The sequence below is a fragment of the Mesorhizobium sp. M0088 genome, from assembly GCF_040322895.1.
GTDB lineage: Bacteria > Pseudomonadota > Alphaproteobacteria > Rhizobiales > Rhizobiaceae > Mesorhizobium.
On sequence record NZ_JAMYUI010000038.1, the window covers coordinates 1 to 56203 of the forward strand.

The window sequence follows — 56203 nt, forward strand, 5'->3', positions numbered from 1 at the left end:
CTCCCCTCCGCTCCATTCTTGTTGGTTTATTTTAGCTTAACTTTTTGGTCGGGCGGTTTTTACAATACTACGCGGGCCCGGTCCCTGGTTCTCTAATTTTTGGGGGGTCGCGCTCCTTCCCCGGCCCCCCCACCGCCGATGAGGAAGGTCAGTGTCTTGCGATCAGGCAAAGCTGTCGCGCAGGCTGGTCGCGGTGCCGGTGAAGCGGCCACGCACCACACCGACGACCGCGCCGAGCACCAGCCAGAACACCAGATTGGTCACGGTCACCGCCACCACGAACTGGTGATGCAGCCCTTCCGGAATCGCCGTCTCGTAACTGCCGGGCTGCGGCGCACCGACAATATGCGGCGCGACGATCAAAAGGACGGCAAGGATCGCCAGCGGCAGCGACTTGCGGAACGCGATCAGGCCGAGACCGGCAGCGGTTGCCGCCACCGTTGCCCACCACCAGATCTGGCGCTGGGTGAGATCGGCGGCCGGCATGGCCGGCAGTTCCGGCGGCAGGCCGAGGCCAGGCGCCAGCGTGAACACGGCGAAGCCGGCCAGGCCCCAGAACACGCCCTGGCGCCAGCCACCGATGCCGCCGGCGAATTCGGAGACCGCGACCAGGATCAAGGCGAAGCCGATGCCGGTGACGATGTTGGCAAGCACGCTGAAGGCGAAACGCTCGAAACCGTCTGCCGGCGCCCAGCCTTCGTCTGCCGGAGCGGCTTCCGCCGCCGGGGCAGCAGAGCTCATGGCATCTCCCGCCGGTGCAGTTGTGCTCATGGCATTGCTATCCGTTGCGGCCGGAGCGGCATGGTCATGGTGATGCCCGCCGCCCGCCTGTTCGTAGACTTCCGCCTTCAGGATCAGCGGCACGGTGGCATAGGCCTGCAGGCAGGCGAGGACGACGCCGGCCACGAGCCCTGCGATCGCCGCGATGAACACGACGTTGCGAAACAGGTTCATGATGTCAGCCCCTCGTCAGTGGCAGGGAAACGCCATCGAATGGCGATAGTCGTGAGCCGCATTGTGGACCGCATCGATATGCGAGAAGCCGACAAAGCCCATCACGAAAACGCCGAGCAGCGCGGCAAGAGCGAGCTGCATGAATCGCGACTGCGAGGAGACGGAGGTGCCGAGGGAGACGGAAGCGGTAGTCATGTCTTGTCCTTTCGCCCTCCACCCGAGGGCATCGAAGTCAGTTTCCTGTCGCCGGCAGGTCTCCTGGCTCACGGATCAGCGTCCTTCCCCACCTTCCCGAAGAAAAAATCCTCAGTGGTTTATGGAGAGGACTACCGCACACAGTTGCGGGGGCAGCCACGGCATTGGGCGAAATTCGCCCTCACCGCATTCCCTCTTGGCTCCAAAATGGAACCGGCGACACCGGTGACTATAGGCAGAATCCTCGCTTCCGGCAAACCAAATTCCGCCGGTGACCATTGCGAATGCGCCATGAAGGTCAAAGTGATTTCGGCAGATAGCGCCACGTCACAAAGCCGCAGACCGCCGCCAGCAGACCGAGCGTGACGAACACCGAGCCCAGGCCGAAGAAGGCCAGCGCCACCGAATAGACCAGCGGCGGCGTCAGCTCGGAAAAATCGAGATAGGTGCGGTAGACCGCTGCCATCTGCGGTCTTTCATAGGAGCGCACCGAGCGCATGAAGGCGGTCGAGCCGAGTGCGTCGAGCGCAATGGCGAAGAAGGCACCACCAAGCAGGAAGGCGCCGGTGAGCAGCGGCACGGTTTCGCCGACGAAACCCGCCGCCAAAAGCGTGGCCGACATGGCGAAATAGGCAAACGTCATGGTCCTGCGGCCGCCGAAGCGTTTCCCCGCCTTGCCCCAGAAGATGGCCATGAACAGCAGCGCATTGCCGGCCGAAACCAGCAGGCCGCCGGCCAGCTTGCCCTCGCCGGTGATGACCATGAACAGCGGACCATAGACGAAGAACGTCGTCCAGAAACAGGAGCGCCCGAAGGCGATCAGCCAGGCCAGCCTAAGCCTGGGCTGCGCGACGAAGCGGCCGATATTGGCGAGCGGATTGACGGGGCGCGTCTTGCCCGGACGGATAGACTGGTTGTCGCCGAGGCGGTAGGTCCAGAACAGCGCCAGCAGGGCAAACGCGAACACCGCGACCGCACCATGCGCGGCATAGATGCCGAAGCGCGTGTAGAGGAAGATGCCGAGCGTCGGCCCACCGGTCCAGGCCAGCATCGACCACGCCATGCGCAGCGATTCGGCCTGCATGAAGTCGGTCTTGCGGATGTGGTCCATGATGTAGAGATTGAGCGTGATCGACAGCGCGCTGGCGCCCATCACCCGGCACAGCATGCCGGCCAGTTGCCCGGCAAGCGTGTCGGTGACGAAGAACAGCGAGCCGACGGCCAGCAGGCAGGCGCCCGCCGTGTAGACCCAGCGGCGGGCAAAACGGCGGATCAGCATCGGCATGAACAATGTCACCGACAGGCCGAGCATCGCCACGACTGTGTAGAGCATCGACACGATCTGCTCGTTGTGCAGGATCTCGTAGGCCTGGATCGGGATGACGCTCGACACCGTGGCGCGGGCGAAGGATTCGACCGCATAGAGCGACGCGAAGGTGCGCGCGTCCGCGGCCTTGAGAGCCGGCAGCCAGATCGGATGGCGCACATGGGTGGACATTGCTTTCCCCGAAGCAGATTCACCGGGTCAAATCTGACGTGGCGATCCCAGCGCCAATAAGAGGAAACCGACGCGCATCCGGCAAAAGCGAAGCCGGCCAAAGGCTTCCCTGCACTGGCCCAATGCCGCGGCTGATCCGGGTTGTCGGCAGAGTTGCCGGTCTTCTTTTGTCCCAGGCAACCGTGATAGTCCTCCAGCGGGGCTGAATCAGAATGCGAGACCATGAGCATCCAAACGCCGACCGCACCCGTTCCGGATCGACCAAAGCGCATCGTCGCCATCGACATCGTGCGCGGCATCGCGCTGATCGCCATGGCGAGCTACCATTTCACCTGGGATCTGGAGTTCTTCGGCTACACCGATCCCGGCCTGACCGCCTTCGGCTGGTGGAAGATCTACGCGCGTTGCATCGCTTCGACCTTCCTGTTCCTGGTCGGCGTCAGCCTGTACCTCGCCCATGGCCGACAAATCCGCTGGAACGGCTTCTGGAAGCGGTTCGCCATGGTCGCGGGAGCCGCGATCGCGATATCGGTCGTCACCCGTATCGCCACGCCGGATGGATTCATCTTCTTCGGCATCTTGCACGAGATCGCGCTGGCCAGCCTGCTCGGCCTCGCCTTTCTGCGGCTGCCGGCACTGCTGACGCTTGTCGTCGCCGCGCTCGTCATCGCGGCGCCTGTCTATCTGCGCCTCGAGGCGTTCGATCACCCATGGCTGTGGTGGGTAGGCCTGTCGGCGAACAATCCACGCTCCAACGACTACGTTCCGTTGTTTCCATGGTTCGGCGCCGTGCTTGCGGGCATCGCGGTGACGAAACTCGCCGCCGGTTCAGGCGTACTTGCCCGGCTTGCCGAATTGGCGCCCGGTCGCTGGGCCAACCCGCTGGTCTTTATCGGCCGGCACAGCCTGGCGTTCTACCTGATCCACCAGCCATTGCTGATCGGCTGCATGTGGCTGTTCTCGCAGATCATGCCGGCACAGGTCGAAACCCCGCAGGTGAATTTCCTCAAAACCTGCCAGCTGTCCTGCGAGCAGTCGCGCGACACCGAGTTCTGTACGAGCTACTGTGTCTGCATGCTCGATACGCTCGAGGGCGAGGCAACGCTTGATCGGCTCTACAACAACGATCAGACTGCGGAATGGAAGACGCATCTGTCCGATCTCGCCGGCATGTGTACCGCCAAGACCGACAGCAAGTTGATGGAGGAAGGGGTCAAATGACCGAGAACCAGCCTAAGCCGGGGCTCATACCGTGGCCGCCGCTGATCTACACCGCCGCCATCGCCATCAGCATCGCGCTGGGCCTGCTCTATCCCCTGCCCTGGATCGGTGACCTCCTGGGCGATATTCTTTTCGCCACCGGCTGGGTGGCGCTGTTTGCCGTCGCCGCGCTCTGGGTCACCGCGATCCGCACCATGGTCCGCGCCAAGACCACGCTGAACCCGAACGCTGTGCCCGATCACCTGGTCACCACGGGTCCCTTCGGCATCACCCGCAATCCGATGTATCTGGCCAACACCCTGCTGTTGATCGGCGTCGCCTTTGTCTCGGGCATCGTGTGGTTCCTGCCGCTCGCATTCATCGCCGCCTATGCCACGCAGAAAATGGCGATCGAAGGCGAGGAAAAGGTGCTGGCGGCAAAATTCGGCAAGAAGTACCGCGACTACGCCAAACGCGTGCGCCGCTGGATCTGAGCTGGCGCCCCTGGTTTCCATCGCGGAGAGGTTTGACAGGTGCACACTTCGGCGATTAGCCTAAGTCTTGCGAACTTCGTCATCCTAGGGCGAAGCAGGAGCGCAGCTCCGTCGCGGAGACCCTAGGATCCATGCCGTGACCTCGGTCGAGGAGTGCAGCGGAGCAAAGTTCTGCGCCGTCGCGGTGCATTGCAGTCATGGCATGGATCCTAGGGTCTGCGCCGCGTCGCTACGCTCCTTGCTCCGCCCTAGGATGACGAAGGAATAGACGTCTCCGCTAATTCCGAACGCTAACGCGCGACAGAATCCAGTCCGCTCAGGTATTCACGCCAAGCTCAACCAGCCGCTCCACACAAGATTCCTCGGCCTGGTCGAGTTCAGCCAGCGTCTCCTCGAGATCGCGGCGCTTCTGCCGGAGATCCTCGCGCTTTTCCTCGATGCGCTTGATCATCAGGTTGAGCTGGCCGACTTCGCCGGGCGGCTCCTTGTACATCTGGATGATTTCGCGGATTTCGTTGATCGAGAAGCCAAGCCTCTTGCCGCGCATGATCTGACGGATGAGGTGCCGGTCGGAGGGGCGAAACAGCCGCGTGCGGCCACGCCGCACCGGCTGCACCAGCCCTTCGTCCTCGTAAAAGCGAAGCGTCCGCGTCGACACGTCGAACTCGCGGGTCAACTCGGTGATCGAATAATATTCTCGCATTGCCACTCCCGCACGCCGAAACCAAGGGGCGATCGCCATGCCGGCGTCACCCTTATGTCTCGAACCAAAACCCGTGCCATGCCGGAATCGACATGGCGCCCCGCGCAAGCCTCGCACGGCATTTACGTAAAAGTCAATTAAGCCAAAAGGCGTGCCTTCAGGGCACACCGAACCACCACGTGGCAATGCCGAGAAATGCAAAGAAGCCGACGACGTCGGTAACCGTGGTGACAAAAACTGCCGAAGCGACCGCCGGATCGACCTTGAAACGATCGAGCAGCAGCGGGATCAGGATGCCGGCCAGGGCGGCCACGAACATGTTGATGATCATCGCCGCCGCGATGATGCCGCCCAGATTGGGGTCACGGAACCAGGCTGCCGCAACGATGCCGATCAGGATGGCGAAGACGATGCCGTTGATGAAGCCGACACCCATCTCGCGGCGAATGATGCGGCCGGCATTGTAGATGTCGAGATCCCTGGTCGCCAACGCCCGCACGGTGACGGTCATGGTTTGCGAGCCGGCATTGCCGCCCATGCCGGCGACGATCGGCATCAGCACCGCCAGTGCGACGATATGTTCGATCGTGCGGTCGAAAAGGCTGATCACCGACGCCGCCAGGAACGCGGTCAGAAGGTTGATCAGCAACCACGGAACGCGTGAGCGCGAGGTCGAAAAGATGCTGTCGGAAAGCTCCTCGTCGCCGACGCCGCCCATGCGCATCAAGTCTTCTTCGGCCTCCTGCTGTATGACGTCGACAACATCGTCGATGGTCAGAACGCCAACCAGCCGTTCGTTCTCGTCGACGACTGCGGCCGACAAAAGATCGTACTGCTCGAATTCCCGTGCAGCCTCTTCCTGGTCCATGGTGGCCGGAATGGCGTGCCGCGTCTCGTGCATCACTTCCTCGACCTTGACCGAACGCTTGGTGCGCAGGATCTGGTCGAGGTCGATGGCGCCGAGCAGCTTGAAGCTCGGATCGATGACGAAGATCTGGCTGAAGCGCTCGGGCAGATTCTGGTCGTCGCGCATGTAGTCGATGGTCTGGCCGATCGTCCAGAACGGCGGCACCGCGACGAACTCGGTCTGCATGCGGCGGCCGGCCGTCTCTTCGGGATAGTCGAGCGAGCGGCGCAGCCTGATCCGCTCGGTGAACGGCAGCTGCGACAGGATCTCGTCCTGATCCTCCTTCTCGAGGTCTTCGAGAATGTAGACGGCGTCGTCGGAATCGAGCTCCTGTACCGCCTGCGCGATCTGCGCATTGGGCAGACTGTCGACGATCTCCATACGGATCGCCTCGTCGACCTCGGTCAGCGAGGAGAAGTCGAAATCGGCGCCCAGGAGCTCGACCAGCGCGTGGCGCTGTTCGGGATGCAGCGCCTCGAGCAGGTCGCCGAGTTCCGACTGGTGCAGGTCGTCGACTTCATGCTTGAGGGTCAGCGTGTCGCGGTCGGCGATCGCCGCGCCAATCCGCGCCAGGAAGGACGAAAGCACGGCGCCGTCCTCGCCATAGATGTCGGCGTGGTGCTCCTCGGCGGCCCTGGCGCCAATCGTCCGTTCGTGCTCGCCTTCCACCAGCGCCTCCCGCCACAAGAATCCCGGAAAAGGTGCAAATCAGGTCTAGAGCATCGGACCCAAAGGGGAAACCGGTTTTGGGAGAATCCGACGCTCAAAAAGAAAGTGGCGTAAAGCGCGGGAATATCAAACGAAATGCGCCCGGCCCGCAGCGGGCGGAGCTTGCACAATCGGGATCTGGGAAGGAAAATGGTGCGGTCGAGAAGACTCGAACTTCCACGGGTTGCCCCACAGCGACCTCAACGCTGCGCGTCTACCAATTCCGCCACGACCGCACGTGGTAGAGCCGGAACCGACCGGCTCGCGGCGTGTAGCAAATCGTTTCCGGCGAAACAAGTGCACGGCAAGCAATAATGTCAGGCGATTGGCATAATGCTCCACAGGGTCCGAACGCAGCGCCGGAACTGGACGTTTGCGCCTGATATCGCCATATGGAAGGCAAGTTGATGTCACCCAAAGGTGCGAGGCGGTTTTGGGACGCGACATGCATAAGCGAAAAGACGATACGCCATGCCCGAACGCAGCCAGATCGCCACGTCGTTCCTGCCGCTCCCCGGTTCAGCACCGGTCGAATGGCTGATCGAGCCCGGCCTTACCGCCTATCCCGAAGCACTTGCCTTCATGGAGGCGCGCGCCGAGGCGATCCGCAGCGGCGCTGCCGGCGAAATGGTCTGGCTGGTCGAACACCCGCCGCTCTACACGGCCGGCACCAGCGCTCGCGGCGAGGATCTGATCGACGCCAGCCGCTTCCCGGTATTTGCGGCCGGCCGCGGCGGCGAATACACCTATCATGGGCCGGGCCAGCGGGTCGCCTATGTCATGCTTGATCTGAAGCGGCGGCGTGAGGACGTCCGCGCCTTCGTCGCGGCGCTCGAACAGTGGATCATCGGCACGCTCGCCGCCTTCAACGTGCAGGGCGAACGCCGCGAGGACCGGGTCGGCGTCTGGGTCGTGCGGCCGGATCGCCCTGCCCTGCCGGACGGCTCGCCGGCCGAGGACAAGATCGCGGCCATAGGCATCCGGCTGCGGCGCTGGGTGAGTTTTCATGGCATCGCCATCAATGTCGAGCCCGATCTCGACCATTTCAGCGGCATCGTGCCTTGCGGCGTGCAGGACCACGGCGTCACCAGCCTCGTCGACCTAGGCCTTCCCCTGGGAATGGCCGACCTTGATCTCGCGTTGAAATCCGCCTTCGAGGATGTGTTCGGTCCCGCCACGGTCTTGCCTGTCGAAGCCGAGCGCAAGGCGGGCTGATCCTTCCGGATCCGGTACGGCTCAAATCAGTTGGGCGGAGGCCCACAACACGCCATAGCCATGGATGGCGAACACCGCCAGCAACGCCGCGGCCATGGCGAGGCGGTCGATGGTGCGGATCGGCTTCAGCTCGTAACGCGGCTTGACCCCGCTGCTCATCGTCAGCAGGCTGAGGATCGAAAACACCGCTCCCGTCGCGAGCAGGAAATTGGAGGAAAAGCCGGCCTGCCAACCGACAGCCAGGAAAGCCGAGAGCAGGAAGAAGGAAGCCAGCGCCAGTGCGACCGGTCCCGGACAGATCTGGCGCAGCACCTGACCGCCGTCGAACTTCCACACCGGCACCAGATTGGCGATGTTGAACAGTGCGGCGAAGCCCGCCAGGGTCGCCAGCAGGGCCGCCGCCAGCCGGTGGCCTTCCGCGCCGGCAAAGGTGCTGGCAGCGATCACAACCGGCACCAGGAATGCGGAGAAGCCGGCGCCCATCAGCGCCACGAAAGCCACCTCGAAACGGCTGTCATAGGGCCGCCCGCCAATGGCGATGCCGCCGAGCAGCGGAATGAAGATCATCCGTGCCCGGTTGTGGCCCATAAGCCGGAACGCCGCCATATGGCCAAGCTCATGCAGGGCGACCACCGATGTGAGGATCGCGGCCAGTGCCAGACCGCCGAAGTGAAGGCCGAAGAATGGCCACAGGATCAGCGCCGAAAGCCCGGCAAAGCCAACCTGGCTGAGCGGATGCTCGAACCAACCGCCCTTGCGATACTGCCCGGTCCGCGCCCAGCGCTGCAGCTTGGAGAGTTCGCGGCGCAGGGCGAAATAGCGGAACACCAGGAAGGCGACGCCGCGATAGCGATCCGTCTGGCTGAGCGTCACCCGCGTGCCGTTGCCCTCGGAAACGAGTTCGGCGGTTTCGGAAAAGTCCTTCCAGAACGAAGCATCGAGCGCGGTGTCCTCGATGACACGCATCGAGAAGCTGATACCTTCGACGACGTCTTCAAACCGCGACTTGCGTTCGATCGGCTTGCCGTCGCGACCTTCCCACGACAGCGTGATGCGGGCCACGCCCTCGCCGTCCGGCGCCTCGGCGGAAAGGATCTCACCGGACCAGCCGGCATCGCTGCCGAGCGGCCACAGCGCCTGCCAGAGGCGCTGGCGGTCCATCGCCACCAGACGGGTCAGCCGCACCGTGCGCAAACCAAGCGGCGCGGTCATCAACAGAAAGATCAACCCGAGATTGCTGGCCACCAGAATGGCCGTGACGATGGGCGACACGCGACGCTGCTCCCTGTCTTTCAGGCACCCTAACGTCGCGGCGGCAAGAAAAGCTTAACGGCGGAACGGCCTTCCACCGCGTAGGACCCGCGGCGGCGAACGCCGCCAAATCACATGGCTCCGATCCAGATCGCCATGGAAACAAGGAACGTGCTCATGCAAACCAGTGAGATGACATCCTGAACCAGATCGGTCATAACTCTCTCCTGTTGTTGATATGTTCGCATTTTGTTCTAATTTTGTTTCAAAGTCAACGGGCACGATCCGCCCGCGCCCGGAATTTCCGGGCGATCAAATCGGCAGGGTTAAGAAAGGGTTGATGGGCGAGCGACGGTGCTACGTGGGCTGACCGAAGCCTTTGCGATTAGCCAATACATCCATCGCATCGTCATCCTAGGGCGGAGCAAGGAGCGGAGCGACGCGCGCAGACCCTAGGATCCATGCCGTGACCCAGGGGCGATGCTACGGTGCAGAATTATCGCTCTGATAGAGGTCGCATATCCTCGACCCCTGCATTTGTCTCGAAAGTAACGGCATGGATCCTAGGGTCTACGCTCCGCTCCGCGGAGCTTCGCCCTAGGATGACGACATCAGAGACTAAAGCGGCACCACTTTGCCGTCGGCCAGGGTGACGCGCCGGTCCATGCGCGATGCCAATTCGTGATTGTGGGTGGCAATCAGCGCCGCGAGGCCCGATTGCTTGACCAGCGCCGCCAGCGCCTCGAACACATAAGACGCGGTGACCGGGTCGAGATTGCCGGTCGGCTCGTCGGCCAGCAGCACCAGCGGCGCATTGGCGACCGCACGCGCGATGGCGACGCGCTGCTGTTCGCCGCCGGAGAGTTCGGACGGCCGGTGCGACGCGCGCTTGCCGATCTGCATGTAATCGAGCAGCTGCGCCGCGCGCTCGGCCGCGTCCTTGCGGCTGAGCCCCTTGATGAGCTGCGGCATCATGATGTTTTCCAGCGCCGAGAATTCCGGCAGCAGATGATGGAACTGGTAGACGAAGCCGACATCGTTGCGGCGGATCGCCGTGCGCTCGTCATCGGAGAGCCGCCCGCAGGCACGGCCGGCCAGGATGACGTCGCCGGCGTCGGGACGCTCCAGCAAGCCGGCAGTGTGCAGCAGGGTCGACTTGCCGGTGCCCGACGGCGCCACCAGCGCCACCATCTCGCCGCGCTTCAGCGAGAAATCGGCACCGTTCAGGATGGTGAGCTTGCGCGGCCCCTGGACATAGTGCCGCTCGACGCTCTTCAGCTCGATAATGACCTCGGCCACTATTCGTACCTCAAGGCTTCGACCGGATCGAGACGCGCGGCGCGCCATGCCGGAAACACGGTTGCCAGGAAGGACAGGCCGAGCGCCATCAGGACGACATAGGTCGTCTCGCGCGGATCCATCTTCGCCGGCAACTGGCTGAGGAAATAGAGCTCCGGATTGAACAGCACCTTGCCGGTCATCCATGAGAAGAACTGGCGGATGGACTCGATGTTGGTGCAGATCAGCACGCCGAGCAGCACACCGGCAAGCGTGCCGGTCACGCCGATCGCCGCACCCGTCATCAGGAAGATGCGCAGGATGGCGCCGCGCGACGCCCCCATGGTGCGCAGGATGGCGATGTCGTGCCCCTTGTCCTTCACCAGCATGATCAGGCCGGAGATGATGTTCAGCGCCGCCACCAGCACGATCAGCGTCAGGATCATGAACATGACGTTGCGCTCGACCTGCAGCGCGGAGAAGAAGGTCTCGTTGCGCTGACGCCAATCGACCATGTCGATCGGCCGCTGCGCCGCCGCCTCCACCTTCGGTTTCAGCGCATCGACATCGTCTGGATTGTCGACATAGATCTCGATCGTTTGCGCCCGCCCGTCCATGTTGAAATAGAGCTGCGCTTCCGAGAACGGCATGTAGACGATGGAGGTGTCATATTCGGACATGCCGACTTCGAAGATCGCCGCGATCTTGTAGCCCTTCATGCGCGGCGTGGTGCCGATCGGCGTCACGTCGCCGTCGGGCGAAATCAAGGTGATGGTATCGCCAAGCGTCAGGCCGAGATTCTCCGCCATGCGCTTGCCGATGGCAACGCCGTCGCCAGAGTCGAAATCGGCGATCGAGCCCTGCTTGATGTTGCTGGCAACGATGGCGATCTTGCTCAGATCCTCGCCGCGTATGCCGCGCACCAGCGCTCCGGTTCCGCCGCCGACATTGCCTTGCGCAAGCACCTGGCCATCGATCAGCGGGATGGCGTATTTAACGCCTGCTACACCGTTGATGCGGCTGGCGACCTGCGCATAGTCCTCCAGCGGCGAATCGAGCGGCTGCACGATCAGATGGCCGTTGACGCCGAGAATGCGCGTCAAAAGCTCCGCCCTGAAACCGTTCATCACCGCCATGACCACGATCAGCGTGGCGACGCCCAGCATGATGCCGAGGAACGAGATCGAGGCGATCACCGAGATCACCGTCTCCTTGCGCCGCGAACGCAGATAGCGCCAGGCGACCATGCGCTCGAAGATGGAAAAGGGTCCGGCGCCGACCGGTCTTGCCGCCACCGCCTCGTTCATGCGGCGACACCGAAGCGCTTCTTCGCGTCTGCGATCGGCAGCGTCTCGCGCTCGCCGGTCTTGCGATTCTTGATCTCGATCTCGCCGGCTGCGACACCACGCGGCCCGACGATCACTTGCCAGGGCAGGCCGATCAGGTCGGCGGTGGCGAACTTGCCGCCGGGCCTCTGGTCGGTGTCGTCGTAGAGCACGTCCTTGCCGGCGGCGACGAAAGCGGCATGCAGCTCGTCGCAGACGCGGTCGCACTCGGCGTCGCCCGCTTTCATGTTGATCAGCCCGATGTCGAACGGAGCCACCGCCTCCGGCCAGATGATGCCGTTGTCGTCATGGCTGGCTTCGATGATCGCCGCGACCAGCCGCGACGGACCGATGCCGTAGGAGCCGCCGGAGACGAAATGATCCTTGCCGTCGGGCCCGGTCACCTTGGCGCCCATCGGCTTCGAATATTTGTCGCCGAAATGGAAGATGTGGCCTACCTCGATGCCGCGCGCCGAAACCTTGTCGCTCTCGCCGATCTTCTCCCACGCCGCCTCGTCGTGCATCTCGTCGGTGGCTGCGTAGGGTGTCGTCCAAGTCTTGACTATATCGCCGATCTCGGCGGCATTGGCGAAGTCGGTCTTCTCTCCGGGCACATCCAGCGAAAGATAGTCGCGGTGGCAATAGACCTGGCTCTCGCCGGTGTCGGCCAGGATGATGAATTCATGGCTGAGATCGCCGCCGATCGGCCCGGTGTCGGCCCGCATCGGTATCGCCTGCAGCCCCATGCGCGTAAAAGTCCGGAGATAGGATACGAACATCCTGTTGTAGGCCGCCCTGGCGCCCTCGAAGTCGAGGTCGAAGGAATAGGCGTCCTTCATCAGGAACTCGCGCGAACGCATGACGCCGAAACGCGGCCGCACTTCGTCGCGGAACTTCCACTGGATGTGGTAGAGATTGAGCGGCAGGTCCTTGTAGGACTTCACATAGGCGCGGACGATCTCGGTGACCACTTCCTCATTGGTCGGGCCGTAGAGCATGTCGCGGTCCTGCCGGTCCTTGATGCGCAGCATCTCCTTGCCATAGTCGTCATAGCGGCCGCTTTCGCGCCACAGATCGGCCGACTGGATGGTCGGCATCAGGATTTCCAGCGCACCGGCGCGGTTCTGCTCCTCGCGAATGATGCGGCAGACCTTGTCCAGCACCCGCTTGCCGAGCGGCAGCCACGAGAAACTGCCCTGTCCCTGCTGGCGGATCATGCCGGCACGCAGCATCAGCCGGTGCGAGACGATCTCGGCCTCGCGCGGGTTTTCTTTGAGGATCGGCAGGAAATAGCGCGACAAACGCATGGACAGGTCCGTGAGTGAGGAGGGCCGCGTCAGAATCGGCGCGACTTTGGCTTGCTTGACCCGGCTTCATAGCCATTTCAAGGCGGAATGGGAACCCGGACGCTTCGGCCCGAAAAGCGGCAATCGATTTCAGAAAGCACGGGATAGCCGGGATCAGAAGCGTCGCACCGTCCTTCGCCCGCCCAGAAGACCCACGGCGCTGCAAGGCCTCCCGGTCACCGCGCGCGTCTTGATGATCGTTCGCCAAGCAACGCCTGCCACACTATTGTGCAGTGCAGCACGAGAATGCCCGTTTCAAGGCAAAATTCTTCGTGACATTTTCATTCGCCTTAGGCTAATGTACCTCGATAACCGAGAGGGTAGAAAAAAATCTGCTCTCCTACGCGGTCAAAGTCTTGGGAGGATGCGATCTAGGCGCGGTTACTCGCTGCCGCCGGAAACCGGAAACAGATCGGACGCGTTTAAATTGCAAGGCCTCGTGCCTTGCATTTTTTTTGTGCAATCATCTGCTTAGCGCAACGCGTTGCCAAACCACCTTACCCAGCGTCAGCGCTCGTCCGGCCGCAAAACGGCACGGCATTCCTGTCTGGAACCAAGCTGTTCCGAAGGATGAAAACGTCTTTGCCGGACAAATCTTCTTGGGCCGGGGCCGGCTATTTGGCTAAGGTTTGGCTGAATTCCGGCACGATGTGCGGGATGTCGTTGAGGCTGTATCCAAGCCCATGCGTCAGGCCATAGAAAATGCCCATCAGGATCGCGGTGGCGATGGTGGTGCGGATCACGGCGCGCAGCATGTGGGGACCGCGCGGCGCGCTCGGAACCGTGCCCAGCGTCACGTCACGATCGTCGTCCTGCGTCCTCACGCTGAACGGCAGCACGGCGAACAGCACCACCCACCAGGTCGCGAAAAACAAGGCGGTGAACGAAACCCAGCTCATGATTGCTCCAGTTCGATCAGCGTTCCGAAAAAATCCTTCGGATGCAGGAACAGCACCGGCTTGCCGTGCGCGCCGATCTTCGGACTGCCGTCGCCCAGCACGCGGGCGCCGGCGGCCTTGAGCTGATCGCGCGCGGCCAGGATGTCGTCGACCTCATAGCAAAGGTGATGCATGCCGCCGGAAGGGTTCTTCTCCAGGAAGGCGGCGATCGGCGACCCCTCGCCCAATGGCTCCAGAAGTTCGACCTTGGTGTTGCCGACATTGACGAACACCACCGTGACGCCATGCTCCGGCAGCGCCTGCGGCGCCGTCACTTCGGCACCCAGCGTGTTGCGATAGGCGGCGACGGCGGCCGCCAGATCCGGCACGGCAAGCGCGACATGGTTCAGACGTCCGAGCATTGGCACTCCCAAGTAGGGGAGTAGGGGAATACGGGAGTAGGGGAAAAGACAGATATGTCAGCTGTTTGCTCTTCCTACTCCCCTACTCCCATACTCCCTCTCGTCATCTTGTGACGAATACAGTCACCAGCGGCTTCTTACCCCAGGCTTCGTTGGCGGCGCCGCGCACGGCGCGCCGCACTGCTTCCTGCACCAGGTCGAGGTCTTTTCGGCGCTGACGGGGGATGGAGTCCACCGCGCCGATTGCCGCATCGATCATCAGATCTTCCAGCGACTCGCCACGGCCATCGGCCTCGGCGACGCCGATGGCGACTAGGTCGGGGTCGCCGGCAAGCTCATATTTGTCGTCCAGGACGACATTGACCGCCACATGGCCGGCAAAGGACAGCTTGCGCCGGTCGCGGATGCCCATCGCCTGATCGGTGCCGATCAGTCTGCCATCCTTGTAGATACGGCCGAACGGCACCTGATCCATGATGGTGGCTGGGCCGGGAGCAAGCCTGAGCATGTCGCCGTCGCGCACCTGCGCCACCTGGCCGATGCCCGATGTCGACATCAGCGAGCCCTGCGCCACCAGATGTGCCGCCTCGCCATGCACGGGAACGCCGATCTGCGGGCGCACCCATTCATACATCTTGCGCAATTCGCTGCGCCGCGGATGGCCGGAGACATGCACCAGTGCATCGCCGTCCTCGATGATCTTGACGCCGAGGTCGATGAGGCGGTTCTTGATCTCGAGGATCGCCTTCTCGTTGCCGGGAATGGTACGCGAGGAAAACACCACCGTGTCGCCCGCCGTCAGTGACACCGACTTCATCTCTTCGCGCGACAGCTTGGCCAGTGCGGCCAGCGGCTCGCCCTGGCTGCCGGTGCAGATGATGACCAGGTTCTCGCGCGGGATGAAACCAAAATCCTCCTCGGCGATGAACTCCGGCAGACCGTCCATGTAGCCGAGTTCGCCGGCCACATCGATGACCCGCTTCAGCGAACGGCCAAGCACCAGGCACTGGCGTCCGGCATCGCGCGCCGCTTTGGCGATCGAGACGATGCGTCCGACATTGGAGGAGAATGTGGTGACGGCGACACGGCCCTTGGCAGCCTGGATGACGCCCTTGAGGCCCTCGCCCACAGCCACTTCCGAAGGCGACTCACCTTCGCGCAGCGCATTGGTCGAATCGCAGATCAGCGCCAGAACGCCCTTGTCGCCATAAGCCCGGAAACGCGCCTCGTCGGTCTTCGGCCCGATCGTCGGCTCCGGATCGATCTTCCAGTCACCGGTATGGATGACGGTGCCGGCCGGCGAGGTAATCGCCAGCGACATCGGCTCGGGAATCGAGTGCGCGACCGGAATGGCTTCGATCTCGAACGGGCCGACGGTGAATTTCTCGCCCGCCCGGTAGATCGTCACCGGTATTTTCGGCGCGCCCTGCTCGCCTTGCCGCTTGGCTTCCAGCAGGCCGGCGCTGAACGGCGTCATCCAGACCGGCGCCTTCAGCTTCGGCCATGTGTCGAGCAGCGCGCCATAATGGTCTTCATGCGCATGCGTGATGATGATGCCGCGCAGATTGGCGAGGTTCTCCTCGATGAAGCGCGTGTCGGGCAGCACAAGGTCGACGCCCGGCAGGCTGGCATCGGGGAAGGTCACCCCGACATCGATGACGATCCATTCGCGCGCATTGGGCGGCCCGTAGCCGTAAAGAGCGAAGTTCATGCCGATCTCGCCGACGCCGCCGAGCGGCACGAAGACGAGTTCGGCGGTTTCCGCTTTCGCCATGATTTTTCCCTTCCTGGCCCTCAGGCCAAGCCTAAAAAGCAATTCCGGGAAAAGTGTGTAACGGTTTTCCCACCGGAGTTGCGCAAAAACAAACAGTTAGAACCGTTCATGAACGGCCCTATGCCCTGGCCGAAGCGACCGCGCCGAAATGCACATCGCCGGCGGCGATCGTCCGAACCGAACCTTCATCGTCGCGGATCACGAAACGGCAGTCCTCGTCAATGGTCTCAAACACCCCACGCACCACATTACCGTCAATTCTGACAGCAACTTCGCCGCCGAGCCCCGCGGCACGATCAAGCCAGCGTCGCCTGACGGCGGCAAGTCCGCGCCCCTCGTCCCACAATCGGGCATTCTCGCTCCATGCATCCGACAGCGCCAGGAACAGTGTTTCCGCATCACATGCCGCGCCCAGCGCGCTGAGTGATGTTGCGGGATAGGGCAAATCCTCGGGGTATGCCACCACATTGACGCCTATGCCGACCGCCACCGCGAAACGGCCGCCATCCAGGATTGCCGATTCCAGCAGGATGCCGGCCAGCTTGGCGCCGGAGGCAAGCACGTCGTTCGGCCATTTGAGTTCGAAACGGTTCTTTCCTTCGCTGCCACCGTCGAGGCCGATGGCGATCCGGCCCTTCGGCACCACGGCGTCGAGCGCATCGGCCAGCGCCAGTCCGGCGACGAAGCCCAGCGTCGCGGCAAGGCGAAGCTCCGCCTTGGTGATGACGAGAAGCGTCGCCGCGAGGTTGCCTTCGGGGGTCGCCCAGACGCGGCCGCGCCGGCCACGCCCGCTTTCCTGCTTCTTGGAAACGACCCACAATCTGCCGGGGTCGCCTGCCCTTGCGTGGTCCAGTGCCAGCGCATTGGTGGAGCCGACGCTCTCATGCGCCTCGAGCCGGAACCCTTCCGACGCCGAGGTTGGAGCCAGCCGAAATGCCATGCCGACTAGAAAAACGTCTTGGCGGCGGCTTCGGCATAGGTGCCGATCGGCCCGCCGATCAGCACGTAGAACAGCACGAAGGCGCCGGAGACGCCGAGCACGACACGCAATTCCGTCGCCATCGGCACGAAGCCGCCAACCGGTTCGTCGAACCACATGATCTTGATGATGCGCAGGTAGTAATAGGCGCCCACCACCGAGGCCAGCACGCCGATGATCGCCAGCGCATAGAGATTGGCGTTGATGGCGGCGAGGAAGACGTACCATTTCCCCCAGAAGCCGGCGAGCGGCGGAATGCCGGCCAGGGAGAACATCAGGATGGTCAGGATCGTCGCCATGATCGGATTGGTCGACGACAGGCCGGCCAGGTCGCTGATCTGCTCGACATTGCCTTCCTTGCGCCGCATGGCGAGGATGAAGGCGAAGGTGCCGAGCGTCATCACCAGATAGATCAGCATGTAGATGGCAACGCCGCGCACGCCGGCCTGGCTGTTGGCGGCAAGGCCGACCAGCGCGTAGCCCATATGGCCGATCGAGGAATAGGCCATAAGCCGCTTGATGTTGGTCTGGCCGATGGCGGCGAAAGCACCAAGCGCCATCGAGGCGATCGAGATGAAGACGATGATCTGCTGCCAGTCTGCGGCGATCGGCTTGAACGCGCCCATGGTGACGCGAACCATCAGCGCCATCGCCGCCATCTTGGGCGCCGCCGCCAAAAAGGCCGTCACCGGCGTCGGCGCGCCCTCATAGACGTCTGGCGTCCACATGTGGAACGGCACCGCCGAGATCTTGAAGGCCAGGCCGGCCAGCACGAAGACGAGGCCGAAAACGAGGCCAAGCTGGCGCTCGCCGCTGCCGAGCGCAGAAGCGATTTCCTGGAAGCCGGTGTTGCCGGTGTAGCCATAGACCAGGCTGATGCCATAGAGCAGCATGCCCGACGACAGCGCGCCGAGGACGAAATATTTGAGGCCAGCCTCAGTCGAACGCAGATTGTCGCGGTTGATCGCGCACAGCACGTAGATCGCCAGCGATTGCAGTTCGAGGCCGAGATAGAGCCCGATCATGCTATTGGCGGAGATCATCAGCATCATGCCGAGCGTGCACAGCAGGATCAGCACCGGATATTCGAACTTGTCGAAGCGTTCAGCCTTGGCAAAGCGCATCGACATCACCAGCGTCACCGCCGAGCCGACCAGCGCCAGCACCTTCATGAAGCGGGCGAAGGAATCCTGGATGAAGGCATTGCCGTAAGCGCTGCCCTGCCCGGTCCGGAAGATCAGCCAGGCGCCTGCGATCGCCAGCACGGCCACCGCAAGGCCGGTTACCGTGTTGGCCGTGTTGGCGCGCGAATAGGCTCCGACCATCAGCAGCGCCAGCGCGCCGACGGCAAGGATCAGCTCTGGCGTCGAGAGCGACAGGCTGGAGAGAAGGTCCGGCGTCATGGTTCGCAAAACCTCTGGTCAGTTCGCCGCCGCGGTCTGCGCGGCGCCGATGGATGCAGTGACATTGGTGACGAGCGACTTGACCGATTCGGCCGTCGCGTCGAAGACCGGGGCGGGATAGACGCCGAAGAAGATGACTAGAACGACCAGCGGGTAGATGATCACCTTCTCGCGCAGCGACAGGTCGAGCAGGCCCTTCAGGCTGTCCTTGGTCAGCGCACCGAAGATCACCCGGCGGTAGAGCCAGAGCGCGTAGGCGGCCGACAGGATGACGCCGGTGGCGGCGAAGAACGCCACCCAGGTGTTGACCCGGAACACGCCGAGCATGGTCAGGAACTCGCCGACGAAGCCGCTGGTACCGGGCAGGCCGACATTGGCCATGGTGAAGATCAGGAACACCGTGGCGTATTTCGGCATGTTGTTGACCAGGCCGCCATAGGCCGCGATCTCACGTGTGTGCATGCGGTCGTAGATGACACCGACGCACAGGAACAGCGCGCCGGAGACGAGGCCGTGGCTGAGCATCTGGAAGATCGCGCCCTGCACGCCTTCCTGGTTCATGGCGAAGATGCCCATGGTGACGAAGCCCATATGAGCAACCGACGAATAGGCGATCAGCTTCTTCATGTCCTCCTGCATCAGCGCCACCAGGGAGGTGTAGATGATGGCGACGACGGACAGCGCGAAGACCAGCGGCGCGAACATTTCCGACGCCAGCGGGAACATCGGCAAGGAGAACCGCAGGAAACCGTACCCGCCCATCTTCAACAGGATGCCGGCCAGGATGACGGAGCCCGCCGTTGGCGCCTCGACGTGCGCGTCGGGCAGCCAGGTGTGCACCGGCCACATCGGCATCTTCACCGCGAAGGAGGCGAAGAAGGCAAGCCATAGCCATGTCTGCATGTTGGCCGGGAAGTTGTGGGTCAGCAGCGTCGGGATGTCGGTTGTGCCGGACTGGAAGAACATCGCCATGATGGCGAGCAGCATCAGCACCGAGCCGGCGAGCGTGTAGAGGAAGAACTTGAACGAGGCGTAGACGCGCCGCTTGCCGCCCCAGACGCCGATGATGATGAACATCGGGATCAGGCCGGCTTCGAAGAAGACGTAGAACAGCACGATGTCCAGCGCGCAGAACACGCCGATCATCAGCGTTTCGAGCAGCAGGAAGGCGATCATGTAGGCCTTCACGCGCTTCTCGATCGATTCCCACGACGCCAGGATGCAGAGCGGCATCAGGAACGTCGTCAAGATGACGAACAGCATCGAGATGCCGTCGACGCCCATATGGTAGGAAATGCCGGAGTCGAGCCAGGCGACCTTCTCGACGAACTGGAAGCCGGACTGCGAATTGTCGAATCCGGTCCAGATGAACAGCGAGATGATGAACGTGAAAGTCGTCGTCAACAGCGCGATGGCGCGGATGTTGCGGCGTGCATTTTCGCTGTCGTCATTGATGAACAGGATAAGCAGCACACCAACCAGCGGCAGGAAGGTGACCAGCGAGAGGATTGGCCATGCGGTCATCAGAGCATCATCCAGGTGACGAGTGCGGCAACGCCGATCAGCATGGCGAAGGCGTAGTGGTAGAGATAGCCGGTCTGCAGCTTGACGACGCGGTCGGTGACATCGACGACGCGCGCCGCAATGCCATCCGGGCCAAGGCCGTCGATGATGGTGCCGTCGCCGGTCTTCCACAGGAAATGGCCGAGGCGCTTGGCGGGCCGCACGAACAGGAAGTCGTAGAGCTCGTCGAAATACCACTTGTTGAGCAGGAAGGCGTAGAGCCCGCGATGCTGCGCGGCGAGGTTGACCGGCATTTCCGGCGAGCGGATGTAGAATTTCCAGGCCAGCGCGAAGCCGATCAGCATGGCGATGAAGGGCGACAGTTCGACCCACAGCGGCAATTCGTGGATGTCGTGCAGGATGTGATTGTCAGGCAGTGTGAACAGCGATGCCTTCCAGAACTCGGCATAGCCCTCGCCGATGAAGGCACCGTGGAAGATGACGCCGGCAAACAGCGCGCCCGCGGCCAGGATGAACAGCGGCACCAGCATCACCGGCGGCGATTCATGGACATGGTGCATCACCTCATGGCTCGCCCGCGGCTTGCCGTGGAAGGTCATGAAGATCAGCCGCCAGGAGTAGAAGGAGGTGAAGCAGGCGGCGATGACCAAAAGCACGAAGGCCATGCCGGCAACCGAATTGTGGCCGGCAAAGGCGCTCTCGATGATGGCGTCCTTGGAGAAGAAGCCGGCGGTGCCGATGACCGTCACCGGAATGCCGACGCCGGTCAGCGCCAGCGTGCCGATCACCATCATCCAGTAGGTGGTCGGGATCAGTTTCCTGAGGCCGCCCATCTTGCGCATGTCCTGCTCGTCGGACACGGCATGGATGACCGAGCCCGAGCCGAGGAACAGCAGCGCCTTGAAGAAGGCATGCGTGAACAGGTGGAAGATCGCCGCGCCATAGGCGCCGACGCCGAGTGCCACGAACATGTAGCCGAGCTGCGAGCAGGTCGAGTAGGCGATGACGCGCTTGATGTCGTTCTGGACGAGACCGACGGTGGCCGCGAAGAAGGCCGTGAAGGCACCGATGAAGGTCACCACAGTCAGCGCCGAATGCGACAGTTCGAACAGCGGAGACAGCCGTGCCAGCATGAACACGCCGGCCGTCACCATGGTGGCGGCATGGATCAGCGCGGAAACCGGTGTCGGGCCTTCCATGGCATCCGGCAGCCAGGTGTGCAGCGGCACTTGCGCCGACTTGCCCATGGCGCCCATGAACAGGAGCAGGCAGACGATCGTCATGGCCGCCTGCTTGTCCAGCGCATAGCCGAGGAAGGTCAGCACCGCGGCGCCGTGCGGGGCGCCTTCGGCCGGAATGAACGTTGCCGCATTGGCAAAGATGGTGCCGAGATTGACCGAGCCGAACAGCACGAACAGGCCGAAAATGCCGAGCGCGAAGCCGAAATCGCCGACGCGGTTGACGACGAAGGCCTTGATTGCCGCGGCATTGGCCGACGGCTTCTTGTACCAGAAGCCGATCAGCAGATAGGAGGCGAGGCCCACCCCTTCCCAGCCGAAGAACATCTGCACCAGATTGTCTGATGTCACCAGCATCAGCATGGCGAAGGTGAACAGCGACAGATAGGCGAAGAAGCGCGGCCGGTTCGGATCGTGGTGCATGTAGCCGATCGAATAGATGTGAACCAGCGCCGACACGGTGTTGACCACCACCAGCATCACCACCGTCAGCGTGTCGATCCTGAGCGCCCAGGCCGCTTCCAGCCCGCCTGACTGGATCCAGCGCATCACCGGCACGGTGAACACCTCGCCATGGCCGAAACCGACGGTGAAGAAAGCGACCCACGACAGCACCGCCGCGATCACCAGGAAACCGGAGGTGATGTATTCGGACGCCTTGGCGCCGAGCGACGTGCCGAACAGGCCGACGATCAGGAAGCCGAGCAGGGGAAGGAAGACGATGGCCTGATACATGGTGGTTCCGTCAACCCTTCATCATGTTCACGTCTTCGACCGCGATCGAGCCGCGGTTGCGGAAGAAGACGACGAGAATGGCAAGCCCGATGGCGGCCTCAGCCGCCGCGACCGTCAGCACGAACAGCGCGAACACCTGGCCGACCAGATCGCCGAGTGCTGCCGAAAAGGCGACGAAATTGATGTTGACCGCCAGCAGGATCAGCTCGACCGACATCAGGATGACGATGACGTTCTTGCGGTTCAGGAAGATGCCGAACACGCCGAGCGTGAACAGAACAGCCGATACGGTCAGATAATGCGCGATGCCGACAACCATCTCAGAGTCCCTCGCCTGTCTTGACCTTGCGGATTTCCATACCGGTCGCCGGCGTGCGGCCGACCTGGGCTGCGGTCGACTGCCGCTTGACGCCTGGTTTATGGCGCAGCGTCAGCACAATGGCGCCGATCATGGCGACCAGCAGCACGAGGCCCGAAATCTGGAAATAGTAGAGGTAGTCGGTATAGAGGATGTCGCCGAGTGCGGCCGTGTTTGTTCGCGTGGCGAGATCCGGAATGGGCTTGGAGACCGTCGAGGCGAGCTGCGGCGCGAAAGTGTAGCCGCCGAGCACGACGATCAGCTCCGCCGCCAGGATCAGCCCGACCAGCGCGCCGATCGGCGCATATTGCAGAGCGCCCTCCTTCATCTCGGCGAAATCGACGTCGAGCATCATGACGACGAACAGGAACAGCACCATCACCGCGCCGACATAGACGACGAGCAGGATCATCGCCAGGAACTCGGCCCCGGTCAGCATGAACAGGCCGGCGGCGTTGAAAAAGGTCAGGATCAGGAACAGCACCGAATGCACGGGGTTGCGCGACGAAATGACCATGAACGCCGACGCCACCGCGACAAAGGCGAAGAGGTAGAAAAAGGCCGCCTCTAGTCCACTCAACATTGGGGATCCCCCGGGTTCCTGTACGAACAGGACGCTCGTCCTGTTTGTTGTCTCTGGCCTGGTTCCGCCTCCGGTTCCAAAGCCGCGTTGTCCTAGCCCATGTTCCGATCGGGTTGAAAGGCCCGATCGAAAGAAACATGGGCCACTCTGTATTCCGGAGCATGATCTGGTCCGAAAAGTCCGCAACTTTTCGGGATCATCCTCTGGACGAGGCCCCTGCCCCGCCCCATGCGTCAAATATCAGCGGTAGGGCGAGTCCAGCGAGATGTTGCGCGCCAGCTCGCGCTCCCACCGGTCGCCATTCGCCAACAGCTTGTCCTTGTCGTAGTAGAGTTCCTCACGCGTCTCCGTCGCGAATTCGAAATTCGGCCCCTCGACGATGGCGTCGACCGGGCAGGCTTCCTGGCAGAAGCCGCAATAGATGCACTTCACCATGTCGATGTCGTAGCGAACCGTGCGGCGCGTGCCGTCATTGCGGCGCGGGCCGGCCTCGATGGTGATGGCCTGCGCCGGGCAGATCGCCTCGCACAGCTTGCAGGCGATGCAGCGTTCCTCGCCATTGGGATAGCGGCGCAGCGCATGCTCTCCGCGGAAGCGCGGGCTGGTCGGCCCCTTCTCGTGCGGATAGTTGATCGTCTCCTTCGGCGCGAAGAACTGGCGCATCGACAGGAAGAAGGCGCTGACGAAATCCTGCAGCAGCAGCGATTTGGCGGCTTGGGAAAGAGCGCTCATTGTTGTGCTCCAAACGTCGTTACTGCCAGTATCGCCCCCAAGATGGACCAAAAAACCGGCATGAAATAGCGATATGCAAATGTGGTCATCTCACCAATCTTGCTCTTATTCCAACCCAAGATCGGCATCACATATCCGGCCGGCAGCCTCTCCTGGCTTTTAAGCACGAATGGCAAAACAGCGACGTAGCCGAATGTCGCAACCGCCAATCCACAAATCACACCGATCAGGCCAAGGAAAACTGTGCTCATGCCCATCCCGTGATCTTGAGGAAGGCGGCGGTGGCGACCACCATGAACAGCGAGATCGGCAGGAACACTTTCCAGCCAAGCCGCATCAATTGGTCGTAGCGGTAGCGCGGCACGAAGGCCTTCACCATGGAGATGCCGAAGAACACAAAGCAGACTTTCAGCACGAACCAGATGACGCCCGGCACCCAGGTGAACGGCGCGAAGTCGAACGGAGGCAGCCAGCCGCCGAGGAACAGGATGGTGGCCAGCGCGCACATCAGCACGATGGCGACATACTCGCCGAGGAAGAACAAAAGGAACGGCGTCGACGAATATTCGACCATGTGGCCGGCGACCAGCTCCGATTCGGCTTCCACCAGATCGAAAGGCGGCCGGTTCGTCTCGGCCAAGGCCGAGATGAAGAAGATGATGAACATCGGGAACAGCGCCAGCCAGTTCCAGTCGAGGAACGTGTTGGGCAGGCCAAGCCGCGTACCAATTCCATCATGCTGCGACAGCACGATATCGGTGAGGTTGAGCGAGCCGGCGGTGAGCAGAACGGTGACGATGACGAAGCCGATCGAGACTTCGTAGGACACCATCTGCGCCGCCGAACGCAGCGCGCCGAGGAACGGATACTTCGAGTTGGAGGCCCAGCCGCCCATGATCACGCCATAGACCTCGAGCGAGGAGATGGCGAAAACATAGAGGATGCCGACATTGACGTTGGCGATCGCCCAGCCCTGATCGACCGGGATGACCGCCCAGGCCGAGATCGCCAACACGGCCGACACCAGCGGCGCCAACAGGAACACGCCCTTGTTGGCGCCGGACGGGATGACCGGCTCCTTGAAGACGAACTTCAACAGATCGGCGAAAGCTTGCAGCGTGCCCCAGGGACCGACGACGTTCGGGCCACGGCGCAACTGCACCGCCGCCCAGATCTTGCGGTCGGCGTAGAGGATGTAGGCGACGAAGATCAAAAGCACGACGATCAGCACGACCGACTTCAACAGGATCAGCAGCGCCGGCAGCACGTAGAAGGAGAAGAAAGTGTCCATGCTTATTCCGCCGCCTGCTTGAAGCCGCTCTTGGCCAGTGCCGAGCATTCCGCCATCACGGCCGATGCCCGCGCGATCGGGTTGGTCAGGTAGAAATCCGTCACCGGCGAGGTGAAGGTGCCCTTGTTCAGCCGCCCGCCGAGCTTCGCCACCTCGGCGATATCCTCGGCATTGCCGGCCGCGACCTGATCGATACGGGCCAGATGCGGGTATTCGCCATAGAGCTTGGCGCGCAGCTGCGGCAGCGAATCGAACGGTAGTTTCTTGCCCAGCACATCCGACAGCGCCCGCAGGATCGCCCAGTCCTCGCGCGCCTCGCCCGGCGCGAAGCCGGCGCGGTTGGTCTGCTGCACGCGGCCTTCGGTGTTGACGTAGGTGGCCGACTTTTCCGTGTAGGCGGCCGCCGGCAGGATGACATTGGCGCGGTGCGCGCCCTGGTCGCCATGCGTGCCGATATAGACGACGAAAGCGCCGCCGGTCTTGGCCATGTCGATCTCGTCGGCGCCGAGCAGGAACAGGAGCTCCATTTCGCCCAGCATGCCGGCAACGTTTCTGCCGCCCTCGCCCGGCACGAAGCCGAGGTCGAGGCCGCCGACACGTCCGGCCGCGTTGTGCAGCACGGCAAAGCCGTTCCAGTCAGCGCGGGCAGCGTTTACGGCGGCGGCGAGCTTGGCCGCCTGTCCGAGCACGGCCGCGCCATCGGCACGCGCCAGCGCGCCCTGGCCAACGATGATCAGAGGGCGTGTCGCCTTCTTCAGCGTCTGGAAGAACTTGCCGTTGCCGTCGGCCAAATCCTTCAGCGAATCCGGTCCGGCGCCCAGCTGTTCGTAGTCGTAGCGGGTATCGCCGACATCGCCGATGACGCCGACCGGCAGATTGCCGATCCGCCAGCGCTTGCGGATACGGGCGTTGAGCACCGAGGCTTCATAGCGCGGATTGGCGCCGATGATCAGCACCGCATCGGCCTGCTCGATTCCTTCGATGGTCGGGTTGAAGATGTAGCTCGCACGGCCGAGCGCCGGGTCGAGTGCGGCGCCATCCTGGCGGCAATCGGTATTCTTCGAGCCGAGCGAAGCCATCAGCAGCTTGAGCGCATAGGTTTCCTCGACGGCGGCGAGATCGCCCGCGATAGCGCCGATCTTTTCGGGCGCCGTCTTCGATACCGCGTCCTTGATCGCGGCGAAGGCCTCGGCCCAGCTGGCGGCAACCAACCTGCCGTCCTTGCGCACATAGGGGCGGTCGAGACGCTGCGTGCGCAGGCCGTCCCAGATAAATCGGGTTTTGTCGGAGATCCACTCCTCGTTCACCGCCTCGTTGACGCGCGGCAGGATGCGCATCACTTCGCGGCCCCGGCTATCGACACGGATCGCCGAGCCGACCGCATCCATCACATCGATGGATTCGGTCTTGGTCAGCTCCCACGGCCGCGCCTGGAAGGCGAATGGCTTCGAGGTCAGCGCGCCGACCGGGCAAAGGTCGATGACATTGCCCTGCAGCTCCGACGTCATCGCCTGTTCGAGATAGGTGGTGATCTCGGCATCCTCGCCACGGCCGATCAGGCCCAGTTCGGAGATGCCGGCGACTTCGGTGGTGAAGCGGACGCAGCGCGTGCAGTGGATGCAGCGGTTCATCACCGTCTTGACCAGCGGTCCGATGTATTTGTCTTCGACCGCGCGCTTGTTCTCGTGATAGCGCGAGGAATCGACGCCGAACGCCATCGCCTGGTCCTGCAGGTCGCATTCGCCGCCCTGGTCGCAGATCGGGCAATCCAGCGGATGGTTGATCAGCAGGAACTCCATCACGCCTTCCCTGGCCTTCTTGACCATCGGCGTGTTGGTGAAGATTTCCGGCGCCTCGCCATTCGGCCCGGGACGCAGGTCGCGCACGTTCATGGCGCAGGAGGCCTGCGGCTTGGGCGGCCCGCCCTTCACCTCGATCAGGCACATGCGGCAATTGCCGGCGATCGAGAGCCGCTCATGGAAGCAGAAGCGCGGCACTTCCGCGCCAGCGTCTTCCGCCGCCTGCAGCAGCGTGTAGTGGTCGGGTACAGTGATCTCTTTCCCGTCGACCTTGAGCTTTGCCATTCGCCTCAAACCCCTGCGGAGTTCCCGCAATCTCTTTGTCCGGACGCGGTCGAGACCACGTCAGGCATTTCATTCACTTGACGGCGAGCGCCGCCGCTTGGGCTGTCCAATCGTCGCGGCCGATACGGCCGCCGAGCGACAGATAATCCTCGACCCAGGCAACCTCTTGCGGCGTCCATGCCGCGATCTGGGCATAGGTCCAGATACCGAGGCCGTTGAGAACCTTTTCCAGCTTCGGCCCGATGCCCGAGATGGCCTTGAGATCTGCCGGAATGGCCGGCTTCTCCATGGCGTTGGGCTGCCTGAAATCATCGGGCATCAGCGCATCGCCGGCGCCGCTTGTCGCCGGAGCGGCGTTTGCGGCCGGCACGGCAGTGGCGGCTTCCTTGGCGGCAATATCGGTGACCTCCCGGGCGAAGGACTGCGCCTCGGCGATCATGGTTTTCGCCGTCGCCCGTGCCTTGGTGGAGGAAGGACTTGGATCTTCGAACTGCGCGACGCGCGCCTCGAAATCATCGACGATCGGCTGCAGCAGCCGCTGCGAGGCTTCTGCTGCGCCTGAAAGCGCGCCCAGCCAGACGCCGAAAGCATGATTGGCGAGCCCGAGGCCAAGCGCCGACATCGCCGCCGCACCCGCCACAGGATGCACGAAAAGGTTGACGGCGCTGGCCATCTCCTTCGGCATCATCCTGGTCAAGTCCTGGTTCATCTTCTCGATCTGGTCCAAATTGGGCATCAGCGGGTTCGAATACGGCGCCATAGAGTTCTCCTGGTCGTTTCTTCGTTCGCCCCGCCCTTCGCTGCGGACTTCCGCCCGCGTAAACATTCTTCTATTCCGCCGCCACCATCACAGGCTCGGCCCGGTGCGCATTGCGCGAAAACTCGTCGATGCGCCGCTCCACTTCGCCGCGGAAATGCCGCATCAGTCCCTGGATCGGCCATGCCGCCGCGTCGCCAAGCGCGCAGATCGTATGGCCCTCGATCTGCTTGGTGACGTCGAGCAGCATATCGATCTCGCGCTTCTGCGCCTCGCCGCGCACCAGCCGTTCCATCACCCGCCACATCCAGCCGGTGCCTTCGCGGCATGGCGTGCACTGGCCGCAGCTCTCGTGCTTGTAGAAGTAGGAAAGCCGCGCGATCGCCTTCACGACATCGGTCGACTTGTCCATGACGATGACAGCCGCGGTTCCAAGGCCGGATTTGAGGTCGCGCAGCGCGTCGAAATCCATCGGCGTGTCGATGATCTGCTCGGCCGGCACCAGCGGCACCGAGGCGCCGCCCGGTATGACCGCCAAAAGATTGTCCCAGCCGCCGCGAATGCCGCCGCAATGCGTCTCGATGAGCTCGCGGAACGGAATCGACATCGCCTCTTCGACCGTGCACGGATTGTTGACGTGGCCGGAGATGCAAAACAGCTTGGTGCCGACATTGTTGGGCCGGCCGAAGGACGAGAACCAGGCCGCACCGCGGCGCAGGATGGTCGGCGCGACCGCGATCGATTCGACATTGTTGACCGTGGTCGGGCAGCCATAGAGGCCGACATTGGCCGGGAATGGCGGCTTCAGCCGCGGCTGGCCCTTCTTGCCTTCGAGGCTTTCGAGGAGTGCAGTCTCCTCGCCGCAGATATAGGCGCCGGCGCCGTGGTGCATGTAGATGTCGAAATCATAGCCGGAGGTGTTGTTCTTGCCGATCAGCTTGGCCTCATAGGCCTCCTCGATCGCGCGCTGCAGCGCCTCGCGCTCGCGGATGAACTCGCCGCGCACATAGATGTAGGCGGCAATCGCGCCCATGGCGAAGCCGGCAAGCAGCGCGCCCTCGACCAGCGTGTGCGGGTCGTTGCGCAGAATGTCGCGGTCCTTGCAGGTGCCGGGCTCGGATTCGTCGGCGTTGATGACGAGATAGCTCGGCCGGCCATCGCTCTGCTTGGGCATGAACGACCATTTGAGACCGGTCGGGAAGCCGGCGCCGCCGCGGCCGCGCAGGCCCGACGCCTTCATCTCGTTGACGATCCATTCGCGCCCCTTGGCAACGATGCCGGGCGTGTTGTCCCAGGCGCCGCGCGCCATCGCGCCGGCCAGCGACTTGTCGAACAGGCCGTAAATATTGGTGAAGATGCGGTCTTTGTCCTGAAGCATTTTTCGTCCCTCAGACCGGCTTCTTGCCGAAGACGCGGATGTATTCGGCGACGCCACCCTTGGCGAGCGCCTTGGCCTGCTTGACCCAGTCGTCGCGATCGATGCGGCCCTGGAAAGAGAGATAGCCATCCACCCACTCGCGTTCGGCCTTCTTCCACGACGCGACCTGCGCGAAGGTGAAAATGCCGAGCGTATGCAGGATGCCCTCGATCTTGGGGCCGACGCCGGAGATCAGCTTGAGGTCGTCGACCTGTGCCGGTTTATCGATTCCGGCCGGACGGTTTTTGTCCCCGAGCGACGGTTTGGCCGGCTTGGCCGCCGGCACCTTGACCTCCGGCGCCTTGAAGGCGGATGCCGGCTCGGCCTTGGTTATCGGACCGCTGCGCTGCTTGGAAACCTGCTCGACCTTGGAGTCCGCCTTGTTGGCGTTGGCGGCCGAATGCAGCGGCGCGGCAACGCTCGCCGCCTTTTCAACCGCCGGCGCGACCTTGGTTTTTGAAGGCGTCTTCAATGCCGGGCTGGTTTCAGGGGCGTCGGTCTTCGGCTTGCTGGTGTTGGACGGTGCGACAGGGGCCGCGGCCGGCCCCGGCACAGGCGCCGCGATGATCGCGTCGGGCGCCGCCCTGGCGGCCTTGGCGGCCTCCCTGGCCTCCCTTTCGCGGGTCGACTTGAGGATCGCCTTTTCGCTCTTCAGCGTGGTGAGGCCGGAGGCCGGCTCGGAGCCGGTGCGGCCGTTCTGCGGCCCCGGTTCCACCGAAGCACCCTTGCCGGCGTCATAGAGATCGATGATTTCAGCCAGGCGTTCCGGCGTCAGATCCTCGAACGTGTCCTTGAAGATCATGACCATCGGCGCGTTGACGCAGGCGCCAAGGCATTCGACCTCTTCCCAGGACAAGGTGCCCTTGTCGTTGGCGTGGAACTGGTCGTGATGGATTTTGGAGCGGCACACATCCATCAGCGCTTCCGAACCGCGCAGCATGCAGGGCGTGGTGCCGCAGACCTGGATATGCGCACGCGTGCCGACCGGATTCAACTGGTACTGCGTGTAGAAGGTCGCGACTTCGAGCCCGCGGATACGCGGCATGCCGAGCATGTCGGAAATCGTCTCGATGGCCGCCTTCGTCACCCAGCCTTCCTGCTCCTGCGCTATCATCAGCAAGGGAATGATGGCCGACTGCTCACGGCCCTTCGGGTACTTCTTGATCCATTGCTTCGCCGCAGCCGCGTTCGCCCGGTTGAAGGCGAAGGATGCTGGCTGGACGCTGGCTTCTGCGAGACGGCGGACTGACATTTAGCGATCGACCTCACCAAACACGATGTCGAGGGAGCCGAGAACGGCGGTGACGTCGGCCAGCATGTGGCCGCGGCAGAGGAAATCCATCGCCTGCAGATGCGCGAAACCCGGCGCGCGCAGCTTGCAGCGGTAGGGCTTGTTGGAGCCGTCGGAAACCAGATAGACGCCGAATTCGCCCTTCGGCGCCTCGACCGCGGCGTAAACCTCGCCGGCCGGCACGCGATAACCCTCGGTGTAGAGCTTGAAGTGATGGATCAGCGCTTCCATCGAGCGCTTCATCGCCTGGCGCTTGGGCGGCACCACCTTGCCGTCGAGGTTCGACACCGGCCCGGTGCTTTCCTTGCCGAGCAGGAGATCGACGCACTGGCGCATGATCTTCGCAGACTGGCGCATTTCTTCCATGCGCACGAGGTACCGGTCGAAGCAGTCGCCGTTCTTGCCGATCGGAATGTCGAAATCCATTTCCGAATAGCATTCATAGGGTTGCGACTTGCGCAGGTCCCAGGGAGCACCCGAACCGCGCACCATCACGCCCGAAAAACCCCAGGCCCAGGCATCGGCCAGCGAGACGATGCCGATGTCGACATTGCGCTGCTTGAAGATGCGGTTGCCGGTCAGCAGCTGATCGAGGTCGTCGATCGACTTCAGGAACGGGTCGATCCACTTGCCGATGTCCTCGACCAATTTCTGCGGCAGATCCTGATGGACGCCACCGGGGCGAAAGTAAGCGGCATGCATGCGCGAACCCGAGGCGCGCTCATAGAACACCATCAGCTTTTCGCGCTCGACGAAGCCCCACAGCGGCGGCGTCAGCGCGCCGACGTCCATCGCCTGCGTCGTCACATTGAGGATGTGCGACATGATGCGGCCGATTTCGCAGTAGAGAACGCGGATCAGCTGGCCGCGCTTCGGCACTTCGATGCCGAGCAGGCGCTCGGCGGCAAGCGCGAAGGCGTGCTCCTGGTTCATCGGCGCGCAATAGTCGAGCCGGTCGAGATAGGGAATCGCCTGCAGGTAGGTTTTGGCCTCGATCAGCTTTTCGGTGCCGCGATGCAAGAGCCCGATATGCGGATCGACGCGATCGACGACTTCGCCGTCCAGCTCCAGCACAAGGCGCAAAACGCCGTGCGCCGCAGGGTGTTGCGGGCCGAAATTGATGTTGAAGTTGCGGACCGAAGTTTCAGCCATTTACTGCTTTGCCTTCTCGTCACCCGGCAGCACGTAATCCGTACCTTCCCACGGGGACAAAAAATCGAAATTGCGGAATTCCTGCTTGAGCTCGACCGGCTCATAGATAACGCGCTTGGCCTCGTCGTCGTAGCGCACCTCGACGAAGCCGGTCAGCGGGAAATCCTTGCGCAGCGGATGGCCTTCGAAACCATAGTCGGTCAACAGGCGGCGCAAATCGGGATGGCCCGAAAACAGCACGCCGTAGAGATCGTAGGTCTCGCGCTCGAACCAGTCGGCACCGGGAAAGACGCCGGTGATCGATGGCACCATGGTTTCCTCGTCGGCCTGCACCTTGATGCGGATGCGCACATTCTGCTTCGGCGACAACAGATGATAGACGACGTCGAAGCGCTTGGCCCGCGACGGATAGTCGGCGCCGCAGACGTCGATGATCGAGATGAACTGGCAGCGCGCATCGTCGCGCAGGAAGGTCATGACCTCGACCAGATCGCGCGGCTCGACGCGGATGGTGAGTTCGCCATAGGCGATATCAGCCTCGTTCACGCGGCCGATCAGCTTCTCGCCGAGATAGTTCGACAGTTCGCTCAGGGATGCGGTCATGGATTTACCGTTCGATCGTGCCGGTGCGGCGGATCTTCTTCTGCAAGAGAAGAATGCCGTAGAGCAGCGCTTCGGCGCTCGGCGGGCAGCCGGGCACATAGATATCGACGGGCACGATGCGGTCGCAGCCGCGCACCACCGAATAGGAGTAGTGGTAGTAGCCGCCGCCATTGGCGCAGGAGCCCATCGATATGACGTAGCGCGGTTCCGGCATCTGGTCGTAGACCTTGCGCAGCGCCGGCGCCATCTTGTTGGTCAGCGTGCCGGCGACGATCATGATGTCGGACTGGCGCGGGGACGCGCGCGGCGCGACGCCGAACCGCTCCGAATCATAGCGCGGCATCGAGGTGTGGATCATCTCGACCGCGCAGCAAGCGAGGCCGAACGTCATGAACATCAGCGACCCGCTGCGCGCCCAGGTGATGAGCGCCTCGGTCGAAGTGACCAAAAAGCCCTTGTCGGCCAACTCGTTGTTGATCTCGAGGAAGAAGGGATCGTCCTCCCCCACCGGCCTGCCGGTGTTGGGATCGATAATACCCTTGGGCTTCGGCGCGACGAGGGTGCCTGAACTGTCGTTCAATCCCATTCCAGCGCTCCTTTTTTCCATTCATAGGCAAAGCCGATGGTCAGCACCGCCAAAAACACCATCATCGACCAGAAACCGAGCATGCCGATCTTCGAAAACGACACCGCCCACGGAAACAGGAAGGCCACTTCCAGGTCGAAGATGATGAACAGGATCGACACCAGGTAGAAACGGATGTCGAACTTCATGCGGGCGTCGTCGAACGAGTTGAAACCGCACTCATAGGCGGAAAGCTTTTCGGGATCGGGATTGCGGTAGGCCACCAGGAAGGGCGCGGCCAGCAGCGCCAGGCCGACAACCAGCGCCACGCCTATGAACAGGACGATGGGCAGGTATGAGCTCAAGAGTGCGTTCATGCTCGGCTTTCCGTTGGCGCCAATCCAGTTTGATTACAGCACCGGACCCTAATGCGGAAGCGTGACAGTTTAACCGCTGAACCGTTTTAAGGGCCTATGCTGCAACGCGGCGAGGGTTAGCGCAGCACTTCCAGCGAAGCAAGTCAAACCTTGTTCAAAACACCGACCTGGACGGCATATCGCGGCAAACTGGTCCGATCCGCTCCTGTTTGATTTCCTTCGCTTTTTACTCCACTTTTCTCTCCTGACATGGATGCCGCCAAAACCCTGCTAGCATGGGTTGGAATCAGCCATTCGACCCTCGGTCAAAACACTTCAAAGTGATGCCTGCATGAAGGAAAAGATTTCGCTCCCCACGGCCCGTCGCATCGCGCTTGCCGCCCAGGGGTTTCTCGATCCCCGCCCGACCGGCACGCCCGACCGCCGGCATTTTGCCCGCACCCTCTCCCGCACCGGCCTGCTGCAGATCGATTCCGTCAGCGCGGTGGTGCGCGCTCATTATATGCCGCTCTATTCGCGCCTTGGTCCCTACCCGTTCTCGCTGCTCGACAACGCGGCCGTGACGCGTAAGCGCACGGTTTTCGAATACTGGGCGCACGAGGCGTCCTTCCTGCCGGTCGAGACCTACCCGCTGATGCGCTGGCGCATGCAGCGCGCCGAGCGCGGCGACGAAATGTATCTGGGCCTCGCCAAATGGGGCCGCGAACATGCCGCCTATATCGAGGAGATCTACCGCCAGGTCGCCGAGCGCGGCCCGATCGCCGCTTCCGCGCTCGAAGGCCAGAAAGGCTCGGGCGGCTGGTGGGGCTGGAGCCACGCCAAGCATGCCTTCGAATGGCTGTTCTGGGCCGGACGCATCACCACGGCGCACCGTCGCGGTTTCGAGCGCTTCTATGATCTGCCCGAGCGCGTGCTGCCGCAGGCGGTCCTCGATCTGCCGGTGCCGACGCCTGAGGACGCGCACCGCGAATTGCTGCGCATTTCCGCCCGCGCCCACGGCGTGGCGACTTCAGGCGATTTGCGCGATTATTTCCGCCTGTCGCCGGCCGATATGAAAGGCCGGTTGGAGGAACTGGTTGAAACCGGCGAATTGCTGCCGATGCGCGTCGAAGGCTGGGACAAGCCGGCCTATCTTCACCGGGATGCCCGCCTGCCGCGCAAAGTCGAGGCCCGCGCCCTGCTGGCGCCGTTCGATCCTGTCGTCTTCGAACGCTCGCGCACAGAGCGGCTGTTCGACTTCCACTACCGCATCGAGATCTACACGCCGGCCGACAAGCGGCAATACGGCTACTATGTCCTGCCGTTCCTGCTCGGCGACAGGATCGTGGCACGCGTCGACCTCAAGGCAGATCGTCCGGCCAGCGTGCTGCGGGTCCATGCGGCCTACGCCGAGCCCAAGGCGCCACCTGAAACCGCTGCAGAACTGTTCGAGGAATTGAAGCAGATGCAGGGCTGGCTTGGCCTTGAGCGCATGGAAGTGACCCCGGCCGGCGATTTGGGTCCGGCGCTGGCCGACATCGCCATGTCGTAAGCTCGCGTTGACACCGCCGCCCGCAAAAGCCTAAATCCGGTTCAGATGGTCTCTTGCCCGCAACGGCAAGAGCTAAGAGGGAATGCGGTGCGGGGCAAAATCCCAAATCCGCGGCTGTCCCCGCAACTGTAAGCGAAGAGCCAAGGCCGAAAGCCACTGGGAGTTCCCGGGAAGGCGGCTACCCAAGGCGATGACCCGCGAGCCAGGAGACCTGCCGTCTGCGACTATAGAATCCGATCGCCCGGCGGGTTTCCGGGCAAGGAGCCCGATCTTTGGACCACGACAGCAGTTTTTCGGCTGGCACAGCGGATATTTCGTCCGGCCATGATGATGCCTTGGCCGGCGTCACCATCATCGTCTGCGCCTCCTGCCGCGATGAGACCGGCTCCGACGCCCATCCTCGCGCCGGCGAATTGCTGGCGGAGGATACGCGCCGCGCCGCATCCGGCGACGACATCCGCATCCGCAGCGTCGAATGCCTTGGCAATTGCAAGCGGCGCCTCAGCGCCGCCATCCTGCGCGACGGCTGCTGGAGCTATGTCTTTGGCGACCTGACCGAGACCAGCGGCGCCGACCTCGTCACGGGCGCCAAGCTTTTCGCCACCTCGACCGACGGTCTCATTCCCTGGCGTGGCCGTCCCGATAGCCTGAAGCGTGGCCTCGTTGCCCGCATCCCTCCCCTCGACATGCTGAAGGACTGACCATGACTGCCCCAGATTCGTCTGCGAACCTCTCCCGCGTTCCCTGCACCGTCGTCACCGGCTTCCTCGGCGCCGGCAAGACGACGCTGGTCCGCCATCTCCTGGAAAACGCCGGCGGCAAGCGCATTGCCATCATCGTCAACGAGTTTGGCGACATCGGCATCGACGGCGAGATCCTGAAGGGCTGCGGCATCGACACCTGCCCGGAGGAAAACATCGTCGAACTGGCCAATGGCTGCATCTGCTGCACCGTCGCCGATGATTTCGTCCCGGCGCTTGACAAGATCCTGTCGCTGACGCCGAGGGTCGACCACATCCTGATCGAGACTTCGGGCCTGGCGCTGCCCAAGCCGCTGGTCCAGGCCTTCCAGTGGCCGAGCGTGAAAAGCCGGGTGACTGTCGATGGCGTCATTGCCGTGGTCGACGGCCCGGCCTTGGCCGAAGGCCGCGTCGCCAACGACATGGATGCCCTGCAGGCGCAGCGCGCCGGGGACGAGACGCTCGACCACGACGACCCGGTGGAAGAACTGTTCGAGGACCAGATCGCCTGCGCCGACCTGATCATCCTGTCGAAGAGCGACCTGATGGACGCCGCCGGCACCGCCCGCGCCAATACCATCATTGGCGAACACTCCGCCCGCGCGGTGAAGATCGTGCCGACATCGCATGGCAAGGTCGATCCCTCGGTGCTGCTCGGGCTCGGTCTCGCCGTCGAGGACGACATCCAGAACCGCAAGTCCCATCATGACGGCGCGTTCGACCACGAGCATGACGACTTCGACACCTTCATCGTCGACATTGCCTCGATCGCCAATCCGGACGAGCTGGCAAAGCGCGTCGCCACCGTCGCAGAAGAAGAGAACGTGCTGCGCGTAAAAGGCTTCGTCGAAGTCGGCGGCAAGCCGATGCGGCTCTTGCTGCAGGCCGTCGGGCCGCGCGTCAATCATTACTATGACCGCGCCTGGACTGCGCAGGACGACCGCCGCTCGCGTCTCGTCGTCATCGGCCTGAAAGGGCTGAACCGCCCGGCGATCGAGCGTATACTCGCCGGCTGATTTCGGACACGGGTCGCGATGCACATCCTCACCACGACATCCGCCTCGCTCGACGACCTCGCCGAGCCGGTCGATCTGCGGCAGACGCCGGCGGATATCGTGGCGCTGTCCTTCACCGACAGCGACCTCGCCGGACTGGCGGCAGCCTGGAAGGCCGATGCCGGCCGCCTGCCCTCGATGCGGCTGGCCGCACTTCGTGACCTGCGCCATCCCATGTCCGTCGACCTCTGGATCGACAGCGTCGCCCGCCACGCCAAGATCATCCTCGTGCGCATCCTCGGCGGCTACGACTGGTGGCGCTACGGCTGCGACCAGCTCGCCTCGACCGCCCGCGAACGCGGCATAAAACTGGCGCTGCTGCCCGGCGAATGCCGCGACGAGGATTTGCGCCTGATCGAAGCCTCCACGCTGCCGCGCGAAGAGTTGGACGGCCTGCTCGACTATTTCCGCGAGGGCGGCCCGGCGAATATGAGCGCGCTGGTGCGGAGATTGGCGCGGCTGGCGGGGTCGGATGCGTCTTTCGTCGAACCGGTCGCCGTGCCCAAAGCTGGCTACTACGAACCCGGACGTGGCGTCGTCCCCCTCCCCCTCGAGGGGAGGGTCCGGCCGCAGGCCGGGGGTGGGGTCCTCTCCGAAGCGCGCCGACTCAAAGAAACGCCGCGTCCGGTCGTACCGACCCCACCCGGCCCTGCGGGCCACCCTCCCCTCGAGGGGGAGGGAAAGGTCGTGCCTATCCTGTTCTACCGCTCGATGCTGCTGGCCGCCGATGTCGCGCCGATCGACGCACTTTTTGAAGCTCTGCGACAGCGCGGCATCAACCCAGTCCCCATCTTCGTCTCCAGCCTCAAGGACCCGGCATCCCTGGCGTTCGTGGAAACAGCACTCGCCTCACTGAAACCCGCCGCCATCATCACCGCTACCGCTTTCGCGTCCGGTGCCGAACCCGGCAATGAGACCTTGTTCGACCGCGCCGGCGTGCCGGTCTTCCAGGTCATCGTCGCCACCACCCGCCGCGACATCTGGGAGAACAACCAGCGCGGCCTGGCGCCCGCCGACCTTGCCATGCATGTCGTGCTGCCCGAGCTCGACGGCCGCATCCTGGCCGGCGCCATTTCCTTCAAGGGCGAGAGCGAGATCGATCCAGCACTTGGCCACCGCGCTTTCGCCAACCGGCCGGAACCGGATCGCGTGGCGCAAGTGGCTGACCGCGTCGCGGCCTTTATCCGCCTGCAGGAGACGCCCCGCGCCGAGCGCAAGCTGGCGATCCTGATGCCGGATTATCCCAGCGCCCCCGGCCGCACCGGCTATGCCGTCGGCCTCGACGTGCCGTCCAGCGTGCTGGCCATTCTGCAGGACCTGCGGGATCAGGGCTACGGGGTTGAGGAGATTCCGGAGACGCCGCGTGAGTTGCTGGGGCTGCTGGGGTTAAGCGGCGATGGGCTGAGGCTGGACGATTATCTCGCTCTTTCGACAGAATTGCCGACGGGTGCGATTACAGCGGTAGAAGCCGCTTGGGGGACAGCAGAAGATGACTTAGGGCTGTGCGAGACCCCCTCGCGCGGAAGCTTCCCCTTCCGCGCCGCCACCTTCGGCAACATCACCATCGCCCTCGCCCCGGATCGCGGCCGCTCCGCCGACCGCCGGGCCGACTACCACGACCCGACTTTACCCCCACGCCGTGCGCTGATCGCCTTTGGCCTATGGCTGCGCAAGTCGCTCGGCGTCCACGCGCTGGTCCATGTCGGCGCCCATGGCACGCTGGAATGGCTGCCGGGCAAGACCGTTGCGCTTTCGGAGAACTGCTTTCCCGAGATCGTCACCGGCGCCTTGCCCGTCGTCTATCCCTTCATCGTCTCCAACCCAGGCGAAGCGGCGCAAGCCAAGCGCCGCATCGCCGCCGTCACCCTTGGCCATCTGCCACCGCCGCTGACCGGCGCCGGGCTCGACGAAAACCAACACAAGCTCGAGCGGCTGGTCGATGAATACGCCCAGGCCGACGGGCTCGACCGCCGCCGCCGAGATCGTCTGGCGAAGCTGATCGTCGACACCGCGCAAAAGACCGGTTTCGCCTCCGAAGCCGGCGTCGCCACGACCGACGCACCCGACGAAGCGCTGCGCCGCATCGACGCTTGGCTCTGCGACCTCAAGGATTTCGCCATCAAGGACGGGCTGCATATCTATGGCCGCGCGCCCGACGACGAGCCCGACGCCCTGCGCCGCCAAAGTGCCGAATGCGAGAAGACAGCGCTGTTCGCCGCGCTTGATGGCCGCCATGTCAAGGCCGGCCCAGCCGGCGCGCCCGCGCGGGGTCGCTCGGACGTTCTGCCCACCGGCCGCAACCTGTTCACCTCGGACCCACGCACCATGCCGACGCCGACCGCCTATGATCTGGGCAAGGCAGCGGCGGAGGAGGTGGTGCGCGGCTACATGCAATCGCATGGCGACTGGCCGCGCTCGCTGGTCATCGACCTGTGGGGCTCGGCATCACTGCGCACCGGCGGCGAGGAGATCGCGCAAGGATTGGCTCTGATGGGCTGCCGGCCGCAATGGGATTCGGCGACCGGCCGCATCACCGGCATCGAAGTGCTGCCGCCGGCCACGCTCGGCCGGCCGCGCGTCGATGTCACCTGGCGCATATCAGGCCTGTTCCGCGACATGTTCCCGACCCAGATCGCGCTGATCGATGCCGCCGCCAACGCAGTTGCCGCCCGCGACGAGGAGGACTCGGAAAACCCGCTCGCGGCCAAAACCCGCGCTGACGGCAAGATCAGCCCGCGCATCTTCGGCACCTCGCCCGGCACATACGGCGCCGGCATCGAGGATCTGCTGTCGAGTGGGGACTGGGCAGCACGCGAAGAAATCGGCCGCGCCTATCTCGACGCCACATCGCACGCCTATGGCGGCGCAGAAGGCGAAGGCATCTCGGCGCCCGGCGCCTTCGAAACCCGCATCGCCGAGGCCGATCTTCTCGTCCACACCGGCGACGACCCCGGCCGCGACATCCTCGAAGGCTCCGCCGACGTCGCCTTCATCGGCGGCTTTTCCGCAGCACTTGCGGCGCTCGGCAGGAATGCCGACGTCATCGTGCTCGACACCACGGACCCGCAAAAGCCGAGGCCACGCTCGCTCAGTGAGGCCGTATCGCGGGTGGTGCGCGCCCGCGCCGTCAATCCTCGCTTCATATCGGGACAGATGCGTCACGGCCCGCGTGGCGCCTCCGAATTTGCCGAAACCGTCGACCGGCTGGTCGGCTTCGCCGAAACCACGCATGCCATTTCGGGCACGCTGATCGAGGCAGTGCACGATGCCTATCTCGGCGATCCCATGGTCCGCGCCTTCATCCTGCGCGAGAACCCCGCCGCTGCCAAAGTCATCGCCGAGCGCTTCCTGTCGGCGCGACGACGTGGCCTCTGGCATCCCCTGCGCAACTCCGTCGATGACGATCTCACAGCCCTGATTGCCGAGGCCGAAGCGCTTGGGGTGGCGGCATGAACGCCTTCTCGCGTCGCGGCGCCTGTCCGGCTTTGTCCGCGCCGATGCAAACCGGCGACGGCCTGCTGGTGCGGCTCAACCCGGTTTCTGGAGGCCCGTCTTCTGGAGGCCCGTCTTCTGGAGGATTGTCGCCGAAGCTTTTGATTGGACTCTGCGAATCCGCTTTGCGGCATGGCAACGGCATCATGGAAGTCACCGCGCGCGGCAGCCTCCAGATACGCGGGCTGACCACGGACAGCGCGGCGCGGCTGGCGGCGGAGGTCGATGCGCTTGATATCGCAGTACGCACCGGCGTGCCGGTCGAGACCGGCCCGCTGGCCGGCATCGACCCGCAGGAGATTGCCGATCCCCGGCCACTGGCTGAACGGATCAGGGCTGCAATCGAAGAAGCTAGGCTTGCGCAACGGTTGGGGCCGAAGGTTTCGGTGATTGTCGATGGCGGTGGGCAACTTGGGCTGGATTCGGTGACGGCCGATGTTCGGCTTGCTGCAGTGCGGGTCGATGCAGGAGTTCGGTGGCGGGTGTCTGTCGCGGGTGATGGGTGGAATGGGAGGCCACTTGTCACTGCCGATGAAGGCTCGGCGTGCGACATCACCGTCGCGGCCCTAAGAATGGTTGCCGAAAAAGGCCGCGAGGCTCATGCGAGGGATTTGACTGAGAGGCAGTTGGTGTCTCTGGCGGGTTGGCTATGCTCGACAAGTTTGCGCGAGGCGCCCCCCTCTGTCCTGCCAGACATCTCCCCCTCAAGGGGGGAGATTACGCTGCCACCGATGGTTTCGCCAATCGCCGGTGTTGGTAAGGAAAAGCCGGCGCCTAAGCTGCCGATCTCCCCCCCTGAGGGGGAGATGTCCGGCAGGACAGAGGGGGGCGCCTCGCGTAAACCTATCGGCCTTTTCCCCTTAGCCGGCGACGCCACCGCCCTCGGCATTGCCCTCCCCTACGGCAGCATGCCGGCCGACAAGCTAATCGCTCTCGCCCAACACGCCCTCGCCCTCGGCACCTCAGAAATCCGCCTAGCCCCCGGCCGCGCCCTGCTCTTCCTCGGTCAGCCACCGGCAGCCAACCACCCCCTCCAACACACCGCCACCGCCCTCGGCTTCGTCACCGCCCCCACCGACCCGCGCACGCGCATAGCCGCTTGCCCCGGCACGCCGGCCTGCGCCTCCGGCCGCATCGCCACGCGCGACATTGCCGAGACGATTGCCACTGAAAACGCCGACATCCTCGACTTCACCCTGCACATTTCCGGCTGCGCCAAGGGTTGCGCCCACCCCGGCCCGGCGGCGCTGACGATCGTCGGCGGCGAAAACGGAGCCGGACTTGTCGTGAACGCGACGGCAAAGGCTCTTCCTGCCGGCTACAGGCCGGGCTATGACGCCGCGCGCGGCATCGGCCGCGTCGCGGCAATGATCCGCAGCACACGATATCAAGGCGAAACCGCCGCCGCTTGCCTGGCAAGGCTCGGGCCGGCCGGTATTGCCGAGGCTTACCGACAGGCCCAAACTGAAAAACGGAAATGAGCATGGCCGCCTACGACTACATCCATGACGGCACGGCGATCTACGAGCGCTCCTTCGCCATTATCCGCGCCGAGGCCGATCTGTCGCGCTTCTCCGAGGCCGAGGCCGATGTCGCCATCCGCATGATCCATGCCTGCGGCCAGGTCGAATCTTCAAGTCATTTTGTGTTCTCCACGGATTTGGTTGCCGCTGCCCGCACCGCTTTGGCGGCGGGCGCGCCAATTTTCTGCGACGCGGAAATGGTCTCGCATGGCGTCACCCGCGCCAGGCTGCCGGCCGGCAACGAGGTGATCTGCACCTTGCGCGATCCGCGCACGCACGACATTGCCAAGGAAATCGGCAACACCCGTTCGGCCGCCGCGATCGATTTGTGGGGCGAGCGCATGGCGGGCTCGGTGGTTGCCATCGGCAATGCACCGACCGCGCTGTTCTATCTATTGGAAAAACTGCGCGACGGCGCGCCGAAGCCTGCGGCCATCATCGGCATGCCGGTCGGCTTCGTCGGTGCTGCCGAATCGAAGGACGCGCTGGCCGAGAATTCCTACGGCGTTCCCTATGCCATCGTGCGTGGCCGTCTCGGCGGCAGCGCCATGACCGCCGCAGCGCTCAATTCATTGGCGAGGCCGGGCCTGTGAACGCGCTTCCCAAAGGCCGTCTCGTCGGCGTCGGCACCGGTCCCGGCGACCCCGAACTACTGACCCTGAAAGCCGCGCGGGCCTTGGCGGAAGCCGATGTCGTGGCCTATTTCGCCAAGCGCGGCAACAACAGCAATGCGCGCGCCATCGTCGAAGCGCAGTTCCGGCCTGAAATGACGGAATTGCCGCTGCTCTATCCCGTCACCACCGAAATCGACAAGGATCACGACGACTACCGCTCGCAGATCACGGCTTTCTACGAGGAGTCGGCCGAGAAGGTCGCCGAGCACCTCCAGGCAGGCAGGATGGTTGCGGTGCTGTCCGAGGGCGACCCGCTTTTCTACGGCTCCTACATGCATCTGCATGTGCGCCTCGCCCATCGCTTCCCCACCGAAGTCATTCCCGGCGTAACCGCCATGTCCGGCTGCTGGTCGCAGACTGGTATCCCGATCGTCCAGGGCGATGACGTGCTGACCGTGCTGCCCGGCACGATGAGCGAGTTCGAGCTGACGCGCCGGCTGGCTGACACCGATGCCGCCGTCATCATGAAGGTCGGCCGTAACCTGCCAAAGATCAGGCGGGCGCTGGAGGCTACGGCCAAGCTGTCGCGCGCCGTCTATGTCGAGCGCGGCACCATGGCCGGCAGCGTGTCGATGAAGCTGGCCGACAAGCCGGACGACAAGGCGCCCTATTTCGCCATCGTGCTGGTCGCCGGCTGGTCCGGCCGCCCCGGCGCCGTGGGAGCGCAGGCATGAGCGGCCGTCTCACTGTCATCGGCCTTGGGCCCGGCAATGCCGATCAAGTCACTCCGGAAGCCAGCCGCGCCGTCGCCGAGGCGAAATTCTTTTACGGCTACAAACCGTATCTCGACCGGCTGGAATTGCGCCCGGAACAGACCCGCGTCGCTTCCGACAATCGCGAGGAACTCGCCCGCTCCAAGGACGCACTGATCAAAGCCGCCGAGGGCCACGACGTCGCGGTGGTTTCCGGTGGCGATCCCGGCGTGTTCGCCATGGCGGCGGCCGTCTGCGAGGCGATCGAGGCCGGCCCGGCCGAATGGCGCGCGGTCGATGTCGCTGTGGTGCCCGGCATCACCGCCATGCTGGCGGTCGCCGCCCGCATCGGCGCGCCGCTCGGCCATGATTTCTGCGCCATCTCGCTGTCCGACAATCTGAAGCCATGGGAGCTGATCGAACTGCGCCTGCTGGCGGCAGCCGGCGCCGGCTTCGTCATCGCGCTCTATAACCCGATCAGCAAGGCGCGCCCCTGGCAGCTCGGCCGCGCCTTCGAGTGCCTCACCGCGATCCTGCCCGGCACCACACCGGTGATTTTCGGCCGCGCCGCCGGCCGCCCGGATGAGCGCATCGAGGTCTACCTGCTGGCCGATGTCGAGGCTGAAAAAGCCGATATGGCGACCTGCATCATCATCGGCTCACCGGAAACCAGGATCATCAAGCGCGCGGAGAAGCCGGCGCTGGTCTACACACCGCGCTCGTCCACGGGGCGGACAAAATGATCGACCATCATGGTCAGCGCTTCAACGCTTTCAGCCGCTGGAACATCCGGCAAGACTGGCCGTTGGATCATGACCACCTCGAGGCCAAGCGCCCGCGCCGCGGCGATCTTGCCATAAGTCGCTTCGCCGCCGCTGTTCTTGGACACGACGACATCGATGCGTTGCTTTTCGAGCAGCGCGCGTTCCTCCGCCTCACGAAACGGGCCACGGGCCAGAAGATAGCTCGCATCCGGCACGGCAAGCTTGGGCTCGATCGCGTCGACGCTGCGGACGAGATAATGATGCTGGGGCGCAGCTTCGAAAGCAGCGACCTCTTGCCGGCCCAGCGCCAGGAAAACACGGCGCGGCGCCAGTCCAAGCGCTCGCGCGGCATCGCCGGATGTAATGACCTCAGTCCAGCGGTCGCCTTCGACAGGCTCCCAGCCGGGGCGTCGCAGCGCAAGGATCGGCACACCGGCCACGCGGGCGGCTTGCGCCGCATTGGCGGAAATCTGCGCCGCATAGGGGTGCGTCGCGTCGATCAGCAGGTCGATAGGCTCTTTCCGCAAATAATCGGCCAATCCATCGGCACCGCCAAAGCCCCCCGTTCGCACCGGCACGCCTTGCGCGACCGGGCTTTCAGTGCGGCCAGCCAGCGACAGCGTGATCGAGGCGCGCGCCGCCAGTTTTCCGGCCAGTTGCCGGGCTTCGGTGGTGCCGCCGAGGATCAGAATACGGTGGATCATCATGCCTGCTGAAGGTCCGCGCGGTGCCAAGCTCACCCCAAAATGGCTCACAATCGTCGGCATCGGCGAGGACGGTTTAGCGGGTCTCGGCGACGAGGCCAAGCAGCGGATTGCCGAGGCGGAGATCATCTTCGGCGGCAAGCGGCACCTGGCGCTGGTCGCTTCCTTCGCCAAGGGCGAGCCGCACCCGTGGCCGGTTCCTTTCGATGCCGAGATGGCTGACGTGCTGGCGCTTGCCGACAGGCGCGTCTGCGTGCTCGCTTCAGGCGATCCGTTCTTCCACGGCGTCGGCGCCACCCTCGCGCGCAAGGTCAAGCAACAGGAGATGCATGTCATCCCCGCACCGTCGGCCGTTTCGCTGGCGGCCGCGCGCCTTGGCTGGGCGCTGCAGGACATCGAGACCGTCTCGCTGCACGGCCGGCCGCTCGACCTGATCCGGCCGCTGCTGCAGCCACGCGCGCGCATTTTGGCACTGACCTCGGATGCCGAAGCCCCCGCTGCAATAGCGCGCCTGCTCACCGAACTCGACTTCGGCGCATCGCGGCTGACGATCCTGGAGGCGTTGGGTGGGCCAAGCGAGGACCACCGCACGATCCGCGCCGATGCCTTCGATCTCGAAAACATCAATCCACTCAACGTTCTGGCGGTCGAAGTTGAATCCGGTCCGGACGCGCGCGTCCTGCCGCTCACATCAGGCCTTGCCGATCATCTGTTCGACCATGACGGCCAGATCACCAAGCGCGAAGTCCGCGCCATCACACTGTCGGCGCTGGCGCCGCGGCGCGGCGAATTGCTGTGGGACATCGGCGCCGGTTCCGGTTCCATCGGCATCGAATGGATGCTGGCCCACCCTTCCATGCGCACCATTGCCATCGAGGCCGATCCGATCCGCGCCGCCCGCATTGGCCGCAACGCGGCCGTCTGCGGCGTTCCCGGCCTTGTCGTGGTGGAAGGCAGCGCCCCCAAGGCACTTGCCAGGCTGGACACGCCGGACGCGATCTTCATCGGCGGCGGCGGCAGCGATGCCGGCGTCTTGAACGCCGCCATCAAGTCCCTGCGCCCCGGTGGCCGCCTCGTCGCCAATGCGGTGACGCTGGAGATGGAAACCTTGCTTCTCGCCCGCCATGTCTCGCTTGGCGGCGATCTCACCCGCATCGCCATCTCTCGCGCATCGCCGGTCGGCGCGATGCAGGCCTGGCGGCCGGCCATGCCAGTGACCCAATGGAGCTGGGTGAAGCCATGATGGTCGCGGGCATCGGCAGCCGAAAAGGCGTGAGCGTCGAAGACGTGCTTGCCGCGATCGAAACCGCGCTGGAGACTCATGGCCTGACGATGACGGCGCTTTCGGCACTGGCGACTGCCGAGTTCAAGAAGGATGAAGAAGCGATCGCCGCCGCTGGCCGCGTGCTGAGTCTTCCGGTCATCGTCGTCGATGACGCCACGCTTCAGGCCGCCTCGTCGGACACGCTCAGCCATTCCGACCTCTCGCAGGATGTTGCCGGAACCCCATCGGTTTCCGAGGCATCCGCCCTTGCCGTCGTCGGCAAAGGCGCCAGACTGCTTGGCCCGCGCACGGTGCTCGGCCCGGTCACCTGCGCCATCGCCATCAGCGGAGATGCGCCATGACCGTCCATTTCATCGGCGCCGGTCCCGGTGCCGCCGACCTCATCACGCTGCGCGGCGCGAGGCTGCTGGCAAGCTGCCCGGTCTGCCTGCATGCCGGCTCGATCGTCGCGCCCGAATTGCTGCAGCACTGCGCGCCGGGAACAAAGCTGATCGACACCGCGCCGATGTCGCTCGACGAGATCGAGGCCGAGTATGTCGCGGCCCACAAATCGGGCCATGATGTCGCCCGCCTGCATTCCGGCGACCTGTCGGTGTGGAGCGCCGTCGCCGAGCAGATCCGCCGGCTGGAAAAGCATGGCATTCCCTACACGCTGACGCCGGGCGTCCCCTCCTTCGCCGCTGCCGCCGCCGCATTGCGCCGCGAACTGACCATTCCTGAAGTCGCGCAAAGCCTGGTGCTGACCCGCATCTCCGGACGCGCATCAAAAATGCCGCCCGGCGAAACGCTGGCCGGCTTCGGCCGCACCGGCGCCACGCTGGCCATTCATCTGGCCATCCACGCCATCGACCGCGTCGTTGCCGAGCTGACGCCGCATTATGGCGGGGATTGCCCGGTGGCGGTCGTCTTCCGCGCCTCCTGGCCGGACGAGCGTGTGCTGACCGGTACGCTGGCGACCATCGAGGCGCTGCTCGCCGCCGATCCGATGGAGCGCACGGCGATCATCTTCGTCGGCCGCTCGCTGGCAGCCGAAGGCTTTGGCGAGAGTTCATTGTACGACGCCCACTACCAGCGGCGTTTTCGCGGACGGGACGGATTGTGAGCGGCAGCAACAAAAACACCGGCGAAAACGCTACGCTCGAAAAAGCCTTGTCCCGGCTGAACTTCAAGCCGCGCCGGCTGGAGCCTGGCCATGTCTGGCTGGCCGGCGCCGGCCCCGGCGACCCCGGTTGCCTGACGCTCGAAGTGCTGGCGGCTTTGGCCGAGGCGGATGCGCTGGTCTACGACGCGCTGGTCTCATCCGATGTCGTCGCCGTCGCCGAAAATGCCGAGCTTTTCTTTGCTGGCAAGCGCGGCGGCAAACCGTCGATGAAACAGGATGACATCACCGCCCTTTTGGTGCGGCTGGCGCGCGACGGCCGCCGCGTCGTCAGGCTGAAGGGCGGCGATCCCTATATTTTCGGCCGCGGCGGCGAAGAAGCCCTGGCGCTGGCGCATGAAAACATCCCGTTCCGCGTGCTGCCAGGCCTGACCTCGGGGCTCAGCGCTCTGGCCGCGACCGGCATCCCGGCCACCATGCGCGGCATCAACAAGGCGGTGATCCTGGCCACCGGCCACGCCGCCGGCACCGATGACGATCTCGATTGGGCGGCAATCGCCCGCACCGGCCAGCCTGTCGTCGTCTATATGGGCATGGCCAACCTGCCTTTGATCGCGGCGGCACTGCTCGACGGCGGGCTGGCGCCGTCGACACCGGCGGCAGTGATCGTCGCCGCAACGACGCCGCAGGAACGAACCGTCGTCGCAACGCTCGCCACCATTGCCGAGGAAGCCGCGGCCGCCGGTCTCGCCTCGCCGGCGCTGATCGTCGTTGGCGGCATCGTTGCCATGCGCGCGGCACTGGCGGGACAAGCATGACGGCCCGCGCCATCATCATCGGCGCGCCGCGCTCCGGCTCCGGCAAGACCAGCGTCACCATCGGCATTTTACGCGCGCTCACCCGGCGTGGGCTGAAGGTGCGAGGCGCCAAATCCGGCCCCGACTATATCGACCCCGGCTTCCACACCGCCGCCACGGGACTGTCCGGCGTCAATCTGGACAGCTGGGCGATGCCGCCATCGCTGCTCAACGCACTCGCCGCGCAAGCCGCCGACGACACCGATTTCGTCATCCTCGAAAGCGCCATGGGCCTGTTCGACGGCATTCCGGCCTCGCCCGGCCGCACCGGTTCGGCGGCCGACCTGGCGCGGCTCTATGGCCTGCCGGTGCTGCTGGTGCTCGACGTCTCCGGCCAGTCGACCACCGCGGCCGCCGTCGCCAAGGGCTTTGCCACCTACGATCCGGATGTACGCATGGCCGGTGTAGTGCTCAACCGGTTGGGCAGCGAGCGGCACCGCCGGCTGTCGGGCGACGCCATCGAGGCGATCGGCCTGCCGGTCGTCGGCGCCATCCTGCGCGATCCCACGCTGAACCTGCCCGAACGCCATCTCGGCCTCGTCCAGGCCGGCGAATATGACGACCTGATGGCGCATCTCGACCGGCTGGCCGACATGGCGGAGAAATCGCTCGACCTCGATGCGATCATGGCCCTGGCGACACCCTTCACCCCGACGTCTGGCGGCTTCACCGACGCACTGGCGCCGCCCGGCCAGCGGATCGCACTGGCCGAGGATGCCGCCTTCACCTTCCTCTATCCGCATGTCGCCGCCTACTGGCGCAAGGCCGGCGCCGAAATCGTCCCGTTCTCGCCGCTCGCCGACGAAGCGCCCGACGAGACCTGCGATGTCTGCTGGCTGCCGGGCGGCTATCCCGAGCTTCACGCCGGCCAGCTCGCCGCCGCCGCGACTTTCCGCGCCGGAATGACCCGTTTCGCCGCGACGAAGCCCATCCACGGCGAGTGCGGTGGCTTCATGGTGCTGGGCGAAGCGCTGGAGGACGCGTCGGGCGAAACGCATGCGATGCTCGGCCTGCTCGGCCATTCCACCAGCTTCGCCAAACGCAAGATGAACCTCGGCTATCGCGAGGCGCGGCTGCGCGCCGATTGCCCGCTGGGCTCGGCTGGGGCGCTGATTCGCGGCCACGAATTCCACTATGCGCAGATGACGGCCACCGGCAATGACGAGCCGCTCGCCGACCTTGCCGATGGCCAGGGCAATCCGATAGGCGCCTCGGGCTACCGGCGCGGCCATGCCAGCGGCACCTTCTTCCATGCCATTGCGAGGGGCTAGAGCATGAAGTTCAGGAACCTGGCTCTTTCCCCACGGCAGGTCGTCGACGACACCGCGCTTTGCCTGGTCTTCTTCACCCGTCTGCCGCTGCCCGTCTTCGATTTTCGCGGCCGCAGCCTTGCCGCCGCGATCTGGGCAGCCCCCATTGCCGGACTTGTCGTCGGCCTTATCGGCGCCATCGTCTTTGCCACCGCTGAACGGTTCGGCCTGGCCATGGGGCCGGCGGCGGCCCTTGCTCTCGTGGCAACCGTGCTCACCACCGGCTGCCTGCATGAGGACGGGCTATCCGACGTCGCCGACGGCTTTGGCGGCGGCAAATCGCGCGGCCGCAAACTCGAGATCATGCGCGACAGCCGCATCGGTACATATGGTGCCGCGGCGCTGGGCCTGTCGCTGCTGATCCGCTGGAGCGCGCTGTCGGAGTTCGTCGATCCCACTCAGGCCCTCTTCGCCCTCATAGCCGCACATGCGGCCTCGCGCGGCCTGCTTGGCGCCTTCATGCATCTCTTGCCTCCAGCGCGCGTCGACGGCCTCTCGGCCGATGCCGGCACCGTCTCGCAGGAAACCGCCGTGGCCGGCGCCGTGCTCGGCGCGATCCCGCTGCTCCTGCTTGGACTGGGCGGAGCCATCTTCGCGCTGATCCTGCTTGGCCTGCTGTTTGCCGCTTTCCGCGCCCTTTGCCTCAACCAGATCGATGGCCAGACCGGCGACACGATCGGGGCCTTGCAGCAAGCGAGCGAGATCGCGGTGCTGCTCGTCGCTTCCGTAGCGCTTTCCTGATCCCTTGGCCTGATTCTCTTGGCCTGATTCCTTTTCGGAGACTTTGCCCCCATGCCCTTCAAATCCCTTAGTGAATTGCGCGCCGCCTGCCTCGACCTGACGGCCGGCAGCGATGCCGCGGCCAATGCGGTCGCCCGCCGCCAGGATACGCTGACCAAGCCGCAAGGCAGCCTTGGCCGGCTGGAGACCATCGCTGCCTGGCTGGCGCGCTGGCAGGGCCGCGACATGCCGAAACTCGACCGCGTAAAAGTCTTCGTCTTCGTCGGCAACCACGGCGTCACCGCCCAAGGCGTGTCAGCCTATCCCTCGGAAGTCACCGTGCAGATGGTGGCGAACTTCGCCGGCGGCGGTGCCGCCATCAACCAGCTTGCCCGCATGGCCGGCGCCGAACTCGACGTCATCCCGCTCGATCTCGACCATCCGACCGGCGACTTCACACAAGGGCCGGCAATGGACGAAGCGGCCTTTCTGGCGGCGGTCTCGGCCGGCTATGATGCGGTGACGAAGGATCTCGACCTGATCTGCTTCGGCGAAATGGGCATCGGCAACACAACGCCGGCGGCTGCCATCTCAGCAGCCCTGTTCGGCGGCGGCGCGGAAAAATGGACCGGGCGCGGCACCGGTGTCGACGACGCCGGCCTCAAGCGCAAGGTGGTTGCCATCGAGGCCGGCCTGAAGCGCCATGCCGCCGCCCTTGCCGATCCCCTTGCTATCGCTGCCGCACTCGGCGGCCGCGAACTCGCCGCCATCTTCGGTGCCACGCTTGCCGCCCGTCATCTCGGCATACCCGTACTGCTCGACGGCTTCGTCTGCACCGCAGCCGCGGCCCCGTTGGCAAAGCTGCACCCGACCGGCCTCGCCCACACGATTGCCGCGCACGTTTCGGCCGAATCGGGCCACCGCGGCCTGCTCGAAGCCCTCGGCCTGCCGCCCCTGCTCGATCTCGGCATGCGGCTCGGCGAAGGCTCCGGCGCTTGCCTCGCCGTCAACATCGTCCGTTCGGCGCTGGAGTGCCATGCCCGCATGGCGAGCTTTGCCGAGGCGGGGGTCTCGGAGAAGTAGTTATCCATTCCCCGTATCGGCCGTCGTCGTCACGACGAAAGAAGCATCTTCCGGCAACGGCGATTCTCAAATAGATTTTGCGGATGAAAAAACTTCATCCCGTCGCAGCTGCGGTGTTTATCGCCGGGGCGGTCGCTGTTGTGTTCCGTCACAGCAGCTATTCAAGTCATGGCCCGATCGACACCGGCATTTTCGTTGTCTTCTTGGTCTTCTTCTGGTGGCTCATCAGCGATTTCTCCGGGGGAAAAGACGGAATTGGCGCCAGCGATGCTGCAGCCGGGGAAAAGAGCCATGCTTTTCGATTCGGCCGGTTTCTGAGCCGCATTTTCCAACGCGGCTGAATCGCCACGAGATCCGGATAGCGCGGTTAAAGAATCACAGTCAGACAGCCTGCCCGAGACGCGCCAAACGCGTCTCGCTTTCAGGGTCTTTCCACCAACTCTTCTAGGAATTTGGTGGGTGCGCACAGGATTGAACTGTGGACCCGCTGATTAAGAGTCAGCTGCTCTACCAACTGAGCTACGCACCCACTCGGCCGGCAAAAACCGGCGTTGGCGGGCATATAGCCGCCACCACCGGTCCTGTCCAGCCCTGCCGGAATCATTTCCCGACAAATCGACCGAGCATGCGTTCGATCAGATGAACAGCTTGCCCTCCGCCACCTTGATCGCGTTGCCGCCAATGCGCGCCGAGGCCAGTTTTCCGCCTTGCACGGTCAGTTCGAGGCGGATGCGCGAAGGCCGGCCCATCTCCAGCCCCTGCTCGATCCACAGCTGCGAAATGCCGTCGGTCGGCGCGTCGAAATGCATGATGGCGCCGGCAAAGGCCGCAGCCGCCGAGCCGGTCGCCGGATCCTCGTAGGAAGGCGTGCCGGGCACGATCATGCGCACATGGAAGGCGCTTTCGTGGTTCACCGTCTCGCGGCAGTAGACATAGGGGCTGGCGAAGGCCCACTCGCTCTTGCGCGGCGCCAGTTCCGACCAGGCCTGGTTGTCCAGCCTGATCCGGCCCGCCGCTTCGAGATTGGCAACCGGGATGGTGACGTAGGGCACCCCCGCCGACCAGAACGCGACGCGGTGATTCTCGAAGCCGATCTCGTGCGGCGTCAACCCAAGGGCGGCACCGATCGCCTCCGGATGGGCCTCGAGCTTCAGCGGCTCCGGCAGCTTGGCCAGGTCGAACTCGGCAAAAGTGTTGCCGTCATGCTTGCTGACGGCGCACCGCACCGGGCCGATGTTTTCCTCCAGCACGAAGATGCCGGCGCCGCCCTCCTCAGCCAGTTCGGCCAGCGCGATCGCGGCGCCAACGGTCGGATGGCCGGCGAACGGCATTTCATAGTCGGGGGTGAAGATGCGGATGCGGTTTTTGTGCTTGGGATTGTCCGGCGGCAGCACGAAAACCGATTCCGACAGATTGAACTCACGCGCGATGGCCTGCATCGCCGCCGTGTCCAATCCCTTGCTGTCCAGCACGACGGCCAAGGGATTGCCGGCCAGTCGCTCGGTCGTAAACACATCGTAGAGCAAGTAATTCCGGGTTTTCATTCCTGCCTCAATCCCAACATGGGCGAAATTTAATTTGATATTTGAACCAGTAAGCCTGATCTGTGCACAGATAGGGACATTGCGCATTATAGGGGTCCAGCGTGGACCAGATTGTCAATCTGCCAAAGACGGAATCGGATTCCGCCATCGAGACGGCGCTCGGGCTCGACAAAACGGGTCGGCGCAATTCGCGCCGGCGCGGCTGGATCTATGCGCTGCTGGCGCTGATCGTGGTCGTCGCCGGGCTTGGCGTCTATCAGTGGTATGCCGGCTCGCCGGCCAGGATCGACTACACCACCGTGCCTGCCGCCAAGGCCGACCTCACCGTCGCGGTATCGGCAACCGGCACGCTGCAGCCCCTGACCCAGGTCGACATTTCAAGCGAACTGTCCGGCATCATCCGCTCGGTCTCGGCCGAGGAGAACCAGCAGGTCAAGAAGGGTGACGTGCTGGCGACCCTCGACACGGTGAAACTCGAAGTCCAGATCGAGCGCGCCGAAGCTTCGGCCAAGGCCGCCGCCGCCAATGTCGAGGACGCCACGGTTACGCTGGCCGAAAACGAGAAGGCGCTTGTACGCGCCGCGGAACTGACCAGGCGCGGCATGGCGACCGACCAATCGCTTGAAGCAGCAACCGCCACGCGCGACCGTTCCAAGGCAGCGCTGGACAGCGCGCAGGCCAACCTCGCCATCGCCCAGGCCGACCTCAAGGCGCAGCAGACCGACCTTGCCAAGAGCACCATCTATGCGCCGATCGACGGCATCGTGCTGACGCGCTCGGTCGATCCCGGCCAGACGGTCGCCTCTTCGCTGCAGGCGCCGGTGCTGTTCATCATCGCCGCCGATCTCAGGAACATGGAACTGGTGGCGGCCGTCGACGAGGCCGACATCGGCGCGGTCAAGTCAGGCCAGCATGCCCGCTTCACCGTGGATGCGTTCCCCGAGCGGCCGTTCGATGCCGAGATCCGCGACATCTCCTATGCCTCGGTCACCACCGACGGCGTCGTCACCTACAATGCGCGGCTCGAGGTCGACAACAACGAGCTGTTGCTGCGGCCCGGCATGACCGCCACCGTTTCGGTCGTCACAAAACAGGCCAAGGGCGTGCTCACCGTACCCGCCACCGCCTTCCGCTATCGCCCGGCGCAGCAGGCCGCCCGCGGCTGGAGCCTGAGCGACCTGTTCACCGGCCGCATGGGGCGCCCCGGCGGCAATCGCCAGCGCCAGGCCGCCACAGTGCCCACCGACGGCTCGCGCATACTCTACGTGCTGGAGAACGGGCGTCCGCACCCGGTCAATGTCAAGATCGGCTCCACCGACGGCGAACTGACCGAGATCATCTCTGGCCTGGATGAAGGCGCACAAATCATCACCGCGTCGCAGCAGCGGAGCTGATGCCGTGGCTGCGGGCGCGACCCTCATCACCTTCGACAAGGTCTGGAAGAGCTACGGCCAGGGCGAGGCCAAGGTGCATGCGCTGGCCGGCGTCGATCTAGCGATCCGGCGTGGCGAATTCGTCGCCATCATGGGTCCATCCGGCTCCGGCAAGTCGACGGCGATGAACATCATCGGCTGCCTCGACACGCCGACGGCCGGAACCTATTCCTTCATGGGCATCGACGCCGGCCGGCTCGACCGCAACCGCCGCGCCATGCTGCGCAACCTTTATGTCGGCTTCGTCTTCCAGGGCTACAATCTGCTGGCCCGCACCACGGCAGCCGAAAATGTCGAACTGCCGCTGATCTATCGCGGTGTTGCCGCGCGCGAGCGCCGAGACCTTGCCATGCAGGCGCTGGCGGAGATCGGCCTTGTCGGCCGCGAGCACCACACGCCGGCCGAGCTGTCCGGCGGCCAGCAGCAGCGCGTGGCGATCGCGCGCGCCATCGTCACCCGCCCGACACTCCTCGTCGCCGACGAGCCGACCGGCAATCTCGACACCGCCCGCACGCACGAGATCATGGAGCTTCTCACCCGGCTCAACACCGAGCTTGGCCTGACCATCGCCATGGTCACGCATGAGGCCGACGTCGCCGACTATGCCGAACGCACCATCCGCTTCCTCGACGGCCATGTCGCTTCGGATTCCAGGAAGCTGGAGATCGCACAGCCATGATCTGGGAAACCGTCCGCCTCTCGCTGCGCTCGATCCGCCGCAATGTGCTGCGCTCGTTCCTGACGCTGCTCGGCATCGTCATCGGCGTTGCCGCCGTCATCGCCATGCTGACCATCGGCTCGGGCACCACAGCAAAGGTCAAGGCCGACATCTCCAAGCTCGGCAGCAATCTGCTGGTCGTCCGCTCCGGCCGCCCGGCCGGCCCCGGCGGACCGGGCGGGCTCGACCAGGTGGTGCGTCCGCTGGCCGAGAAGGACCTGGCGGCGCTGGTGGCGCATCTCAGCGGCGCGCGCGCGATTTCGCCTGCCTCGCAAAAGCAGGTGCGTGTCATCTTCGGCACCGAGAGCCTGACCTCGGGCGTCACCGGCACCGACAGCGCCTATCTCGATGCGCGCGACTGGAAGCTGGTGTCGGGCCGTCCGTTCAGCGATTCCGAAACCCGCTCGGGCACAGGCGTGTGCCTGATCGGCGAGACCGTGCGCCAGCAGTTCTTCGGCGCCGGCGATCCCGAGGGCGAGATCATCCGCGTCAACCGCACCTCCTGCAAGATCATCGGCCTGCTCGAGCCCAAGGGCTATACCGGCTTCGGCCAGGACCAGGACAATGTCGTGCTGATGCCGCTGCATGCCTACCAGCGCCGCATCGCCGGCAACCGCGACATCGACAACATCTACATCGCCGCCGACGACCGCACGCCGACCAGCGAGTTGCAGCCGCGCGTCGAGGACATCTTGCGCGACGCGCGCCGCATCACACCCGACCGCGAGAGCGATTTCGCCATCCGCGACATGACCCAGATCGCCGACGCCATGGCCAGCGCCACAACCACCATGACCGGCATGCTGGGCGCGGTGGCCGGCGTCAGCCTGCTGGTCGGCGGCATCGGCATCATGAACATCATGCTGGTGTCGGTCACCGAACGCACCCGCGAGATCGGCATCAGGCTCGCCATCGGCGCGCATGAAAAGCACATCCTCATCCAGTTCCTGGTCGAAGCGACGGTGCTGTCGCTGCTTGGCGGCATTATCGGCATCCTGATCGGGCTGGCGCTGGCCGGCCTCGCCGCGGTGACGCTGACCATCCCGTTCGCGCCGAGCCCGGCGGTGATCCTGCTCGCCGTCGGTTTTTCCGCCCTGATCGGCATGGTGTTCGGCTTCTTCCCGGCGCTGCGCGGCGCCAGGCTCGATCCGATCGACGCGCTAAGGCACGAATAGGGCAACCCGGTCGGAAATGCGGCCAGCGCTCCAACCGGTTTTGCACAGTCTTCGGTGTTTCCACCCTGCCCGCCACTGTCGCCGCACCGTTCGCGATGCTAGGGCAATTCACCCTGGGCGGAGGAATAGCGGATGAGCAAGAAGGCGCGACTGGTCCTGGCGATGGTGATCATCGAGGCAGGTCTTGCAGGCATCTGGTGGTATCTCGCCCGCTTCGGCATGGCCAATCCCGATCGCGTCACCGCTGACTTCCAGGCAGTCGTCGGCCAGACCATGGGAATGGCGATGGGCGGCTTGCTCGGCATCGGCTTCATCCTGTTCCTCGTCGCCGCCCGCAACGATCGCAACGCGGCGCAGAACAAGACGCGCCCTTAATTCCCGTTTGCGAAATGCCACTCGATCAGCGGCTTCATGTGCGGCGAGAGCCCATCCGGCAGGTCGGCGGCATGGCGGATGATCACCGGTCCCTCGATCTCCGGCTCGGTCTCGGTGGCGACGAAGGCTGAGATGCGCCTGGCGATCTCGTCGGCAGGCGCCGCCGCGTGGTAGCGGCGAAAGATCACCGTG

55 protein-coding genes, 2 tRNA genes and 2 riboswitches (1 of these 59 cut by a window edge) are annotated in these 56203 nt (G+C 64.3%); of the genes, 23 read left to right on the forward strand and 34 right to left on the reverse strand.

The features are described 5' to 3' along the window. Window positions 1-162: 162 nt before the first annotated feature. From NKJ67_RS32440 to NKJ67_RS32450, 3 genes are all read right to left on the reverse strand, one after another. Window positions 163-954, reverse strand: a complete 792-nt coding sequence (locus tag NKJ67_RS32440) for a CbtA family protein (RefSeq protein WP_128308479.1) — start codon at window positions 952-954, stop codon at window positions 163-165. Between the two features lie 15 nt (window positions 955-969). Further along, window positions 970-1149, reverse strand: coding sequence for a CbtB domain-containing protein (locus tag NKJ67_RS32445; RefSeq protein WP_127267996.1), 180 nt, complete (start codon window positions 1147-1149; stop codon window positions 970-972). Between the two features lie 36 nt (window positions 1150-1185). Beyond that, window positions 1186-1382: riboswitch (cobalamin riboswitch) on the reverse strand. A gap of 65 nt (window positions 1383-1447) precedes the next feature. Beyond that, the gene (locus tag NKJ67_RS32450; protein WP_352585407.1) at window positions 1448-2647 is read right to left on the reverse strand and encodes an MFS transporter; all 1200 of its coding nucleotides are present in this window, start codon (window positions 2645-2647) and stop codon (window positions 1448-1450) included. Between the two features lie 222 nt (window positions 2648-2869). On the opposite strand from NKJ67_RS32450, the gene NKJ67_RS32455 reads away from it, so the two are divergent. Next, complete coding sequence (locus NKJ67_RS32455; protein WP_127267998.1) at window positions 2870-3868, forward strand: heparan-alpha-glucosaminide N-acetyltransferase; 999 nt, start codon at window positions 2870-2872, stop codon at window positions 3866-3868. Further along, window positions 3865-4341 carry a methyltransferase family protein gene (locus tag NKJ67_RS32460; RefSeq protein ID WP_127267999.1) on the forward strand — a complete coding sequence of 159 codons (477 nt, stop codon included), beginning with the start codon at window positions 3865-3867 and terminating at the stop codon, window positions 4339-4341. Before NKJ67_RS32455 ends, NKJ67_RS32460 begins: the two co-directional genes overlap by 4 nt. 316 nt (window positions 4342-4657) lie before the next feature. On the opposite strand, the gene NKJ67_RS32465 is transcribed toward NKJ67_RS32460, so the two are convergent. From NKJ67_RS32465 to NKJ67_RS32475, 3 genes are all read right to left on the reverse strand, one after another. Beyond that, window positions 4658-5044: a MerR family transcriptional regulator gene (locus NKJ67_RS32465; protein ID WP_023685221.1), complete on the reverse strand. Its 387-nt coding sequence runs from the start codon at window positions 5042-5044 to the stop codon at window positions 4658-4660. A 157-nt stretch (window positions 5045-5201) separates the two neighbouring features. Next, entirely contained in the window at window positions 5202-6620 is a 1419-nt protein-coding gene (mgtE, locus tag NKJ67_RS32470) for a magnesium transporter (protein WP_127382185.1), read from the reverse strand. Window positions 6621-6810: 190 nt separating this feature from the next. Continuing rightward, window positions 6811-6895, reverse strand: a tRNA-Leu gene (locus NKJ67_RS32475). Window positions 6896-7130: 235 nt separating this feature from the next. Here NKJ67_RS32475 and lipB point away from each other — a divergent pair. After that, window positions 7131-7874, forward strand: a complete 744-nt coding sequence (gene lipB, locus NKJ67_RS32480) for a lipoyl(octanoyl) transferase LipB (RefSeq protein ID WP_128308481.1) — start codon at window positions 7131-7133, stop codon at window positions 7872-7874. 21 nt (window positions 7875-7895) lie between these two features. Here the strand turns inward: lipB and NKJ67_RS32485 are convergent, their stop codons facing one another. From NKJ67_RS32485 to NKJ67_RS32600, 24 genes are all read right to left on the reverse strand, one after another. Next, entirely contained in the window at window positions 7896-9146 is a 1251-nt protein-coding gene (locus NKJ67_RS32485; protein ID WP_352585411.1) for a site-2 protease family protein, read from the reverse strand. A gap of 597 nt (window positions 9147-9743) precedes the next feature. Further along, entirely contained in the window at window positions 9744-10427 is a 684-nt protein-coding gene (locus NKJ67_RS32490) for an ABC transporter ATP-binding protein (protein WP_174800360.1), read from the reverse strand. After that, window positions 10424-11710 (reverse strand): lipoprotein-releasing ABC transporter permease subunit, encoded by a 1287-nt coding sequence (locus NKJ67_RS32495; protein ID WP_352585413.1) that lies wholly within the window; start codon window positions 11708-11710, stop codon window positions 10424-10426. Before NKJ67_RS32495 ends, NKJ67_RS32490 begins: the two co-directional genes overlap by 4 nt. After that, window positions 11707-13035 carry a proline--tRNA ligase gene (proS, locus tag NKJ67_RS32500; protein ID WP_256747669.1) on the reverse strand — a complete coding sequence of 443 codons (1329 nt, stop codon included), beginning with the start codon at window positions 13033-13035 and terminating at the stop codon, window positions 11707-11709. The genes NKJ67_RS32495 and proS overlap by 4 nt, the downstream gene beginning before the upstream one ends. Before the next feature lie 653 nt (window positions 13036-13688). Next, window positions 13689-13973: a DUF1467 family protein gene (locus NKJ67_RS32505; protein ID WP_127267197.1), complete on the reverse strand. Its 285-nt coding sequence runs from the start codon at window positions 13971-13973 to the stop codon at window positions 13689-13691. Next, window positions 13970-14374: a methylmalonyl-CoA epimerase gene (gene mce / locus NKJ67_RS32510; protein WP_128289023.1), complete on the reverse strand. Its 405-nt coding sequence runs from the start codon at window positions 14372-14374 to the stop codon at window positions 13970-13972. The genes NKJ67_RS32505 and mce overlap by 4 nt, the downstream gene beginning before the upstream one ends. A gap of 103 nt (window positions 14375-14477) precedes the next feature. Further along, window positions 14478-16148 carry a ribonuclease J gene (locus NKJ67_RS32515; protein WP_127267199.1) on the reverse strand — a complete coding sequence of 557 codons (1671 nt, stop codon included), beginning with the start codon at window positions 16146-16148 and terminating at the stop codon, window positions 14478-14480. Window positions 16149-16266: 118 nt separating this feature from the next. Then, complete coding sequence (locus NKJ67_RS32520) at window positions 16267-17088, reverse strand: biotin--[acetyl-CoA-carboxylase] ligase (RefSeq protein ID WP_352585416.1); 822 nt, start codon at window positions 17086-17088, stop codon at window positions 16267-16269. A 5-nt stretch (window positions 17089-17093) separates the two neighbouring features. Beyond that, window positions 17094-18530: an NADH-quinone oxidoreductase subunit NuoN gene (gene nuoN, locus NKJ67_RS32525; RefSeq protein WP_127267201.1), complete on the reverse strand. Its 1437-nt coding sequence runs from the start codon at window positions 18528-18530 to the stop codon at window positions 17094-17096. 18 nt (window positions 18531-18548) lie between these two features. Further along, window positions 18549-20054, reverse strand: a complete 1506-nt coding sequence (locus NKJ67_RS32530; protein WP_127331476.1) for an NADH-quinone oxidoreductase subunit M — start codon at window positions 20052-20054, stop codon at window positions 18549-18551. Then, window positions 20054-22027, reverse strand: coding sequence for an NADH-quinone oxidoreductase subunit L (gene nuoL / locus NKJ67_RS32535; RefSeq protein WP_127267203.1), 1974 nt, complete (start codon window positions 22025-22027; stop codon window positions 20054-20056). The genes NKJ67_RS32530 and nuoL overlap by 1 nt, the downstream gene beginning before the upstream one ends. Window positions 22028-22037: 10 nt before the next feature. Then, complete coding sequence (gene nuoK, locus NKJ67_RS32540; RefSeq protein WP_010910101.1) at window positions 22038-22346, reverse strand: NADH-quinone oxidoreductase subunit NuoK; 309 nt, start codon at window positions 22344-22346, stop codon at window positions 22038-22040. Between the two features lies 1 nt (window position 22347). Continuing rightward, window positions 22348-22968, reverse strand: coding sequence for an NADH-quinone oxidoreductase subunit J (locus NKJ67_RS32545; RefSeq protein WP_352585419.1), 621 nt, complete (start codon window positions 22966-22968; stop codon window positions 22348-22350). A gap of 240 nt (window positions 22969-23208) precedes the next feature. Next, a complete protein-coding gene (gene nuoI, locus NKJ67_RS32550; RefSeq protein ID WP_023812382.1) occupies window positions 23209-23700 on the reverse strand; it encodes an NADH-quinone oxidoreductase subunit NuoI in 492 nt (163 codons plus the stop codon). Further along, complete coding sequence (locus NKJ67_RS32555; RefSeq protein ID WP_127810074.1) at window positions 23697-23951, reverse strand: hypothetical protein; 255 nt, start codon at window positions 23949-23951, stop codon at window positions 23697-23699. The genes nuoI and NKJ67_RS32555 overlap by 4 nt, the downstream gene beginning before the upstream one ends. Further along, window positions 23948-24991 carry an NADH-quinone oxidoreductase subunit NuoH gene (gene nuoH / locus NKJ67_RS32560; protein WP_352585422.1) on the reverse strand — a complete coding sequence of 348 codons (1044 nt, stop codon included), beginning with the start codon at window positions 24989-24991 and terminating at the stop codon, window positions 23948-23950. Before nuoH ends, NKJ67_RS32555 begins: the two co-directional genes overlap by 4 nt. A 2-nt stretch (window positions 24992-24993) precedes the next feature. After that, the gene (gene nuoG / locus NKJ67_RS32565; RefSeq protein WP_256747674.1) at window positions 24994-27075 is read right to left on the reverse strand and encodes an NADH-quinone oxidoreductase subunit NuoG; all 2082 of its coding nucleotides are present in this window, start codon (window positions 27073-27075) and stop codon (window positions 24994-24996) included. 73 nt (window positions 27076-27148) lie between these two features. After that, a complete protein-coding gene (locus NKJ67_RS32570) occupies window positions 27149-27835 on the reverse strand; it encodes a helix-hairpin-helix domain-containing protein (protein WP_128308289.1) in 687 nt (228 codons plus the stop codon). A gap of 70 nt (window positions 27836-27905) precedes the next feature. After that, a complete protein-coding gene (nuoF, locus tag NKJ67_RS32575; RefSeq protein WP_127268495.1) occupies window positions 27906-29210 on the reverse strand; it encodes an NADH-quinone oxidoreductase subunit NuoF in 1305 nt (434 codons plus the stop codon). Between the two features lie 10 nt (window positions 29211-29220). After that, on the reverse strand, window positions 29221-30501 hold the full coding sequence (locus NKJ67_RS32580; RefSeq protein WP_127268494.1) for an NADH-quinone oxidoreductase subunit E: 1281 nt from the start codon (window positions 30499-30501) through the stop codon (window positions 29221-29223). Further along, window positions 30502-31692, reverse strand: coding sequence for an NADH-quinone oxidoreductase subunit D (locus NKJ67_RS32585; RefSeq protein ID WP_023812387.1), 1191 nt, complete (start codon window positions 31690-31692; stop codon window positions 30502-30504). Next, the gene (locus NKJ67_RS32590; protein ID WP_127382173.1) at window positions 31693-32295 is read right to left on the reverse strand and encodes an NADH-quinone oxidoreductase subunit C; all 603 of its coding nucleotides are present in this window, start codon (window positions 32293-32295) and stop codon (window positions 31693-31695) included. A gap of 4 nt (window positions 32296-32299) precedes the next feature. After that, window positions 32300-32881 carry a NuoB/complex I 20 kDa subunit family protein gene (locus tag NKJ67_RS32595; RefSeq protein WP_013531090.1) on the reverse strand — a complete coding sequence of 194 codons (582 nt, stop codon included), beginning with the start codon at window positions 32879-32881 and terminating at the stop codon, window positions 32300-32302. Continuing rightward, the gene (locus tag NKJ67_RS32600; protein ID WP_010910112.1) at window positions 32872-33237 is read right to left on the reverse strand and encodes an NADH-quinone oxidoreductase subunit A; all 366 of its coding nucleotides are present in this window, start codon (window positions 33235-33237) and stop codon (window positions 32872-32874) included. Before NKJ67_RS32600 ends, NKJ67_RS32595 begins: the two co-directional genes overlap by 10 nt. Window positions 33238-33568: 331 nt before the next feature. Here NKJ67_RS32600 and NKJ67_RS32605 point away from each other — a divergent pair, with 331 nt between their 5' ends. From NKJ67_RS32605 to NKJ67_RS32640, 8 genes are all read left to right on the forward strand, one after another. Continuing rightward, window positions 33569-34768 carry a winged helix-turn-helix domain-containing protein gene (locus tag NKJ67_RS32605; protein ID WP_352585426.1) on the forward strand — a complete coding sequence of 400 codons (1200 nt, stop codon included), beginning with the start codon at window positions 33569-33571 and terminating at the stop codon, window positions 34766-34768. A 29-nt stretch (window positions 34769-34797) separates the two neighbouring features. Continuing rightward, window positions 34798-35001: riboswitch (cobalamin riboswitch) on the forward strand. Between the two features lie 39 nt (window positions 35002-35040). Further along, a complete protein-coding gene (locus tag NKJ67_RS32610) occupies window positions 35041-35469 on the forward strand; it encodes a DUF1636 family protein (RefSeq protein WP_292337624.1) in 429 nt (142 codons plus the stop codon). A gap of 2 nt (window positions 35470-35471) precedes the next feature. Beyond that, entirely contained in the window at window positions 35472-36524 is a 1053-nt protein-coding gene (gene cobW, locus NKJ67_RS32615) for a cobalamin biosynthesis protein CobW (RefSeq protein ID WP_292337623.1), read from the forward strand. Between the two features lie 18 nt (window positions 36525-36542). After that, entirely contained in the window at window positions 36543-40016 is a 3474-nt protein-coding gene (gene cobN / locus NKJ67_RS32620) for a cobaltochelatase subunit CobN (RefSeq protein ID WP_352585429.1), read from the forward strand. Further along, window positions 40013-41536, forward strand: coding sequence for a precorrin-3B synthase (gene cobG, locus NKJ67_RS32625; RefSeq protein WP_352585431.1), 1524 nt, complete (start codon window positions 40013-40015; stop codon window positions 41534-41536). Before cobN ends, cobG begins: the two co-directional genes overlap by 4 nt. A 2-nt stretch (window positions 41537-41538) precedes the next feature. Then, a complete protein-coding gene (locus NKJ67_RS32630) occupies window positions 41539-42171 on the forward strand; it encodes a precorrin-8X methylmutase (protein WP_352585433.1) in 633 nt (210 codons plus the stop codon). Next, window positions 42168-42926 (forward strand): precorrin-2 C(20)-methyltransferase, encoded by a 759-nt coding sequence (locus NKJ67_RS32635; protein ID WP_127381165.1) that lies wholly within the window; start codon window positions 42168-42170, stop codon window positions 42924-42926. The genes NKJ67_RS32630 and NKJ67_RS32635 overlap by 4 nt, the downstream gene beginning before the upstream one ends. Further along, window positions 42923-43687 carry a precorrin-3B C(17)-methyltransferase gene (locus tag NKJ67_RS32640; protein ID WP_127271898.1) on the forward strand — a complete coding sequence of 255 codons (765 nt, stop codon included), beginning with the start codon at window positions 42923-42925 and terminating at the stop codon, window positions 43685-43687. The genes NKJ67_RS32635 and NKJ67_RS32640 overlap by 4 nt, the downstream gene beginning before the upstream one ends. On the opposite strand, the gene NKJ67_RS32645 is transcribed toward NKJ67_RS32640, so the two are convergent. Then, on the reverse strand, window positions 43651-44412 hold the full coding sequence (locus NKJ67_RS32645; RefSeq protein ID WP_352585435.1) for a cobalt-precorrin-6A reductase: 762 nt from the start codon (window positions 44410-44412) through the stop codon (window positions 43651-43653). The two genes, NKJ67_RS32640 and NKJ67_RS32645, sit on opposite strands and share 37 nt — an antisense overlap. A gap of 1 nt (window position 44413) precedes the next feature. On the opposite strand from NKJ67_RS32645, the gene cbiE reads away from it, so the two are divergent. The 8 genes from cbiE to NKJ67_RS32685 all read left to right on the forward strand — a co-directional run bounded on the left by cbiE (window position 44414) and on the right by NKJ67_RS32685 (window position 51107). Continuing rightward, a complete protein-coding gene (cbiE, locus tag NKJ67_RS32650) occupies window positions 44414-45655 on the forward strand; it encodes a precorrin-6y C5,15-methyltransferase (decarboxylating) subunit CbiE (protein ID WP_352585437.1) in 1242 nt (413 codons plus the stop codon). Further along, window positions 45652-46038 carry a cobalamin biosynthesis protein gene (locus tag NKJ67_RS32655; RefSeq protein ID WP_256747683.1) on the forward strand — a complete coding sequence of 129 codons (387 nt, stop codon included), beginning with the start codon at window positions 45652-45654 and terminating at the stop codon, window positions 46036-46038. Before cbiE ends, NKJ67_RS32655 begins: the two co-directional genes overlap by 4 nt. Beyond that, window positions 46035-46799, forward strand: coding sequence for a precorrin-4 C(11)-methyltransferase (gene cobM, locus NKJ67_RS32660; protein WP_127381161.1), 765 nt, complete (start codon window positions 46035-46037; stop codon window positions 46797-46799). Before NKJ67_RS32655 ends, cobM begins: the two co-directional genes overlap by 4 nt. Next, on the forward strand, window positions 46796-47614 hold the full coding sequence (cobA, locus tag NKJ67_RS32665; RefSeq protein WP_352585440.1) for a uroporphyrinogen-III C-methyltransferase: 819 nt from the start codon (window positions 46796-46798) through the stop codon (window positions 47612-47614). Before cobM ends, cobA begins: the two co-directional genes overlap by 4 nt. Next, a complete protein-coding gene (locus tag NKJ67_RS32670; RefSeq protein WP_352585442.1) occupies window positions 47611-48924 on the forward strand; it encodes a cobyrinic acid a,c-diamide synthase CobB in 1314 nt (437 codons plus the stop codon). The genes cobA and NKJ67_RS32670 overlap by 4 nt, the downstream gene beginning before the upstream one ends. A 3-nt stretch (window positions 48925-48927) precedes the next feature. After that, window positions 48928-49704 (forward strand): adenosylcobinamide-GDP ribazoletransferase, encoded by a 777-nt coding sequence (gene cobS / locus NKJ67_RS32675; protein ID WP_352585444.1) that lies wholly within the window; start codon window positions 48928-48930, stop codon window positions 49702-49704. Between the two features lie 51 nt (window positions 49705-49755). Beyond that, the gene (gene cobT / locus NKJ67_RS32680) at window positions 49756-50766 is read left to right on the forward strand and encodes a nicotinate-nucleotide--dimethylbenzimidazole phosphoribosyltransferase (protein ID WP_352585445.1); all 1011 of its coding nucleotides are present in this window, start codon (window positions 49756-49758) and stop codon (window positions 50764-50766) included. An 83-nt stretch (window positions 50767-50849) separates the two neighbouring features. Beyond that, window positions 50850-51107: a hypothetical protein gene (locus tag NKJ67_RS32685; RefSeq protein ID WP_352585447.1), complete on the forward strand. Its 258-nt coding sequence runs from the start codon at window positions 50850-50852 to the stop codon at window positions 51105-51107. A gap of 112 nt (window positions 51108-51219) precedes the next feature. Here NKJ67_RS32685 and NKJ67_RS32690 read toward each other — a convergent pair. Together NKJ67_RS32690 and NKJ67_RS32695 are read right to left on the reverse strand one after the other, a co-directional pair. Continuing rightward, a tRNA-Lys gene (locus NKJ67_RS32690) sits at window positions 51220-51295 on the reverse strand. A 106-nt stretch (window positions 51296-51401) separates the two neighbouring features. Next, window positions 51402-52310 carry a PhzF family phenazine biosynthesis protein gene (locus NKJ67_RS32695; RefSeq protein WP_127409114.1) on the reverse strand — a complete coding sequence of 303 codons (909 nt, stop codon included), beginning with the start codon at window positions 52308-52310 and terminating at the stop codon, window positions 51402-51404. Between the two features lie 101 nt (window positions 52311-52411). Here NKJ67_RS32695 and NKJ67_RS32700 point away from each other — a divergent pair, with 101 nt between their 5' ends. From NKJ67_RS32700 to NKJ67_RS32715, 4 genes are all read left to right on the forward strand, one after another. Next, on the forward strand, window positions 52412-53704 hold the full coding sequence (locus NKJ67_RS32700) for an efflux RND transporter periplasmic adaptor subunit (RefSeq protein WP_352585449.1): 1293 nt from the start codon (window positions 52412-52414) through the stop codon (window positions 53702-53704). Between the two features lie 4 nt (window positions 53705-53708). Next, window positions 53709-54422, forward strand: a complete 714-nt coding sequence (locus NKJ67_RS32705; RefSeq protein WP_352585451.1) for an ABC transporter ATP-binding protein — start codon at window positions 53709-53711, stop codon at window positions 54420-54422. Beyond that, window positions 54419-55636, forward strand: a complete 1218-nt coding sequence (locus NKJ67_RS32710) for an ABC transporter permease (protein ID WP_023812410.1) — start codon at window positions 54419-54421, stop codon at window positions 55634-55636. Before NKJ67_RS32705 ends, NKJ67_RS32710 begins: the two co-directional genes overlap by 4 nt. 132 nt (window positions 55637-55768) lie before the next feature. After that, entirely contained in the window at window positions 55769-56011 is a 243-nt protein-coding gene (locus NKJ67_RS32715; protein WP_128289849.1) for a hypothetical protein, read from the forward strand. Here NKJ67_RS32715 and NKJ67_RS32720 read toward each other — a convergent pair. Beyond that, window positions 56008-56203: the 3' portion of a hypothetical protein gene (locus tag NKJ67_RS32720; RefSeq protein WP_352585453.1), read on the reverse strand. Its footprint extends 521 nt past the window's final position; 196 of the gene's 717 nt are visible here — the last part of the coding sequence; the start codon falls outside the window, past its right edge; the stop codon is at window positions 56008-56010. The genes NKJ67_RS32715 and NKJ67_RS32720 overlap by 4 nt on opposite strands.

Bases quoted from the DNA above. Each gene is read 5' to 3' on its own strand.
- NKJ67_RS32440 (WP_128308479.1), bottom strand. From the start codon at position 954: ATGAACCTGTTTCGCAACGTCGTGTTCATCGCGGCGATCGCAGGGCTC.
- NKJ67_RS32445 (WP_127267996.1), bottom strand. From the start codon at position 1,149: ATGACTACCGCTTCCGTCTCCCTCGGCACCTCCGTCTCCTCGCAGTCG.
- NKJ67_RS32450 (WP_352585407.1), bottom strand. From the start codon at position 2,647: ATGTCCACCCATGTGCGCCATCCGATCTGGCTGCCGGCTCTCAAGGCC.
- NKJ67_RS32455 (WP_127267998.1), top strand. From the start codon at position 2,870: ATGAGCATCCAAACGCCGACCGCACCCGTTCCGGATCGACCAAAGCGC.
- NKJ67_RS32460 (WP_127267999.1), top strand. From the start codon at position 3,865: ATGACCGAGAACCAGCCTAAGCCGGGGCTCATACCGTGGCCGCCGCTG.
- NKJ67_RS32465 (WP_023685221.1), bottom strand. From the start codon at position 5,044: ATGCGAGAATATTATTCGATCACCGAGTTGACCCGCGAGTTCGACGTG.
- lipB (WP_128308481.1), top strand. From the start codon at position 7,131: ATGCCCGAACGCAGCCAGATCGCCACGTCGTTCCTGCCGCTCCCCGGT.
- NKJ67_RS32495 (WP_352585413.1), bottom strand. From the start codon at position 11,710: ATGAACGAGGCGGTGGCGGCAAGACCGGTCGGCGCCGGACCCTTTTCC.
- proS (WP_256747669.1), bottom strand. From the start codon at position 13,035: ATGCGTTTGTCGCGCTATTTCCTGCCGATCCTCAAAGAAAACCCGCGC.
- NKJ67_RS32505 (WP_127267197.1), bottom strand. From the start codon at position 13,973: ATGAGCTGGGTTTCGTTCACCGCCTTGTTTTTCGCGACCTGGTGGGTG.
- mce (WP_128289023.1), bottom strand. From the start codon at position 14,374: ATGCTCGGACGTCTGAACCATGTCGCGCTTGCCGTGCCGGATCTGGCG.
- NKJ67_RS32515 (WP_127267199.1), bottom strand. From the start codon at position 16,148: ATGGCGAAAGCGGAAACCGCCGAACTCGTCTTCGTGCCGCTCGGCGGC.
- NKJ67_RS32520 (WP_352585416.1), bottom strand. From the start codon at position 17,088: ATGGCATTTCGGCTGGCTCCAACCTCGGCGTCGGAAGGGTTCCGGCTC.
- nuoN (WP_127267201.1), bottom strand. From the start codon at position 18,530: ATGACGCCGGACCTTCTCTCCAGCCTGTCGCTCTCGACGCCAGAGCTG.
- NKJ67_RS32530 (WP_127331476.1), bottom strand. From the start codon at position 20,054: ATGACCGCATGGCCAATCCTCTCGCTGGTCACCTTCCTGCCGCTGGTT.
- nuoL (WP_127267203.1), bottom strand. From the start codon at position 22,027: ATGTATCAGGCCATCGTCTTCCTTCCCCTGCTCGGCTTCCTGATCGTC.
- nuoK (WP_010910101.1), bottom strand. From the start codon at position 22,346: ATGGTTGTCGGCATCGCGCATTATCTGACCGTATCGGCTGTTCTGTTC.
- NKJ67_RS32545 (WP_352585419.1), bottom strand. From the start codon at position 22,968: ATGTTGAGTGGACTAGAGGCGGCCTTTTTCTACCTCTTCGCCTTTGTC.
- nuoI (WP_023812382.1), bottom strand. From the start codon at position 23,700: ATGAGCGCTCTTTCCCAAGCCGCCAAATCGCTGCTGCTGCAGGATTTC.
- NKJ67_RS32555 (WP_127810074.1), bottom strand. From the start codon at position 23,951: ATGAGCACAGTTTTCCTTGGCCTGATCGGTGTGATTTGTGGATTGGCG.
- nuoH (WP_352585422.1), bottom strand. From the start codon at position 24,991: ATGGACACTTTCTTCTCCTTCTACGTGCTGCCGGCGCTGCTGATCCTG.
- nuoG (WP_256747674.1), bottom strand. From the start codon at position 27,075: ATGGCAAAGCTCAAGGTCGACGGGAAAGAGATCACTGTACCCGACCAC.
- NKJ67_RS32570 (WP_128308289.1), bottom strand. From the start codon at position 27,835: ATGGCGCCGTATTCGAACCCGCTGATGCCCAATTTGGACCAGATCGAG.
- nuoF (WP_127268495.1), bottom strand. From the start codon at position 29,210: ATGCTTCAGGACAAAGACCGCATCTTCACCAATATTTACGGCCTGTTC.
- NKJ67_RS32580 (WP_127268494.1), bottom strand. From the start codon at position 30,501: ATGTCAGTCCGCCGTCTCGCAGAAGCCAGCGTCCAGCCAGCATCCTTC.
- NKJ67_RS32585 (WP_023812387.1), bottom strand. From the start codon at position 31,692: ATGGCTGAAACTTCGGTCCGCAACTTCAACATCAATTTCGGCCCGCAA.
- NKJ67_RS32590 (WP_127382173.1), bottom strand. From the start codon at position 32,295: ATGACCGCATCCCTGAGCGAACTGTCGAACTATCTCGGCGAGAAGCTG.
- NKJ67_RS32595 (WP_013531090.1), bottom strand. From the start codon at position 32,881: ATGGGATTGAACGACAGTTCAGGCACCCTCGTCGCGCCGAAGCCCAAG.
- NKJ67_RS32600 (WP_010910112.1), bottom strand. From the start codon at position 33,237: ATGAACGCACTCTTGAGCTCATACCTGCCCATCGTCCTGTTCATAGGC.
- NKJ67_RS32605 (WP_352585426.1), top strand. From the start codon at position 33,569: ATGAAGGAAAAGATTTCGCTCCCCACGGCCCGTCGCATCGCGCTTGCC.
- cobW (WP_292337623.1), top strand. From the start codon at position 35,472: ATGACTGCCCCAGATTCGTCTGCGAACCTCTCCCGCGTTCCCTGCACC.
- cobN (WP_352585429.1), top strand. From the start codon at position 36,543: ATGCACATCCTCACCACGACATCCGCCTCGCTCGACGACCTCGCCGAG.
- cobG (WP_352585431.1), top strand. From the start codon at position 40,013: ATGAACGCCTTCTCGCGTCGCGGCGCCTGTCCGGCTTTGTCCGCGCCG.
- NKJ67_RS32630 (WP_352585433.1), top strand. From the start codon at position 41,539: ATGGCCGCCTACGACTACATCCATGACGGCACGGCGATCTACGAGCGC.
- NKJ67_RS32640 (WP_127271898.1), top strand. From the start codon at position 42,923: ATGAGCGGCCGTCTCACTGTCATCGGCCTTGGGCCCGGCAATGCCGAT.
- NKJ67_RS32645 (WP_352585435.1), bottom strand. From the start codon at position 44,412: ATGATCCACCGTATTCTGATCCTCGGCGGCACCACCGAAGCCCGGCAA.
- cbiE (WP_352585437.1), top strand. From the start codon at position 44,414: ATGCCTGCTGAAGGTCCGCGCGGTGCCAAGCTCACCCCAAAATGGCTC.
- NKJ67_RS32655 (WP_256747683.1), top strand. From the start codon at position 45,652: ATGATGGTCGCGGGCATCGGCAGCCGAAAAGGCGTGAGCGTCGAAGAC.
- cobM (WP_127381161.1), top strand. From the start codon at position 46,035: ATGACCGTCCATTTCATCGGCGCCGGTCCCGGTGCCGCCGACCTCATC.
- NKJ67_RS32670 (WP_352585442.1), top strand. From the start codon at position 47,611: ATGACGGCCCGCGCCATCATCATCGGCGCGCCGCGCTCCGGCTCCGGC.
- cobS (WP_352585444.1), top strand. From the start codon at position 48,928: ATGAAGTTCAGGAACCTGGCTCTTTCCCCACGGCAGGTCGTCGACGAC.
- cobT (WP_352585445.1), top strand. From the start codon at position 49,756: ATGCCCTTCAAATCCCTTAGTGAATTGCGCGCCGCCTGCCTCGACCTG.
- NKJ67_RS32685 (WP_352585447.1), top strand. From the start codon at position 50,850: ATGAAAAAACTTCATCCCGTCGCAGCTGCGGTGTTTATCGCCGGGGCG.
- NKJ67_RS32695 (WP_127409114.1), bottom strand. From the start codon at position 52,310: ATGAAAACCCGGAATTACTTGCTCTACGATGTGTTTACGACCGAGCGA.
- NKJ67_RS32710 (WP_023812410.1), top strand. From the start codon at position 54,419: ATGATCTGGGAAACCGTCCGCCTCTCGCTGCGCTCGATCCGCCGCAAT.
- NKJ67_RS32715 (WP_128289849.1), top strand. From the start codon at position 55,769: ATGAGCAAGAAGGCGCGACTGGTCCTGGCGATGGTGATCATCGAGGCA.